Origin of the sequence: Fibrisoma montanum (assembly GCF_003583365.1) — a bacterium.
GTDB classification, from domain to species: domain Bacteria; phylum Bacteroidota; class Bacteroidia; order Cytophagales; family Spirosomataceae; genus Fibrisoma; species Fibrisoma montanum.
Window position 1 is genome coordinate 1 of sequence record NZ_QXED01000015.1, and the last position, 54,440, is coordinate 54,440.

The 54,440-nt window shown below is 54.1% G+C and carries 64 protein-coding genes (1 of these 64 running past the window's edge); 32 read left to right on the plus strand and 32 right to left on the minus strand.

Annotated features, from left to right (window positions below):
* Window positions 1-96: 96 nt before the first annotated feature.
* From DYU11_RS30355 to DYU11_RS30385, 7 genes are all read right to left on the minus strand, one after another.
* Window positions 97-1,023 (minus strand): hypothetical protein, encoded by a 927-nt coding sequence (locus DYU11_RS30355; RefSeq protein ID WP_147368081.1) that lies wholly within the window; start codon window positions 1,021-1,023, stop codon window positions 97-99.
* A 700-nt stretch (window positions 1,024-1,723) separates the two neighbouring features.
* A complete protein-coding gene (locus DYU11_RS30360; RefSeq protein WP_119671514.1) occupies window positions 1,724-2,758 on the minus strand; it encodes a glycosyltransferase family 9 protein in 1,035 nt (344 codons plus the stop codon).
* 87 nt (window positions 2,759-2,845) lie between these two features.
* Window positions 2,846-3,832 (minus strand): glycosyltransferase family 2 protein, encoded by a 987-nt coding sequence (locus tag DYU11_RS30365; protein WP_119671515.1) that lies wholly within the window; start codon window positions 3,830-3,832, stop codon window positions 2,846-2,848.
* Window positions 3,833-3,931: 99 nt separating this feature from the next.
* Entirely contained in the window at window positions 3,932-5,731 is a 1,800-nt protein-coding gene (locus tag DYU11_RS30370; protein WP_119671516.1) for a carbamoyltransferase family protein, read from the minus strand.
* Complete coding sequence (locus DYU11_RS30375; protein WP_119671517.1) at window positions 5,728-6,870, minus strand: glycosyltransferase family 9 protein; 1,143 nt, start codon at window positions 6,868-6,870, stop codon at window positions 5,728-5,730. The genes DYU11_RS30370 and DYU11_RS30375 overlap by 4 nt, the downstream gene beginning before the upstream one ends.
* Before the next feature lie 72 nt (window positions 6,871-6,942).
* Window positions 6,943-7,545 carry a D-glycero-alpha-D-manno-heptose-1,7-bisphosphate 7-phosphatase gene (locus DYU11_RS30380; RefSeq protein WP_119671607.1) on the minus strand — a complete coding sequence of 201 codons (603 nt, stop codon included), beginning with the start codon at window positions 7,543-7,545 and terminating at the stop codon, window positions 6,943-6,945.
* A gap of 12 nt (window positions 7,546-7,557) precedes the next feature.
* Window positions 7,558-8,880: a glycosyltransferase family 4 protein gene (locus DYU11_RS30385; protein WP_229366125.1), complete on the minus strand. Its 1,323-nt coding sequence runs from the start codon at window positions 8,878-8,880 to the stop codon at window positions 7,558-7,560.
* Window positions 8,881-9,123: 243 nt separating this feature from the next.
* Between DYU11_RS30385 and DYU11_RS30390 the strand changes: the two genes are divergently transcribed.
* The 7 genes from DYU11_RS30390 to DYU11_RS30420 all read left to right on the plus strand — a co-directional run bounded on the left by DYU11_RS30390 (window position 9,124) and on the right by DYU11_RS30420 (window position 14,747).
* Window positions 9,124-9,906 (plus strand): SDR family NAD(P)-dependent oxidoreductase, encoded by a 783-nt coding sequence (locus DYU11_RS30390; protein WP_119671519.1) that lies wholly within the window; start codon window positions 9,124-9,126, stop codon window positions 9,904-9,906.
* 84 nt (window positions 9,907-9,990) lie between these two features.
* On the plus strand, window positions 9,991-10,569 hold the full coding sequence (locus DYU11_RS30395) for a Crp/Fnr family transcriptional regulator (protein WP_119671520.1): 579 nt from the start codon (window positions 9,991-9,993) through the stop codon (window positions 10,567-10,569).
* Between the two features lie 126 nt (window positions 10,570-10,695).
* A complete protein-coding gene (locus DYU11_RS30400; protein ID WP_119671521.1) occupies window positions 10,696-11,355 on the plus strand; it encodes a hypothetical protein in 660 nt (219 codons plus the stop codon).
* Window positions 11,356-11,385: 30 nt separating this feature from the next.
* Complete coding sequence (locus DYU11_RS30405) at window positions 11,386-12,117, plus strand: DUF4386 domain-containing protein (protein ID WP_119671522.1); 732 nt, start codon at window positions 11,386-11,388, stop codon at window positions 12,115-12,117.
* A gap of 264 nt (window positions 12,118-12,381) precedes the next feature.
* Window positions 12,382-13,263 carry an Rpn family recombination-promoting nuclease/putative transposase gene (locus tag DYU11_RS30410; RefSeq protein WP_229366126.1) on the plus strand — a complete coding sequence of 294 codons (882 nt, stop codon included), beginning with the start codon at window positions 12,382-12,384 and terminating at the stop codon, window positions 13,261-13,263.
* Between the two features lie 328 nt (window positions 13,264-13,591).
* Complete coding sequence (locus DYU11_RS33890) at window positions 13,592-13,717, plus strand: hypothetical protein (protein ID WP_262697204.1); 126 nt, start codon at window positions 13,592-13,594, stop codon at window positions 13,715-13,717.
* 76 nt (window positions 13,718-13,793) lie between these two features.
* Window positions 13,794-14,747 (plus strand): Na/Pi cotransporter family protein, encoded by a 954-nt coding sequence (locus DYU11_RS30420; protein ID WP_119671524.1) that lies wholly within the window; start codon window positions 13,794-13,796, stop codon window positions 14,745-14,747.
* A gap of 1 nt (window position 14,748) precedes the next feature.
* Here the strand turns inward: DYU11_RS30420 and DYU11_RS30425 are convergent, their stop codons facing one another.
* The 3 genes from DYU11_RS30425 to DYU11_RS30435 are packed head-to-tail and all read right to left on the minus strand — an operon-like array spanning window position 14,749 to window position 16,365.
* Window positions 14,749-15,393, minus strand: a complete 645-nt coding sequence (locus DYU11_RS30425) for an alpha/beta hydrolase (protein ID WP_119671525.1) — start codon at window positions 15,391-15,393, stop codon at window positions 14,749-14,751.
* Between the two features lie 3 nt (window positions 15,394-15,396).
* Window positions 15,397-15,927, minus strand: coding sequence for a DUF4442 domain-containing protein (locus DYU11_RS30430; RefSeq protein ID WP_119671526.1), 531 nt, complete (start codon window positions 15,925-15,927; stop codon window positions 15,397-15,399).
* A gap of 27 nt (window positions 15,928-15,954) precedes the next feature.
* Entirely contained in the window at window positions 15,955-16,365 is a 411-nt protein-coding gene (locus DYU11_RS30435; RefSeq protein WP_119671527.1) for a MarR family winged helix-turn-helix transcriptional regulator, read from the minus strand.
* Window positions 16,366-16,449: 84 nt separating this feature from the next.
* On the opposite strand from DYU11_RS30435, the gene DYU11_RS30440 reads away from it, so the two are divergent.
* The 8 genes from DYU11_RS30440 to DYU11_RS30475 all read left to right on the plus strand — a co-directional run bounded on the left by DYU11_RS30440 (window position 16,450) and on the right by DYU11_RS30475 (window position 22,139).
* Window positions 16,450-16,986: a DinB family protein gene (locus DYU11_RS30440; RefSeq protein WP_119671528.1), complete on the plus strand. Its 537-nt coding sequence runs from the start codon at window positions 16,450-16,452 to the stop codon at window positions 16,984-16,986.
* 128 nt (window positions 16,987-17,114) lie between these two features.
* Window positions 17,115-17,714: an RNA polymerase sigma factor gene (locus tag DYU11_RS30445; RefSeq protein ID WP_119671529.1), complete on the plus strand. Its 600-nt coding sequence runs from the start codon at window positions 17,115-17,117 to the stop codon at window positions 17,712-17,714.
* A gap of 18 nt (window positions 17,715-17,732) precedes the next feature.
* Complete coding sequence (locus DYU11_RS30450) at window positions 17,733-18,047, plus strand: hypothetical protein (RefSeq protein WP_119671530.1); 315 nt, start codon at window positions 17,733-17,735, stop codon at window positions 18,045-18,047.
* Window positions 18,048-18,052: 5 nt separating this feature from the next.
* A complete protein-coding gene (locus tag DYU11_RS30455; RefSeq protein ID WP_119671531.1) occupies window positions 18,053-18,544 on the plus strand; it encodes a Spy/CpxP family protein refolding chaperone in 492 nt (163 codons plus the stop codon).
* 120 nt (window positions 18,545-18,664) lie between these two features.
* A complete protein-coding gene (locus DYU11_RS30460) occupies window positions 18,665-19,081 on the plus strand; it encodes a DUF4890 domain-containing protein (RefSeq protein WP_119671532.1) in 417 nt (138 codons plus the stop codon).
* An 84-nt stretch (window positions 19,082-19,165) separates the two neighbouring features.
* A complete protein-coding gene (locus DYU11_RS30465; protein WP_119671533.1) occupies window positions 19,166-19,429 on the plus strand; it encodes a hypothetical protein in 264 nt (87 codons plus the stop codon).
* A gap of 25 nt (window positions 19,430-19,454) precedes the next feature.
* Entirely contained in the window at window positions 19,455-20,900 is a 1,446-nt protein-coding gene (locus DYU11_RS30470) for a DUF1800 domain-containing protein (protein ID WP_119671534.1), read from the plus strand.
* A 27-nt stretch (window positions 20,901-20,927) separates the two neighbouring features.
* A complete protein-coding gene (locus tag DYU11_RS30475; RefSeq protein WP_119671535.1) occupies window positions 20,928-22,139 on the plus strand; it encodes a DUF1501 domain-containing protein in 1,212 nt (403 codons plus the stop codon).
* A 95-nt stretch (window positions 22,140-22,234) separates the two neighbouring features.
* Here DYU11_RS30475 and DYU11_RS30480 read toward each other — a convergent pair whose 3' ends face one another.
* Both DYU11_RS30480 and DYU11_RS30485 read right to left on the minus strand, forming a co-directional pair.
* Window positions 22,235-23,227, minus strand: coding sequence for a bile acid:sodium symporter family protein (locus DYU11_RS30480; protein ID WP_119671536.1), 993 nt, complete (start codon window positions 23,225-23,227; stop codon window positions 22,235-22,237).
* A 257-nt stretch (window positions 23,228-23,484) separates the two neighbouring features.
* Window positions 23,485-24,426, minus strand: coding sequence for a Ppx/GppA phosphatase family protein (locus DYU11_RS30485; RefSeq protein ID WP_119671537.1), 942 nt, complete (start codon window positions 24,424-24,426; stop codon window positions 23,485-23,487).
* A 55-nt stretch (window positions 24,427-24,481) separates the two neighbouring features.
* On the opposite strand from DYU11_RS30485, the gene rpsU reads away from it, so the two are divergent.
* The 3 genes from rpsU (at window position 24,482) to DYU11_RS30500 (ending at window position 26,486) form a co-directional block, all read left to right on the plus strand.
* A complete protein-coding gene (rpsU, locus tag DYU11_RS30490; protein ID WP_040005296.1) occupies window positions 24,482-24,679 on the plus strand; it encodes a 30S ribosomal protein S21 in 198 nt (65 codons plus the stop codon).
* A gap of 194 nt (window positions 24,680-24,873) precedes the next feature.
* Entirely contained in the window at window positions 24,874-25,785 is a 912-nt protein-coding gene (locus DYU11_RS30495; RefSeq protein ID WP_119671538.1) for a tyrosine-type recombinase/integrase, read from the plus strand.
* Window positions 25,786-25,808: 23 nt separating this feature from the next.
* Window positions 25,809-26,486, plus strand: a complete 678-nt coding sequence (locus DYU11_RS30500) for an EboA domain-containing protein (RefSeq protein WP_119671539.1) — start codon at window positions 25,809-25,811, stop codon at window positions 26,484-26,486.
* Between the two features lie 65 nt (window positions 26,487-26,551).
* Here the strand turns inward: DYU11_RS30500 and DYU11_RS30505 are convergent, their stop codons facing one another.
* Together DYU11_RS30505 and DYU11_RS30510 are read right to left on the minus strand one after the other, a co-directional pair.
* On the minus strand, window positions 26,552-27,217 hold the full coding sequence (locus tag DYU11_RS30505; RefSeq protein WP_119671608.1) for an OmpW family outer membrane protein: 666 nt from the start codon (window positions 27,215-27,217) through the stop codon (window positions 26,552-26,554).
* Between the two features lie 5 nt (window positions 27,218-27,222).
* Complete coding sequence (locus DYU11_RS30510) at window positions 27,223-27,921, minus strand: DUF4136 domain-containing protein (protein WP_119671609.1); 699 nt, start codon at window positions 27,919-27,921, stop codon at window positions 27,223-27,225.
* A gap of 169 nt (window positions 27,922-28,090) precedes the next feature.
* Between DYU11_RS30510 and DYU11_RS30515 the strand changes: the two genes are divergently transcribed.
* Window positions 28,091-29,023, plus strand: a complete 933-nt coding sequence (locus DYU11_RS30515; protein WP_119671540.1) for a TatD family hydrolase — start codon at window positions 28,091-28,093, stop codon at window positions 29,021-29,023.
* A gap of 189 nt (window positions 29,024-29,212) precedes the next feature.
* Window positions 29,213-30,088 carry a UbiA-like protein EboC gene (eboC, locus tag DYU11_RS30520; protein WP_119671541.1) on the plus strand — a complete coding sequence of 292 codons (876 nt, stop codon included), beginning with the start codon at window positions 29,213-29,215 and terminating at the stop codon, window positions 30,086-30,088.
* A gap of 115 nt (window positions 30,089-30,203) precedes the next feature.
* Here the strand turns inward: eboC and DYU11_RS30525 are convergent, their stop codons facing one another.
* From DYU11_RS30525 to DYU11_RS30575, 11 genes are all read right to left on the minus strand, one after another.
* A complete protein-coding gene (locus tag DYU11_RS30525) occupies window positions 30,204-30,635 on the minus strand; it encodes a BrxA/BrxB family bacilliredoxin (RefSeq protein WP_119671542.1) in 432 nt (143 codons plus the stop codon).
* Window positions 30,636-30,691: 56 nt separating this feature from the next.
* Complete coding sequence (locus DYU11_RS30530; RefSeq protein ID WP_119671543.1) at window positions 30,692-31,003, minus strand: SUF system Fe-S cluster assembly protein; 312 nt, start codon at window positions 31,001-31,003, stop codon at window positions 30,692-30,694.
* Window positions 31,004-31,015: 12 nt separating this feature from the next.
* Window positions 31,016-31,450, minus strand: coding sequence for a SufE family protein (locus tag DYU11_RS30535; RefSeq protein ID WP_119671544.1), 435 nt, complete (start codon window positions 31,448-31,450; stop codon window positions 31,016-31,018).
* A 72-nt stretch (window positions 31,451-31,522) separates the two neighbouring features.
* Complete coding sequence (locus DYU11_RS30540) at window positions 31,523-31,738, minus strand: type II toxin-antitoxin system RelE/ParE family toxin (RefSeq protein ID WP_119671545.1); 216 nt, start codon at window positions 31,736-31,738, stop codon at window positions 31,523-31,525.
* Window positions 31,723-31,926 carry a hypothetical protein gene (locus DYU11_RS30545; RefSeq protein WP_119671546.1) on the minus strand — a complete coding sequence of 68 codons (204 nt, stop codon included), beginning with the start codon at window positions 31,924-31,926 and terminating at the stop codon, window positions 31,723-31,725. Before DYU11_RS30545 ends, DYU11_RS30540 begins: the two co-directional genes overlap by 16 nt.
* Window positions 31,927-32,004: 78 nt before the next feature.
* On the minus strand, window positions 32,005-32,286 hold the full coding sequence (locus DYU11_RS30550) for a type II toxin-antitoxin system RelE/ParE family toxin (protein WP_229366128.1): 282 nt from the start codon (window positions 32,284-32,286) through the stop codon (window positions 32,005-32,007).
* Entirely contained in the window at window positions 32,283-32,504 is a 222-nt protein-coding gene (locus DYU11_RS30555; protein ID WP_119671547.1) for a hypothetical protein, read from the minus strand. Before DYU11_RS30555 ends, DYU11_RS30550 begins: the two co-directional genes overlap by 4 nt.
* A gap of 19 nt (window positions 32,505-32,523) precedes the next feature.
* Window positions 32,524-33,762 carry a cysteine desulfurase gene (locus DYU11_RS30560; RefSeq protein WP_119671548.1) on the minus strand — a complete coding sequence of 413 codons (1,239 nt, stop codon included), beginning with the start codon at window positions 33,760-33,762 and terminating at the stop codon, window positions 32,524-32,526.
* Window positions 33,763-33,887: 125 nt separating this feature from the next.
* Window positions 33,888-35,213, minus strand: coding sequence for a Fe-S cluster assembly protein SufD (sufD, locus tag DYU11_RS30565; RefSeq protein ID WP_119671549.1), 1,326 nt, complete (start codon window positions 35,211-35,213; stop codon window positions 33,888-33,890).
* Between the two features lie 92 nt (window positions 35,214-35,305).
* Window positions 35,306-36,061, minus strand: a complete 756-nt coding sequence (gene sufC, locus DYU11_RS30570) for a Fe-S cluster assembly ATPase SufC (RefSeq protein ID WP_119671550.1) — start codon at window positions 36,059-36,061, stop codon at window positions 35,306-35,308.
* 167 nt (window positions 36,062-36,228) lie between these two features.
* A complete protein-coding gene (locus tag DYU11_RS30575) occupies window positions 36,229-37,470 on the minus strand; it encodes a DUF11 domain-containing protein (protein WP_119671551.1) in 1,242 nt (413 codons plus the stop codon).
* Window positions 37,471-37,801: 331 nt separating this feature from the next.
* On the opposite strand from DYU11_RS30575, the gene DYU11_RS30580 reads away from it, so the two are divergent.
* From DYU11_RS30580 to DYU11_RS30605, 6 genes are all read left to right on the plus strand, one after another.
* Window positions 37,802-39,346: an arginine deiminase family protein gene (locus DYU11_RS30580; protein ID WP_229366129.1), complete on the plus strand. Its 1,545-nt coding sequence runs from the start codon at window positions 37,802-37,804 to the stop codon at window positions 39,344-39,346.
* A 378-nt stretch (window positions 39,347-39,724) separates the two neighbouring features.
* On the plus strand, window positions 39,725-40,654 hold the full coding sequence (gene ctlX / locus DYU11_RS30585) for a citrulline utilization hydrolase CtlX (protein WP_119671552.1): 930 nt from the start codon (window positions 39,725-39,727) through the stop codon (window positions 40,652-40,654).
* A gap of 64 nt (window positions 40,655-40,718) precedes the next feature.
* On the plus strand, window positions 40,719-41,177 hold the full coding sequence (locus tag DYU11_RS30590) for a MarR family winged helix-turn-helix transcriptional regulator (RefSeq protein ID WP_119671553.1): 459 nt from the start codon (window positions 40,719-40,721) through the stop codon (window positions 41,175-41,177).
* 46 nt (window positions 41,178-41,223) lie between these two features.
* Window positions 41,224-41,436: a hypothetical protein gene (locus DYU11_RS30595; protein ID WP_119671554.1), complete on the plus strand. Its 213-nt coding sequence runs from the start codon at window positions 41,224-41,226 to the stop codon at window positions 41,434-41,436.
* Window positions 41,437-41,449: 13 nt separating this feature from the next.
* On the plus strand, window positions 41,450-42,334 hold the full coding sequence (locus tag DYU11_RS30600; protein WP_119671555.1) for an NAD(P)H-binding protein: 885 nt from the start codon (window positions 41,450-41,452) through the stop codon (window positions 42,332-42,334).
* A gap of 117 nt (window positions 42,335-42,451) precedes the next feature.
* Window positions 42,452-43,300 carry an SDR family NAD(P)-dependent oxidoreductase gene (locus DYU11_RS30605; RefSeq protein WP_119671556.1) on the plus strand — a complete coding sequence of 283 codons (849 nt, stop codon included), beginning with the start codon at window positions 42,452-42,454 and terminating at the stop codon, window positions 43,298-43,300.
* Between the two features lie 30 nt (window positions 43,301-43,330).
* Here the strand turns inward: DYU11_RS30605 and DYU11_RS30610 are convergent, their stop codons facing one another.
* Window positions 43,331-44,584 (minus strand): aspartate aminotransferase family protein, encoded by a 1,254-nt coding sequence (locus DYU11_RS30610; RefSeq protein ID WP_119671557.1) that lies wholly within the window; start codon window positions 44,582-44,584, stop codon window positions 43,331-43,333.
* 42 nt (window positions 44,585-44,626) lie between these two features.
* Between DYU11_RS30610 and DYU11_RS30615 the strand changes: the two genes are divergently transcribed.
* Window positions 44,627-45,757, plus strand: a complete 1,131-nt coding sequence (locus DYU11_RS30615; RefSeq protein ID WP_119671558.1) for a hypothetical protein — start codon at window positions 44,627-44,629, stop codon at window positions 45,755-45,757.
* Between the two features lie 7 nt (window positions 45,758-45,764).
* Here DYU11_RS30615 and DYU11_RS30620 read toward each other — a convergent pair whose 3' ends face one another.
* From DYU11_RS30620 to DYU11_RS30630, 3 genes are all read right to left on the minus strand, one after another.
* Complete coding sequence (locus DYU11_RS30620; protein WP_119671559.1) at window positions 45,765-46,976, minus strand: hypothetical protein; 1,212 nt, start codon at window positions 46,974-46,976, stop codon at window positions 45,765-45,767.
* Between the two features lie 75 nt (window positions 46,977-47,051).
* Window positions 47,052-47,891 carry a type 1 glutamine amidotransferase gene (locus DYU11_RS30625; protein WP_119671560.1) on the minus strand — a complete coding sequence of 280 codons (840 nt, stop codon included), beginning with the start codon at window positions 47,889-47,891 and terminating at the stop codon, window positions 47,052-47,054.
* A gap of 105 nt (window positions 47,892-47,996) precedes the next feature.
* Window positions 47,997-49,097 carry a carboxylate-amine ligase gene (locus tag DYU11_RS30630; protein WP_119671561.1) on the minus strand — a complete coding sequence of 367 codons (1,101 nt, stop codon included), beginning with the start codon at window positions 49,095-49,097 and terminating at the stop codon, window positions 47,997-47,999.
* 144 nt (window positions 49,098-49,241) lie between these two features.
* Here DYU11_RS30630 and DYU11_RS30635 point away from each other — a divergent pair, with 144 nt between their 5' ends.
* On the plus strand, window positions 49,242-49,505 hold the full coding sequence (locus DYU11_RS30635; RefSeq protein WP_119671562.1) for a hypothetical protein: 264 nt from the start codon (window positions 49,242-49,244) through the stop codon (window positions 49,503-49,505).
* Between the two features lie 27 nt (window positions 49,506-49,532).
* Window positions 49,533-49,748, plus strand: coding sequence for a hypothetical protein (locus DYU11_RS30640; RefSeq protein WP_119671563.1), 216 nt, complete (start codon window positions 49,533-49,535; stop codon window positions 49,746-49,748).
* A gap of 5 nt (window positions 49,749-49,753) precedes the next feature.
* Here DYU11_RS30640 and DYU11_RS30645 read toward each other — a convergent pair whose 3' ends face one another.
* From DYU11_RS30645 to DYU11_RS30655, 3 genes are all read right to left on the minus strand, one after another.
* Window positions 49,754-50,551: a penicillin-binding transpeptidase domain-containing protein gene (locus DYU11_RS30645; RefSeq protein ID WP_119671564.1), complete on the minus strand. Its 798-nt coding sequence runs from the start codon at window positions 50,549-50,551 to the stop codon at window positions 49,754-49,756.
* 48 nt (window positions 50,552-50,599) lie between these two features.
* Window positions 50,600-51,067 (minus strand): GNAT family N-acetyltransferase, encoded by a 468-nt coding sequence (locus DYU11_RS30650; RefSeq protein ID WP_119671565.1) that lies wholly within the window; start codon window positions 51,065-51,067, stop codon window positions 50,600-50,602.
* A 92-nt stretch (window positions 51,068-51,159) separates the two neighbouring features.
* Window positions 51,160-52,335, minus strand: a complete 1,176-nt coding sequence (locus DYU11_RS30655; RefSeq protein ID WP_119671566.1) for an ATP-grasp domain-containing protein — start codon at window positions 52,333-52,335, stop codon at window positions 51,160-51,162.
* Between the two features lie 524 nt (window positions 52,336-52,859).
* On the opposite strand from DYU11_RS30655, the gene DYU11_RS30660 reads away from it, so the two are divergent.
* The 3 genes from DYU11_RS30660 to DYU11_RS33100 form a co-directional block, all read left to right on the plus strand.
* Window positions 52,860-53,261: a hypothetical protein gene (locus DYU11_RS30660; protein WP_119671567.1), complete on the plus strand. Its 402-nt coding sequence runs from the start codon at window positions 52,860-52,862 to the stop codon at window positions 53,259-53,261.
* Between the two features lie 128 nt (window positions 53,262-53,389).
* Complete coding sequence (locus tag DYU11_RS30665) at window positions 53,390-53,803, plus strand: hypothetical protein (protein ID WP_147368082.1); 414 nt, start codon at window positions 53,390-53,392, stop codon at window positions 53,801-53,803.
* On the plus strand, window positions 53,793-54,440 hold the 5' portion of the coding sequence (locus DYU11_RS33100; RefSeq protein ID WP_147368083.1) for a hypothetical protein. 114 nt of this gene lie beyond the right edge of the window; the window shows 648 of its 762 coding nt (coding positions 1-648); its start codon is at window positions 53,793-53,795; the stop codon falls past the right edge of the window. The genes DYU11_RS30665 and DYU11_RS33100 overlap by 11 nt, the downstream gene beginning before the upstream one ends.

The window sequence follows — 54,440 nt, forward strand, 5'->3', positions numbered from 1 at the left end:
AAAAAGGAGAAATTGCATCCCATTGAGGGTCGGTCAGTTTAGAAAACTGTTTAGTCACAGCTTTGGAGTTTGGTCGCTACAAAGGTGACCCGATCCTCAATATTCTTTATTTCCCAACACTCTCTTATGTTCACCAAAATTAATCTCGAACTGCCCGCTAGCTGCAATCTTCTCTCTCCTGAGTTGAGAGCTTTGATTTGTTGCTGCTAAATCCACACCTCTTATAATTTCCTGCACAGTTAAAACTCTATTTTGGGTAACTTTAATGATTCCAGATTCATCAATTTGCCTGTTTTGCTGTAGTACGCATCTTATCGCTGTTCCATTCATAAATTCAATTTTTTTATCAAGTACGTCGTTTTTGAACTGTTTATCAGACATTTCAAAACTTATTACTTTGCCGTTATATAATCCCTTCCAATTGAAATTTCCTTTCTTTAAAACGGGAGATATAATTTCAATAATAGCATTGTCATCTATTAAAGAAGCAACATTATCACTATGCAATATAAAATAAGCGAATGCAGACTTCTTTATTGTTTTGGCTTCTTCAATAGGTTTGTTATTGAAGTTTAATCTTTGAACTGATAACTTATCTATTTTGGGGTACGTAACCAAACGCTTGTAAAAATTAGATCGGCGCCAGTTTACTTTATAATCTTCGTCAAGGATATCAAGTGCATTTTGTAGTGTGTCCTCTGAAACTAATTTATCATTACGTATGGTATCTCTTATCTTTCTAAGTTCTTCACGTTTCAATTCGTTATCAAGTGACAAATTTTCGATCTGAAGACGTGTTAGTTCCTTATTTTCGACCGGTATCCTTGCAATAAAGATACTTATCAAAGTTATTAAAGTTGTAATCTGATTTGAATTTTTCCCGATAAATTTCCAGACTTCTTTTAAACCTCCTTCGTCGAAAGCTTCACTTTCTATTTCTACATCTATGTCAAAAATTAATATAATTTCTTTTGATATAGATAATAATTCTTTTTCACATTGGTTCCTAATAAAGGCATTCATTGAGTGTGAATTATCACGGAAGTAATAATGCAACTCTAATTTGTTCGCTTGCTCCGCCACTTTTTAACTATTTACTAAATATTTAATTAAGTATTCGCAGTATTTTGATTCACTGTATTACCCTAGCCTAGGTAATGGAATTTAGAATTGGGCTGCCAAGTTTCGTCATCGGCAAGCACACTGTCATTATGAAAGTGACAGCGCGAAGTGCAAAAATACCAATCAAATTCAAGACCAATCCGAAGCCTTTCACCACATACTAAACCCGTTTTTGTCGATCCGTAAGAACAGAGACGCTTACTTCGTCGGACGCAACCCACCTGATTCACTAAAGCCAAATCAGTGAGGCATTTACCCTGTCGCACGACACCGACCATCTAGTTAAACACTACTTGGCAGGACGATTCTCACGTCGTCAGGAGCGACCTAACGAGCCTAAATTTAATCTGTCACTGCGTTTCTCATGTCGCACGGAAGGCCACCCCTTCTTTTCTGGCTGTTCGGACCACCCAACATATACATGTACGCAAAAATACGGAACTGTTTCTGGTCAATAAGTAACGATTTATAGTTCCGTATCACTCAAACACGCTACAATTCAAGAATCCTTCACCAACAAATCAAGTAATTTTGTAACCTGTTTGCAAAGATTTATTTAATAGATTGATTAAGCGGCAAGGCGTCTCTGAGACACATACAATCACGACACCGTCTGTAGCAGATCCTCCACCTCGGCCAGCATGCGTTCGGTGGTCGCGTCTTTTTCCAGCACGACGCGGTGGCGTTCGCGATCCAGCGGTGCCCATTCGGCGGGGTCGGCGGAGGTGAAGATAACGACGCTCGGGGCGTGGCAGGCTGCGGCCAGGTGCGATACGCCCGTGTCGTTGCTGATCAGCACGGCGGCCCCGTCCAGAATGGCGGCCAGCGAACCAAGATCGGTCTGGCCGGCAATGCTGACCGACGGGTGACGCATCAGGCCCTGCACCCGCTGGATAATGGGCTCTTCGGCGGTTGTACCAGTCAGGACAATAGTGTACCCTTGCCCGGCCAGGGCGTCGGCTACGTCGGCGAAGCGATGCTCCGGCCACCGTCGGCCCGAAACACCCCCCGCGTGAATGCAGACGTAGGAGGTAGTCGGTTTCCGGGTTTCCAGATTCAGTACTACGCCCACTGCCGTCAGGATGGCCCCGGCTTTGGCGCGGTCCTGCGGGGTGATCGGGAACTCCAGTTGGTAGCCCTGCGCCGGAATGCCGACGTATTCCATCAGCCGCACATGGCGTTTGACCTCATGTTCTTTGTCGGGGTAGGGCATGAACAACTCCGGATAGGGCAGAAACCGTTCGGGGTGGTTGGTCGGGTGATACCCCACCACCGCTTTGGCCCCAAACAGCGTTAGCATTGCATTTACCAGCGTGCCGTTGCCCTGCATCTGAAACACCAGGTCCCACTGCCGGGTCTGCATTTCCTGCAGGAACGCAACGGATTTTGCTACGTCAAGCGGTTGCTCGGGCAAACCCGGCCAGCCGGGAAACGTAATGAATTCGTCGAAAAGGTGGTGGTAACGCTCAACGAACTCACGGGCCCAGGGCAGGGCGATAAGGGCAATGTGTGCATCGGGGTACGCCTGGCGAAGCGCCCGAAATGCCGGTACGGCACAAAGCAGATCGCCAAGCTTTATGGCGCGTAAAACGGCAATACGCTGGGGAGAAGCGGGGAGGGAATTGTGGGGTTGCATGGCAGGGTGTCGGATTGGTCGATACTACGCGTTGGCCGGAAGCACGAAGCGCTGATCGTTCGTGCTTCCGGATGTCAAAAGCGAAACCTACCAATACAATACTCGATACTTGAAGGCACCGTACAACCGCCAGTATACCGACAGGAACGGCGTTGGTACGGCCGTCAGGATGGCGTGTTTGATGTCGAGCCACCGCCATTGACCCTCGGGTAATCGGCGGATGGTCAGATCAGCCGTAGACAGCAGCCAGACCGACAGACCGGCCGTGGCCACGAAGCCGCTGAACGGCATGGCCAATAGCCCAAGCACACTGCCCGCAACGGTCAGGTAATACTGAAACACCAGCCCCCGGTACGCCGGAATCCGTTCGCGGAACAGGTCCGGGTGCCGTTTATACAGCAAGGCATCATACCGGTTCTTCCGCTCGTCGCGCAGGGGAGCGTACCAGGGCGCTTCGCGTAGCGGATGCACAATCACCGCTTCGGGGCACTTCGTAACGGGGATGCCCAACTCCAGAAACTTAAACTGCAGGTCGCTGTCTTCGCGCCAGGCGATGTCGAACGCTTCTTCAAATCCACCGACGCGCTGTAACGCGATCCGGGAACAGAAACAGTTGGCCGTCACAAACTCCGCCGTTTCGAGCAGGGCCGTGGTACGGTCGTGGTGCGTGGCCTGGTTGGGCAGCGGCATACGTACCGAGCCGGTAACGACCTGTGCTCCCCTCCGGAAGCAGACCAGCGCGGCCGACAACCAATCGGGCTGCGGTACGCAATCGTCGTCGGTAAAGGCCACAACCCGGCCCCGGGCTGCCCGCCAGCCCCGGTTGCGGGCGGCAGCCGGACCCCGCCGTTCGGGCTGGCCCAGGTAGCGAATCTCCAGCGGGCCACCCTGCCGGGCCACCCGTTTCGTGAACTGCCAGACGGCCTCGGCCGTTTCGTGCGCGTTGCCGTCGTCAACTACAATGATCTCGAACTGGTCGCGGGGCAGGGTCTGCCGACTCAGGGCTTCCAGACATTTCAGTAAAAGGGCCGGTCGCTGATGCGTTGGAATCACGACCGAAAACTCCGGTGTCATGGTATTGTGTAGTTAACTGTATTTAGCGTTATGTTCCAGGTTTCAGGGCCGCCTGACAGGATATCTGCTGGAACCCGAAATCTGGAACGGTACCTTTCTTTAACTAAAGAGCGGCTGGAACTCCTTCGAGACGGCCTCGCTCTGGCGCGACCAGCTGCTGCCGGTTTTCTCCAGCATGAACGAGCCTATCACCAGCGCATCGAGGGGCGAGGTCCAGAACGACTCCACGGCATCGCGCGGGGTGCAGACTACCGGTTCGCCCTGCGTGTTAAACGAGGTATTGATCAGCACCGGTACGCCCGTTTTCTCCCGAAACGCCTTCAGCAGCCCGTAGTACGATGGGTTTTGCCCCGCGTTGACGGTCTGGATTCGGGCCGTTCCGTCGGTGTGGGTTACGGCCGGAATCTCGTGCTTTCGCTCCGCCCGAACGTCGTTTACAAACAGCATGAACGGCGACTTGCGGGCGTTGACGAAATACGTATCGGCGTATTCCTCCATCACCACCGGCGCCACCGGCCTGAAATCCTCGCGGTCTTTCAGATCGTTCAGTTTCGCCTGCATCTCGGCCGGGAACGGGGGCGCCAGAATCGAACGAGCGCCCAGCGCCCGCGGACCAAACTCCATACCCTGCTGGAACCAGCCGATGATATGCCCGTCGGCAAGATACTCAGCGACTTCTTCCGCTACGTTATCCAGCTTTTTATACGGTAGCTTCGACCACTGCAAAAACCGCTCTATTTCGTCATCGGCAAATTTGGGGCCAAGATAGGCGTGCTCCATCTCGTAGCTTCGTTCATTCACATTACGTTGCTGCGCGTCAACCCACATGGCCGCACCGAGGGCCGTACCGGCATCACCCGCGGCCGGCTGCACCCAGATGTTTCTGAACGGTCCCCGGTCGCGAAGCCGGGCGTTCATGACGCAGTTGAGTGCGACGCCACCCGCCATACATAGGTTCTCCGCACCGGTTTTTTCGTGCAGCCACGTAATGAGCTGCAACACCGTTTCTTCCAGTACGGTCTGCACCGAGTGCGCAATGTCGAAGTGGATGGCTTCCAGCGGACCACCCTTGTCGCGGGCGGGGCCGAACGTCTCTTCCAGCTTCAACGGCGCAATGGTGTACTGCCCATCCTCACTTATTCGAATGAGACTACGGAAATAATCGACGTAGGTTGGTTTTCCGAAGGAGGCCAGGGCCATGACCTTGTATTCGTCCGACGAGTGAAGGAAGCCGAGGTAGCTCGTCATCTGCTCGTACAGGAGGCCCAGCGAATGGGGCAGGGCTACTTCGCCCAGGAGTTCCAGCTGGTTGCCGTTACCCATCCAGTAGCTGGTCGATACCTGCTCCCCGCGTCCGTCGAGCACCAGCACGGCCGCTTTCGTATACGGGCTCGGCAGAAAGGCGCTGGCTGCGTGGGCCAGGTGATGGTTGACAAAGTGCCACTGCCCGAGGGTGTCGAGCGTAGCGCCTTTGAAGCGTTTCGAGAGGTGCAGCGGCACCCCGTCGACCAGGTGCCCCGGTGCGTTCAGGATCGCCGACAGGAACATCCCGGCGTAGGGGTTTTCCCAGGCCAGTCCGCCGTTGGGGTTGAGCGACGTACGGGTGCCTTCCGGCCGCAGGGGAATCTCTACGGTCAGTTTGTCCTGATGGTCGCCCAGCAGCGGATGCGGGTCGAAAGAGTAGGCGATGTGGTCAACCTCGTGGAGGGTAATACCGGCGGTTTTCAGGCAGAAGTCAATGGCGTTGTAGGGTAACTCCCAGGTCGAAAACGGAACGGGTCGTTTGCCGTGTTTGATGTGCGTGAAGCGTTCTTCTTCGGCGGCTGCCAGCACCACACCGTCTTTAACAAGGGCTGCGGCCGGGTCGTGGAAAGCCGCATTGATACCAAGCGTGATCATGCGTTGAGTAGTCGGTTTGCGTAGGAAACTAATTTAGTTAATACGTTGACGGGCTGCGGAGCCAGCTCCCGCACCGCCCGAACGATGGCCTCGGGTGAAGCAACGGGTTCGGCCGGCTCCGGGAATTGCTGCAGCAGCACATTTTTGGAGCGAAGGGCTTCGGGTACGTCGAAATACAGGACCCGGCCGGCTACCTGCCAGGGCGTGTGCTGCGGGTTGGTTTTGGCGTAAAGCACCACCACGGGCGTACCGACGGCAGCCGCCAGATGAACGGGCCCCGTGTTGTTGGCGATCAGGACCGGCGCTTCGGCAATCAGGGCAGCCAGCGTACTCAGGTCCATCGTGCCGGCCAGGTTGAACGCATCGGGGCCGATCTGCTGGCAAATGCCGTCAACGTAGGCCCATTCCGATGCGCTACCGGTCAGGATGATCTGATAATCGTAGATATCGGCCAGGCGATTCGCTGCTTTCACGTAACACTCGGCCGGATAACGCCGTTTTTCTTCACTAACCCCCGGGTGCAGAATGAGCCACGGCCGGTTTGGACTCACGCCCGTTTCTTTCAGGAGATTGATGGCCTTTTCCTGCGCTCCTTCCGGGATTTGCAGCGACAGGCGGGTGTCGTCGGTGTAGCAGCCAATGGCCCCCACCAGATCCAGTTGCCGGTCTACCTCGTGCCGGGTCGCAACCAGCACTTCGGGGTCCGGAATCCAGTCGGTTATGAGCCGATACGGGTTCTCGCGGCAGTAGCCCAGCACACGCGGAATACCGGCCAGGTAGCACAGCATAGCGGCCGGGAGCGGATTCTGACTCTGCACCGTAAACAGGATGGCCGCATCGAACCGCCCCCGCCGAATCGTTTCGGCCATCTCGACTACGCTGGCCGGGTCGTGCGCTGTCTCGCCCTGACGAACCCAGGGAACATCAAACGCAAGTACGTCGTCAATCTCAGGAATCATCCCAGCCACGGCCGCTCCCACCGGCGACGTCAGCAGGGTCAGGTGGCAGTTGGGGCAGGTATCTTTCAACGCCCGGAAGGCGGGGGTTGTCATCAGCACGTCGCCAAAGTTGTCAGGTCGTACGCAGAGGATGCGTAACGGCTTGCCGCTAAGTAGGTTATCCCAGTAAGTTTCGTTCATAGCGTTGCGTCAGTTTCGAATATACCTGCGTTTAGTCGCGGTACTGGTTAACGAAAGAAACGGGGGCAGAGATTAATAGCTATAGCCTGCGGCCGGCTTTTCGATTGCGCGGGCAGCCGGACCTGCCGAAAGGATCAGATCGGCGGCTTCGGCAAGGTCACGCACCGTAGCCACCGGTTCGCGGAAAGGCCCGGACTTCCACTCGGTTTCGTTGCCCCGGTCGACCAGAATTGACCGGCATCCGGCGCGGTTGCCGGCTTCAACATCGTTCAGGATGTCGCCGATCATCCACGAATGGGCCAGATTGATGCCGTGTTCCTGTGCGGCCTGAAGCAGCATACCCGGCTCGGGTTTGCGAAGTCCGCAGCGAATGGCATACGGCGCTACGGTCCCATCCGGATGGTTGGGGCAATAGTACCAGGCCGCCAGCCGTACCCCGAACGGAGCCAGTAGCTCATTCAGCGTCGCGAATACGGCGGGCAGGGCGTCTTCCGTAAAATAGCCCCGGGCAACCCCGGCCTGGTTCGACACCACTACAAACTGATACCCTGCCCGCTGGAGTTTCTGCAGGGCAGGTCCGGCTTCCGGATAAAGCGTAATCAAGGCCGGATCAACGTTGTAGGGGATATCGGGGATGATCGTCCCGTCTTTGTCGAGAAAAACTGTGCGCTGCATTACCATCCGGACTTAGTTTTCAGACGTTAACACCCGGGATGGGTCTGGTTCAATCGCTGGCGGATCGATAACCCGGCGTTTCAGTCGGGCCGGGGTCAACTGCCCCGCCAGAATCAGTTCATACAGATTGGCGGTTTGCTGAGCCACCTGAAGCCAGGTGTACGCTTCCTGAACGTGCCGGATTGCCTCATCGCTCAGCAAGTCGCGGAGTTTCTGGCTATACAGCAAAGCCGCCAGCTTGGCCGCCAGGGCCGGTGGGTCGTTGGGAGGAACCAGAAACCCGGTTTCGCCGTCGAGCACGGTATGTTTGATGCCGCCCACCGCCGAACCTACAACGGGCGTCCCGCAGGCCATAGCTTCGAGGGGGGTAATGCCAAACGGTTCGTAGAGGGGCGTAGTCACGAAAACGTCGGCGGCACTGTAGTAGTACCGCAGGGTTTCGCGCTGCCGCCTACCCGTAAACGTCACCTGATCGGTTACGCCTTCTTCGTCGGCAATCTGTTGCAGGCGGCCAATCTCGGGTGTCTGCTGGGGATCGGGCAAATCAGACTCGCCCCCCACAATCAGCAGCCGGGGCGTCATGCTGTAGGACCGGCGCAGCCAGCCCAGCGCACGTACGACATTATCGACGCCTTTGCGCGGCACCATCCGGCCCAGTTGCAGGATGATCGGCTCGTTGGGGTCCAGCCCCAGCACCATCCGGGCCAGGGGTTTTTCGATCGGGTAAAATTCGTTGGGGTTGTATCCGTTTGGAATGGTGAAGATTTTTACCGGGTCAGCGATGTACAGATTAATCAGATCGTCGCGATCCTGCGGGCAGAGCGCAATCAGGGCGTCGGCCTCGCGGATGACCCGTTGCTCAACCGTAAACCGTTCGGCCGGAAACCGGTCGCAGTCGCCCTGCATCTGCTTGCGAACTTCACCGAGGGCATGGAACGTAACGGCGAAGGGAATCTGCAATGCACGCTTGATGTTGGCCGCCACCAGCCCCGACATGAAGAAATGGGCGTGTACCAGTCGGTAGGGATCGCGTTCGTGTTTAATGAAGCGGACGGTGTTTTCGGTAAACTCGTCCATGTAGCACAGCAACTCTTCTTTTGGAACAAAGTCGACCGGGCCGGCTTTGATATGAATAACCCGAACCCCGGGTTTCCAGTCGACCGTTTCGGGGAGGGCGTCGTTGTCCCACCGGGTAAAAATATCAATCTGATAGCCCAGTTTTGCCAGGTGTTGCGCCAGTTCGGCCACGGCGATATTTTGTCCGCCGGCATCAACACCGCCGATCAGTGCCAGCGGAGATGCATGTTCACTGATTAATGCAAGTTTCCATTCCATTGAGTAATGCTTTGATGATAAATGCGCAGAACCGAAGTAGTCTTCTAACCTGATATAGTAAGAAAGGTTGTCGAAAGTCAACATGAAGAACCGTTTATGTTCAAATTATGAGGAAACGGGCCAGGGCTTTTTTCGATGGATGCAACGGCTGGATAAAATCCTGATAATATGTAGTTTTACGCCGGAAATGCGCCTTTTTGCAGTAGTAACTTTTTATTTTTCTGCGGATTTACAACTCTCATTATGACACGAATAGCGTTGATTACCGGGGCATCGTCGGGCATTGGTCTTGCCACCGCCGAAGCGTTTGCTGACCTGGGGTACAGCCTGATTTTATGCGGTCGTCGGCAGGAACGACTTGATGAACTGGCCGAGAACCTTCGGCAGCGGACCAGCCAGGACACGGCCGATGGCGAGGCTCCTTCCTTCACTACGCTCAACTTTGATGTCCGCGACCGGAACGCCGTTGAGTCGGCTATCGGTAGCCTGCCCGACGAGTGGAAAGCAATCGACATTCTGGTCAACAACGCCGGTAATGCCCACGGAATGTCTCCCATTCAGGACGGCGACCCGGCGGATTGGGATCTGATGATCGATGGGAACGTACAGGGGTTGCTCTACGTATCGAAAGCCGTCATCCCGGGTATGGTTGAGCGGAAACGCGGCCACATCGTGAACCTGAGTTCGATTGCCGGGAAGCAGACCTACGCCAACGGAGCCGTGTACTGCGCCAGTAAAGCCGCCGTCGAAGCCCTGAGCGAAGGGATGCGGCTGGATCTGACTCAGCACGGGATCAAGGTAACCAACATCGCGCCGGGAGCCGTCGAAACGGAGTTCTCGATGGTACGTTTCAAAGGGGATGCCGACCGGGCCGCGAAGGTGTACGAAGGGTTTACGCCCCTGACGGCCGAGGACATTGCCGATACGATCGTCTATGCCGTTACGGTCCCGGCCCACGTCACCATCGCCGACCTGACTATTCTGGCGAGCGCTCAGGCTGCCGCCACGACGATTCACCGGAAGTGATCGTTGCCGCAGATACACGGATTTGCGCCGAAAAAAGACGTAATTAGTAGCAGAAAATTTGCGTAAATCCGTGTATCTGAGGTTATGTTCGACCGCTTGAAAACCAGTCTGGAGCGCCTGCTGCCCCTTACCCGTGAGGAGTTTGTTTACTTCGTGACCCTGCTGACGCCCCGTAAGCTGGCTAAGCACGAGTACTTTTTGCGGGCTGGGGAGGTATGTACCCAGATTGCCTTTATCAATCAGGGGTGTCTGCGCTATTATTACCTCAAAGACGGCGATGAATTCAACGGCCAGTTTTTTTTCGAAGGCGCCTGGATCGGCGATTACCAGAGTTTTCTGACCGGGCAGCCTTCCATCCAGTATTTTGATGCCCTCGAAGACGCCGAACTGCTGGTAATGCAGCACACCGATCTGCAAAACCTCTATGCTGAACTACCTAAGTTTGAGCGCTTCGGGCGGGTACTGGCCGAGAACGTCGTGATCGGTTCGCAGCGCCGAACGGCCTCCCTGCTGTTCGACACGCCCGAAGAACGCTACCTCAAACTGATCAAAGAGCGGCCGAAGGTGATGGAGCGAATCCCCCTGCACCACATTGCGTCGTACCTCGGTATTAAGCCCGAGAGCCTTTCCCGCATCCGCAAACGGCTGGCTGAGAACCGCTGATCCTGCTTTTCTTAACCCAGGTTAAGTACGTACCGGACGTATCTAACTAAAGTCAAGGTTTTTGCCCCTTGCGACGGTGCACCTTTGTCATGTAGTTCAAGACAATCAAACAAACAGACAAAGCACATGAAAACGTCGCACTTCACACTGGCTTTCTGGAGTACTGCCTTACTGGTATCCACAACCGTTCGGGCACAGAACGCTGAGCCGGCTCCGGCCAAACTGCCCATCTACGGCAACATCAGCATTGGCTATGGGAATACGTTTTTCTCGGGCCGACTGGCCGAGAAAGAAACCATCAACGACGGCCGTGGGTTTGGCCGCAACCAGGGAAACACCCTGACAACCTGGTTCTACGTAGCGCCGGCCCGCTGGAAGGGGCTGGGCGTTGGTACGGGGGTCAAAGGGTTCTTTGCAACCCCCAATAACGGCGGCAACAAAGAAACGTACCTGTTCAACTACTACCACGTTGGTCTGGGGGCAAAATACTACCTGCTGAGTAAAACATTCAATAAAGGGTTCAACCTGAAGAGCAGCTTCGGAATCGGGCAGATGACCGAGAAAACCAAATACAACGACACGCGTACGTACGAGCATCAGTTTGCCGTCGGAACAACCCTGCTGGTTGGTATGGGCTACTCTATCCCCGTATTCAACAAACGGTCGGCGCTCAATATCGACTTCGACTTTGAAACTTCCAATCGGCGGGGCGACGTAACGGGCCTTGGCGAGAACCAGTCTTTCCGCAACAGCCATGTTAGCCTGAATGTAGGCCTTGGCTTTTAAGTCTTCCCTCGCTTATACCGTAAAGGAATCATGCAAGCTGTACTCAATAGTTCGGAACAGATCGTTCGTTACGACCGTAGCCATACAAAGGAATGGCTGTTTGGCCTGCTCATCGTCGAGATTATCACCGTGTTAACCCCCGTTGGTGTGCTGTCGTCGTCTTTCCGTTTTCCGGACATTCTGCGTGAACCCGCTGCTGCGGCTCTGCCGCTGTTTTCGGCCAACCAGTCGATTATCGTTCCCGCTTATTACGTCTTCATGCTGTCGGGGTTATTATACCTACCCATATCGGTCCTGATTCGGAAGCAGTTTACCGGAACGGCAACCCGTTCGCTGCTTGATCTGCTGGTTGGCCTGGGTATTGCCACGGCCTTGTTTCAGGCCATTGGATTCTGTCGGTGGCTGTTTGCGGTACCCTACCTGGCGAAAACCTACGAACAGGCCGCTGGTAACGCACCTCTCCGGGCATCAGTTGCGTTGCTCTACGACACCCTGAACCGGTATGCCGGCATGACCATCGGCGAACACCTGGGCTTTGTAGCGATGGGAAGCTGGACGATCTGCCTGGCCCTGGTCCTGTCGAAAACCGGCGCGCCCCAGTGGCTTCGTGGTGGGGGTATATTAATCGGTGCGCTGATTATTCTCAGCGTAGCGGAGCATTTCGGAACGGCGTGGTCGGGGTTTTTCGGCCTGGTTAATTTCATTGCCAACGCCCTCTGGACGGTGTGGCTGCTGGTGCTGGCCGTGCGCATCATTCGCTGAGGTCAGGCAGTGCTCGAAATATTCCCAAACAATCGCGGCACCCTTCAACCAAACTTTCCACTTTAGATTGGATCAGTTTATTGGGTGGAGGTCAATCAGATGTTCCTGCAACAGATTCGGTGAGTTAGGGGCTGCTTTTAAGCAGATAAATCAATTCGAAATCTCAAACCTTTGGACGCAATGGTGTTCGATTTAAAATCATTGTGTTAGTAGGCTAAGCCATTCGCCATAGAAGATTGGTAATTTTGTTCAATGCGAATTAATTTGAACGACCCCGATGCGCTGTTTATTCCACTGGTCTCCGACTACGGGTTCAAAGTGGTTTTTGGCAACGAAAAGAACACGATCTTTCTGCGGAAAGCTTTACAGGCCCTCATCCAGTCAGAAGTGCCCATCCGTGAAGTTTACTTCGACAAGAATACTTTTGATGCTATCGTTAAAGACAGCCGGGGTGGTATCTATGATTTAGCTTGCATTGATGAGCAGGGCAATCACTTCATCGTGGAGATGCAGGTGTCCGACGCGCCCTACTTCTTCCAGCGCATGAAATTTTATGCCTTTCATAAGTTCAACTCGCTGGTGCAGAAGGGCAACTTCGATTATAATAACTTGGATCGTATCTATTGTATCGGTATCTTAGCCAACAACATATTTGCTGGCCCAGACTTTCATACCATTGCTGCGATCCGCAAGTCAGATGGCGAACTGATTGACGAGCAGATTACCGCCCGGCGGCCTGGTTATGTCACTGTTGAACTGGACAAGTTCAGACTAACGGCTGACGAAGTACAGACGGATTTGGAGAAACTAGTGTACACCATGAAGACCATACACACGACAACCCAGCCCACACAATTCCCAGCTTTTTGGAACGAGGAGTGGTTGCAGGTGGCTATAAATGAGCTGGACAAGCGCAAGATGACTCCTGATGAGCGGTTTGCATACGAACGCACCTTGGCCATCAACGCTGAAGCCATCCGGGTGGTGAATGCTCAGATAGAAGAAGCTAAACTAGAAACTAAGCGAGAAGCAATCATCAAGATGCTGCGAGGTGGAAAGTTAGCCATAGGGGAAATTGCGGAGTATAATGATGTTTCTGATAGCGAAGTTGAGCGGATACAGCGAGAGCTTCGTTTAGCTGACTAAATTGTAGTGAAAGAATGAGCCTTTAAGGTAGCACAATGTGCTGACGAAATCCTATTGAGAGCCTGTAAATACAGAAAACGCCCCACGTATGGTTATGCGTGGGGCGTTTTCTTGCTGCGCTAGTAAAATCACCGGTTTCAATCTACCCGGTAAATTCTGTACGTGTCTGCTACCACGCCATTGCGGAAGTCTGCGAATAGTCTCCGGCCGAACGCGACAGCCCGCTGATCTCGCTGGTGGACGTAGCAGATCTGACGATTATTGGGACCGGGATCGATCCGTTACAAACGGAAGGCAAGCCGCTGCCGACAAACTTCAGTCGCAGGGTGTGCCGGTCACGTATCAGCTTTATCCGGGGGTTACGCACGAATTTTTTGGTATGTACGCGGTCGTGCCCGAAACAGCTCAGGCTCAGGAACTAGCTGCCACCCGGCTGCGGGCTGCGTTCCAGTAAGCGTAAAGTAACCTTAATATTCCCGTAACAGGGGTCTTCAATCCCTTTTGCACCTTTATCCTGAAATCAGACGGTCATGGGTGAAGAAGCGAAAGGGATTGATTTTTTGAGCCTTGGGCTGCAGGTGGCCGCCGGCCTGGCGCTGTTTCTGTATGCGGTGACGCTGATGGGCGATACGCTGAAAGAACTTGCCGGCGACAAAATGCGGGGGTTCCTGGCCCGGTTTACCAGCAATCCGTTCAGTGGGATCGTTACCGGCACCGTGGCCACTACGCTCCTGGATTCTTCGTCGGTTGTGATCATTATGGTACTGACGATGGTCAACGCCAGCCTGATCAGCAGCATCGAATCCTTCGGGGTCATCATGGGGGCCAACATCGGTACAACCATCTCCAGCCAGATCATTGCTTTCAACATCGCCGAGTATTCGCCGATTCTACTGGTCGCGGGGCTGATACTGAGTGTTATCGGCGAAAACGAAACCCGGCACAAACTAGGCAAAGTTCTTTTTGGAGCCGGGCTCATTTTCTTCGGGCTCTGGACGATGGACAAGGCCGTGGAGCCGCTGCGCGATTACCCGCCGTTTTTCGAATGGATGAAAAAACTCGATACGCCCGTCGAGGGAGCGCTGATCGGTGGTTTATTGACCCTGATTATTCAATCATCGTCGGCCACGGTCGGCATTGCCATCGTGCTGGCTTCTCAGCAGTTGATCTCCCTGCAGGCTGGGATAGCGATCATGCTCGGGGCCGAGATCGGTACGTGTTCAGATACGCTGCTGGCCGTTATCGGTCGCTCCAAAGAAGCGATTCGGGCCGGACTGTTCCACCTCTTGTTCAACATTGCATCGGTCGTTATCGGCCTGCTGCTGATTCAGCAACTGATCGCGACTGTTGAATGGCTCAGTGGCGATGCACCCCTGGGACGTAAAATCGCCAACGCCCACGTCCTGTTCAACGTGCTGGGGGTGGTGCTGTTTGCCTGGTTCATTCCGTACTTCCACCGGTCGCTCACCTCACTGGTGCGCTGAGTTACAAGCTCTGTAATACGTCCGGCTCCACGCGGTGGCCGCCTTCGTAGGCCGTCAGCTTCAGGCCCGGTACATCGGTCTGGATTCGGCGGAGGTACCCTTCAATATCGTCCAGCTCAGCGATGTACTCGTCCTGCCGCCCGTACACGTAGTGCGTTTCGATCGTAGCCAGTCGGGCCGGATCAAGCAGCTCCCGGACGCCATTCGGAAAAAAGCCCGCCCACAGAATCAGCCGGTGGGCCTGAACAGACCCGGCGTTCAGCCAGCGACAGGCGGTGGCGGCTCCCTGCGAAAAACCCAGCAGAGTAATGTGCAGGTCGGCCAGGGCTGCGTCGGCCAGCAAGTGGTCGTAGAGGGTATTCAGGTAGCTGATGTAGTCGTCAATCTCGTGTTGCCGGTCCTCGCGGGTCATCCACGACGCCCCAACGCGCTCGTAGCCGCCGTTCAAATACAACCGCGACAAGCCCTCCGGCGCCACAACCAGCGTCTGGCCGTCATCCAGACCCGTAAACTTCCGGCTGAAAAAGCTGGCTAGCTGCCCGAAACCATGCAGGCAGAACCAGACGCGTTTTGTGTCGGCATTCAATTGGCCAAGCGTGTAGTAGCGGGCCGTCCGCTGAACGGTGAGGTGATGTTCGGTAGCCATGCGTTAGCGTTGAAAACGGGAGTGTTGCCGGTCGTTTTTCCGGTGTTCGTAATAGGCTTTATCGGCGATGTAGCACAGCCGCTCGATCTCGGCATGAACGACCTCGTTGGCATCCACCCATTGCAGGCGAAACGTCCGTTCGGTCTGGCCGCTGGCCGCTACGTCCTGCCGGATGCTGTCGAGCTCGTCGTCGGTCAGCAGGTAGCGCGTGTAGAGGGTTTGCCGGGCCGGTTTGCGGAACCGGATGCTGCCCGCTTTGTCCCACACGACGTACGCATTGCCCAGAATCCGGAGCAGCATCAGCATATAGAACGGATCGGAAGCCGAAAACATACTGCCGCCGAAGATGGTGCCGACGTAGTTGTAGGTCCAGATGTTCCGGCGCAGGCGCAGATGAACCTCCTGCGAGTCGCCGGACCAGAACAGAATTTTGCCGCCCGTTCCGAAATACATGGGGTACCAGTTCATCAGCGTCCGGAACCGCCAGGATTTGACCGACTCTTTGCGGGTCGTTTGCAGAAAAGAAGGTGTCATGAGTGAGTTGTTGGTTGAGTGCAGCCGCTAGTCTTTGGGCAGCTTCGTTAACAGTTTGCTGGAGAGCAGACTCAGGCCGTCGACGGCATCCGTTCCCAGTTCCTCGCGGACGCGCTGGTTGAGGCTCTTCCAGAGTTTGTGGCAGCGCTTGGCCAGGGCCGCCCCTTCGTCGGTCAGGTACAACCCCTTGCGGACGTTGTCGGTAATCCAGCCGTTGCGCTGCATCAATTGGATATCCCGGCTGACGGCCGACTTCTCAATCTGCAACTGCTTCGACAACGTGGCCTGCCGCACACCGGGCTGCGGGAAAATGTACATCAGCAAACTGGCCTGGGCGAACGTAACGCCCTCGGCTGCAAACGTGTCGTTGTACAACCCCGTAACCACCCGGGCCAGCATCCGTAACCGACCGGCTATGCAGTAGTTCTGGCTTTCCATGGCTCAAAAATAAACAAAGAAGTTGTATATGCAACTTTTATTCCTCACTTTAGCCGCAACATTCACCTTCTGAGGAAAAACCGTATGAACCTTACCGAACCGACAACCGCGCTGACTGATGCGTTGCAGGCCATCACCGCCCTGCTGGACACCTTATCGACCGACGACCTCCACCGCTCCCAGGGAACCAGGTGGACCATTGCCCAGGAGATGGAACACCTGCGAAAATCAACCCAGGGAACGGCTTTCCTGCTGAGTCCGGCCAGCCGCCCGAAATGGTACCCTTACACCGGCGAGTCGCGGACGTACGAGACCGTTGTTGCGCAGTACCAGTCGGCGCTGGCGGCCAGTGCACCGGTCAACAATGCCGCTACCCGCCCCACCGACGAAATCGCCAGCCTGACGGCCGACCAGCAGAAGGACGCCTGGAACACGGTTGTTCAGCAATTACTGGCCAGCGTTGGCCAACTGACGGAAGCGGATCTGGATACGTTTACGGTCTGGAAACACCCGCTGCTGGGACCGCTGACGGTACGGGAAATGATTTACTTTACTACGCATCATACCGAACATCACCACGCCAGTCTGGTCCGGAAACACAGCACGACCGCTACGGTGTAGCCTTTCTGGCACCCCTCATACCCGCTTTTTCTGGGACAGCCATACCGGTTGTCCTATTTTTTTAAACGTACCCGCAAGTTTTTTGTCCAACCGGCATTTATCTGATTAGCGACTCAATCTTTCGCCGTTTGGACGTACCGCAACTCATCAGGGAGCTACAGCAGGGGAATCAGGCCGCCTTTCGGACGCTGGTCGAGACTTACCAGAGCCGCGTTTATAACACGGTCCTGGCCATTGTGCAGCATCCCGACGACGCCGAGGACGTAGCGCAGGAGGTGTTTGTACAGGTTTTCGAATCCATCGGTCGGTTTGGGGGCGACCAGAAACTGACTGCCTGGATTTACCGCATCGCCACCACCAAGGCGCTGGAAGCGTACCGAAAGCGGCACGCCCGCAAACGGTTGGGTGCTACGCCGTTTTCCTTTCTTGCCAGGCTGTTCGGTACCGACGAGGCTGATGGTCCCGACGACCGGCTGCACCCTGCCGACTTTGAACACCCGGGCGTAAAACTGGAGCAGCAGGAGCGGGCCAGAATCCTGTTCGGGGCCATCAGCCGACTACCCGAGCAGCAGAAGGTGGCCTTCACGCTTCACCATGTCGAAGGATTGAGCTACCAGGAAATTACGGAGGTGATGCAGACCTCGCTGTCGTCGGTGGAGTCTCTGCTGCACCGGGCGAAACAAAACCTCCGGAAACGACTGGCGTGGTATTACAAAGACGAGCAATGAACCTAAACGAATACGCTGATGGAATCCAATGAACGTATCAACAGCGAGATAGATAAAACACTACGCTCGCTCGACGGCCTGGAGCGGGCCAGCCCCCGGCCGTTTTTCCACACACGGGTGCAGGCACGTCTGGAAGGGCGTCGGTCAGCCACGGCGGCTAAAAACTGGACATTCCGTCCGGCCTGGGTAGTCGCTTCACTGGGGCTGGTATTTGCGCTGAACGTGTCGGCCGTGCTGATGTACCAGCATCAGGCGTCGACCTATGAGCAGCAGCAGACAACTGAAACCGTGGCCGATGAATGGGGCATTGATCCCCTGAGTTTAGACTGGTAATCAACATGACTGATAAGCGAAAATTTTACTGGCTTTGGGCGGCAATCGGCCTGCTGTTGCTGCTGAACCTCGGTACGATTGGGTGGATACTGACCCGCGGCCGACCGGTCCGTGCCATTCGTCAGAATACGGAACTGGTGATGATCCGCCGGCTGGGCCTGACGCCCGACCAGCGCCGGCAATACCAACAGGCGCGTCGGCAGTTCAGGGCGACGGTTCAGCCGCACGAAGACAGCCTGCGGACGATGCGGAGAGAACTGCTTGGCCTGCTCGACCAACCCAACGTATCCGACGAAGCCATCGACCAACTGGTCAGTCGCATGGAGCGCCAGAATGGGCAGATTACCCGGCTGCGGTTCCGGCACTGGCGGCAGATCCGGGCGCTGTGTACGCCCGACCAGCAGGAGCGGTTCGACCGGCTGATCGGGCGTCTGACGCAGGCCTTGACTCGCCCGCGCCCCGGCAACCAACCCGACCGGCTGCGAAGTCCCTTTTAAAAAAGAAGCCAGCCACCGCAAGTTTTCAGACGCAACTGCATTCTTAGTCTTGTGGACCCGCAACGGGTACCGCAAACGCTTTTCCAACTACATACATAACTAAACAAACCAGTCAATTCCATGAAACGCAATCTGTTTTTAGCCCTTTTCGTAGCCACGTTCACGTTCGTTCAGGCCTGCGCCCAGACAACACCGTCGGATGAACCCACCATGGCCCGCCGGGAACAACGGGCCGCTATGACCCCCGAGCAGCGGGCCGACCGCCAGACCAAACAAATGGCCAAGCGATTCGCCCTGTCGTCGGACCAGCAAACGGCCGTGGCGGAGATCAATCTGAAGTATGCCAAACAAATGCAGACGCTGGCTGATGGCGAACGGAGCCGCGAAAAAATGAAGCAGGCCCGCGACCTGATGGCCAGCAAAGACGAAGAACTCAAGAAGGTATTCAGCGCCGATCAGTACAAGCAGTACGTAGAGCTGAGGGACACGCAGCGCGACCGCATGAAACAGAACCGCGGCCGACGGGCGAATTCCTGACGACGGTGTGACCTTGTGTTCAGTACCGGCCACGGCCGGCTCGTCCATAGCCGTGGCCGACTTAATTACTCAACCGAAAGAGCCATGAAACCCATACGATTAATTCTTGCCTGTGCGTTAGGTGTTTGTCTGCTGGCTGGTTACGACGCTGACGCGCAAACCGTTATCCTACGTCGCCGGCCAATCTATCGACCGCCCGTCGTAGTGGTGCCGCCCCGGCCGCGGGTCGTGGTTGTCCAGCCTGCGCCGGTCGTGGTGGTGCCGCGCCCGCGTCGGGTGTACGTAGCGCCCCCGCCACCCGTAATTGTCCGTCGCCCGTATCGCCCGTATGGCCGGGCGATGTGGTAAGTATCCCATCGAAAACGAACCGACTATGAACACTACCTCCAGGCAGCAGCAGGTCCAGCACGTATACTGGCGGGCCGGGTTTGGCGCAACACCCGAAGTGATCCGGCGCGAAAGTCGGAAGCCCATTCGCAACGTGGTTCGGGACCTGCTCCGGGCGAGCGATACGTTTGAGCCACTCACCGTCACCGAAGAGGGGCCGCTCGTAACCCGGCAGGCCCTGCGGGGTATGTTCCGCGACGGGATGCTGGACCGGGACAAGCTAAAGCAGCAGCTTAAGGAAAATAACGAGCGCATCCGCGACCTGAACGTACTGTGGCTCGAACGTATGGCCTCCGGCGAAGGGGCGGTGCGGGAGAAACTGGCGTTTTTCTGGCATGGCCACTTTGCGTGTCGGGTGCGGAATCCGGTAACGGTTCAGGCCTACGTGAATACGTTGCGGCAACACGCGCTCGGTAAATTCAGTGATCTGCTCATGGCGGTATCCAAAGAACCGGCGATGCTTCAGTTTCTGAACAACCAGCAGAACCGCAAAAACGCGCCGAACGAGAACTTCGCCCGGGAAGTGATGGAACTGTTCACGCTTGGCCGCGGCCACTACACCGAGCACGATATCAAAGAAGCCGCCCGGGCTTTTACGGGATGGGGTTTTAACCTGCAGGGCAGTTTTGTGTTCCGGCCCAATCAACATGACGATGGCCCCAAAACCATTTTCGGGCAGACGGGCACCTTCGCGGGTGAGGACGTGATCCGATTGCTGCTGGAACGGAAGGAAACAGCGCAGTTCGTTACGGGGAAGCTGTACCGATTCCTGGTGGACGAACAGCCGGAAGCCGACCCCTCAGCCGCGCAGCGTATCAACGCCCTGGCCGACCGGTTCTACCGTAGCGGCTACGATATCGCCGATCTGGTCCAGACCATCCTGACCGCCGACTGGTTCTACCAGCCCAGGTACGTCGGCAACCGGATCAAATCGCCGGTGGAGCTGATTGCCGGAATGCAGCATTCACTGGGTGTACAACTGGTGCAGAAACAGCCGCTGGTGTACTTTCAGCGGGTGCTGGGGCAGGTGCTGCTGTATCCGCCGAACGTAGCGGGCTGGACCGGCGGCCGGAGCTGGATCGATAGTTCGAGCCTGCTGTTCCGGATGAAGCTGCCCGACATTCTGCTGGGGGCCGATCAGGTCGCGATTCGTCCCAAGGAAGACGGCGACGTAAATACCGAAGTGCTCGACCGGCGCTTCCGGAAACTTCAGAACGCTACGGTCGACTGGGCTTCATTCGAAAAGGCATTTGAGCGGATTCCCGACAACAAACTGCCCGACGAACTGGCGGCTTATCTGCTTCAGCAGCCCCTGCAGGCCGCGCAACGTGCTATTGTGCTGAACCAATTGAAACCCGGGTCCACACGGAGCGAGCAAATCCAGCGCCTGACCACCCGGCTAATGGCGTTACCGGAATACCAACTGTGTTAAACGAACCGGCCCGAGCCACCAAAAACCATGAATCGGAGAGATTTTATCAAGCAATCGGCCCTGACTACGGCGGGTACCATGCTCATTCCGCATTTCCTGAAGGCGTATGAGCTGGATCGGCTGGGCGCGGCCTCTGCAACCGGTAAAACACTGGTGATTGTGCAGCTTTCCGGCGGCAACGACGGGTTGAACACCGTGGTCCCGTTTCGGAACGATATATACTACCGCGAACGGCCCACGCTGGCCATCGCGAAAGAAAAAATCCTGTCGCTCAACGACGAGATTGGCTTCCATCCATCCCTCGAACCGCTCAAGGCGCTCTACGACGATGGACTGGTAACAATCGTCAACAACGTCGGCTACCCAAACCCCGACCGATCCCATTTTCGGTCGATGGATATCTGGCAAACGGCCAGTAGCGCCAGCGATTACCTGTCGACGGGCTGGATCGGCCGGTTTCTCGATGCCAACTGCGACGGTCCCGGCTGCCTGCCGTACCGGGCCATTGAGGTAGACGATACACTGAGCCTGGCCCTGAAAGGAAAGCAGGTAAACGGGCTGGCTATGCTAGACCCGCAGAAGCTGTACAACCAGACGCGCAGCGGGATGGTGGGGCAACTGGCCAGAACGCAGCACGAGGATCATGACCACGACAACGTCAGCTATCTGTACAAAACGCTGGCCGAAACCGTGTCGTCGTCGGCCTATGTATACGATAAGGCCAACGTTCACCGGACAAAAGGCACTTATCCGGCCAGCGAACTGGGCAACCGCCTGAAAACCGTATCGGAACTGATTCAGTCGGGGGTGAATACCAGCGTGTACTACATCTCGATTTCCGGCTTTGATACGCACGTGGGGCAACTGGGTCAGCAGGAGCGCTTACTGCGGCAATACGCCGAAGCGGTCCGCGCGTTCATGAGCGATATGAAAGCTACGAACCGCCAGAACGACGTCCTGCTGATGACCTTCTCGGAGTTTGGTCGGCGGGTGAAACAGAACGCCAGCAACGGCACCGACCACGGCACGGCCAATAACGTGTTTCTGATCGGTGGTCCGCAGCGTATTCCATCGGGGCGGGTGTTCAACGAAGCGCCTGACCTGACCGATCTGGACGAGGGCGATCTGAAATACACCGTCGATTTCCGGAGCATTTACGCTACGCTGCTGCGCAACTGGCTGAACACCGACGATAAAGCTATTCTCGGGCAGTCGTTCAAGCCATTGGAACTGGTGTAGTTTTGGTTGCCAAAAACCACTGTTACGTATCACCCCAAACCCCTGAAGCGGTCGGCCGTTGCCGGGGTTTGGGGTAAAAGCCGTTAGAAGACCGGTTAAGCCGCCGTTTGCGGGGTCGACGTAGTCTCAACGGCTACTTCTCTCGGCGGTCGCTGGCTCCAGTACGTCGCCAGCAGCGAACCCGTTGTGTTCATGATCGGACCGAACAGGGCAGGAGCCAGGCCCACCGTAGCGACCTTACCGAGCTGTACGGCAATCCCCGACGCCAGGCCGCCATTTTGCAGACCAACCTCGATAGCAACGGTCCGGCAGCTTTGTTCGTCCATGCGGAAGAGCCGGGCGCTCCAGTAGCCCAGAAAGAAGCCCGTCAGGTTATGGATCAGCACGCAGAGGGCCAGGGTCCAGCCGACGGTCAGCAGGCTGTCGCGGCCGGCCGCCGTGATGATGGCCACGATCAGGACGATACCAGCCATCGACACCAGCGGCATAACGCGGTTGATAAATACGGCCGACTTGTGGAAAATTCGGTTTAGAATCAGCCCGACCACCACCGGCAGGATCACGATCTGCATGATCTCCAGCATCATTTTCCAGAAGGAAATTTCAATGAACTGACCAGCCAGCAGCTTCATCAAAGCCGGCATCACAAACGGGGCCAGCAGGGTTGAGATCGTCGTGACGGTAATGGAAAGCGGTACGTTGGCTTTCGCGATGAAACACATGACGTTCGACGCCAGGCCGCTGGGTGAACAGCCGATCAGCACAACCCCTGCCGCAATTTCAGGTGGGAAATCAAACGACGTAGCCAGGGTGTAGCCCAGCAGCGGCATAATAATGAAGTGACACGTAACGCCCACGAAAACCGCCCGCGGCTGCTTGATAACTCCCTCAAAATCTTTGATGGCCATCGTCGTGCCCATACCAAGCATGATAATTTGCAGCAGGGGTACGATTAATCGCTTCAACTGAAAATCGCCGACTTGGGTAAACAGGCCCGGAAAGGTTAGCGCGGTGACCACGGCAGCAATGATCAGCGCCGTGTAGATCAGGTTGCGGTATGAGGATTTGGCGTTCGTTTCAGCTTTCATGAGGGTTTCGGTTTTGAGGAAAAGTGAAGCCCGACCAAAATTTACCTAAATCCGAGAGAAGAAAAGCTCTCCCCGGTATAGCAGAGAGAGCTTTGTTGAACGAGTGTGCACAGAAGGTAACCGATAGACAACCACTGCCCCGGAAAGCCGAACAGCAAAGCAGGGGTTTTCCGGGCAGTAACAGGCTTTATTCGAGTAAGCAGGATCAATCTCATCTTCGACCGTTTATGGCAGGCTTCCTGACTGGTAAATACGTATCAGGTCAGCGTGCTCAGGACCCCTTCCTTCAGCGAATACGTTGAGGTGCGGATGTGGTCGATCCGGTATGTTTTCAAGACGTAATCAATCAGGCAAACGGCCACGACAATCATATCGACCCGGAGTTCGATCATGCCCGGCAAGGCCATCCGTTCGTCGTGGCTGCGGGTAAGGAGGAGTTCGTAGGAGCGATAAAACTCCGCCACCGGCAGTTCGAACGCCGTTTGCGAGGGGTCGGGCAAGTGGCCCTGTTCGTGCATACACCACATATCGACCAACGTATCAAACGAGCCCGACGACCCAACCAGGACGGTGGGCTGGTACTGATGAACCGCATTGGCCAGCGGCAGCAGTTGTTCCTGAAAGAAACTGGTCAGCCGCTGTACCTGGGCGGGCGGAATTGGGTCGGAATGATCGGGCGCACCCGGCATGAAACGTTCGAGGAGTCGTTGGCCGCCAATCTCAAAACTCTGTTTCCAGAACACCCGGTGCTGATTTCCCAGAATGAACTCAACGCTTCCCCCGCCAATGTCCATGATCAGAGCCGTATGGTTGTCGAGCGAACCAGCCGCCCGAACGCCTTTATAAATGTATTCCGCTTCCTGATCGCCGGAGATGACCTGAATCCGGATGCCCGTTTCGTCCTGAATCCGTTCGATGAACTCAGTCTGGTTGCGGGCCACCCGAATGGCGCTCGTACCGATAGCAACAACCTGCCCGGGCGCGACACCCTGCTGGTCCAGTATGTCCCGGAACTCGCGTAGTACGGTTAAGGCCCGTTCAATGCCCGCTTCCGTAAGTAGCCCCTGATTGATACCGGCTTTGCCAATTTTAGCCGGGCGGCTTTCCCGCACGAGTGTCTGATAGAAACCATCCGTCTGGCGATCAACGATGAGTAGGTGAAATGTATTGGTTCCTAAGTCAATAATGGCTTGCTTCATGTCCGCAAATCTACTATCTTTGCCGTCCGCTAATAGCAAAAATCAATATCCGGATATGCTTATCATAAACGTTAAAGACAACGAATCCATTGACAAGGCGCTGAAACGCTTCAAGAAGAAATTCGAGAAGACGGGCGTGTTGCGGGAGTTGCGGTCGCGGACGGCTTTTGAAAAACCGTCGGTAAAGCGTCGCACCCAGGTTATCAAGGCTGCCTACAAAGAGAAAATGTACGGCAACCACACCGAGCAATAAGTCGGTGACGCACGAAGCGTTAGTGCCCGGCCATTGATGTGCGCAGTCAATCCGGCGTAACTAACCACAGAAACATGGAAGCAGCAGGCAGTGATGTCCGCTGCTTTTTTGTTGCCCTGAACCGGGGTTGATGTGGTTTAACGAATTGTCCTGATTAGATTTGGTAAGGAATTAACGTCAGTCACCGACATCTCATGAATCCGGCCGGACCAACCATTGCTTCAGATTTCCTTCAGCATATCCGCTACGAAAAGCGACTGAGCCACCACACTCTGACGGCCTACGCCAACGATCTGGAGCAGTTCAGCGTATTTCTGGCTGCGGAGTGTAATCTCGAACAACCCGAAAAAGCCGACTTCCGGCACATCCGGTCGTGGGTGGTCAGTCTGGTCGAAAACGGTCTGGACAAAACTTCAGTCAACCGAAAAATAGCGACCCTGCGCAGTTTTTACGGATTTCTGCTGCGCCGGAAGCTGATCACCGTCGACCCGATGGTGAAAATTCAGGCCCTGAAAACGAGTAAGAAGCTGCCGGTTTACGTAGAGGAAAAACCAATGGAGACGCTGCTCGACGACGTAGATTTTCCGGATACCTTTGAAGGGATTCGCGACAAACTGGTCCTCGAGCTGCTGTATAGCACGGGTATCCGCCTGAGCGAACTCACCGGCCTGAAAACTGCGGATGTCAACCTGTACGAAAAAACCATTACGGTACTTGGTAAACGAAACAAACACCGGATTGTACCCCTGACGCAGCCACTGTTTGAACTGGTGCAGCAATACACCCAGCTAAAGCAGGAAGCATTTAGCGGACAGGCCGACGGAGTTTATCTGATCGTGAGTGATAAAGGTATTCAGGCGTATCCGGTGCTGATTCAGCGCATCGTAAAGCGCCATCTGAACGTAGTGACCACGCTCGAAAAGAAGAGTCCGCACGTACTGCGCCATACGTTTGCCACGCATCTGCTGAACCGGGGGGCTGACCTGAACGCGATCAAGGACTTACTGGGTCATACCAGCCTGGCCGCGACGCAGGTATATACGCACACCAGCCTTGAGCAGTTAAAGAAAACCTACGACCAGGCGCATCCAAAGGCGAAGAAGTAACCCGACCGTGCTACATTTGCCTCATGAATATCCTGTCCATGAGCCAGACGCTGTTCTACATCCTGGAGCAGCAACCCGATGCCGAGAAGGGAAACATCTACCTCCGCCAGCAGGCCGACTTATTCCAGCAACATCCGCAGCCGGCTACGTTCTACCGGGTGTTTGTGTCCATTCCCCGCTTTACGGGCAAGCAGGTACTTGACGTATCGCCTGATATGGCGTTCGCGCTGGAACGCATCCGCCCGAATTTTACCGTCAACGGCTGGACCCGTGACCGGCTGGCGCGGGTCTGGTGGCTGTTGCAATTGCCCGCCGACGATGAGGCCGCGTACGTCAAAATCATCACCGAGCTGTTTAAAACGGCTGAGTTGAACGAACTCGTGGCCTTATATTCAGCCCTGCCCCTATTGGCATACCCGGAAGCCTGGCGGTTTCAGGCCACGGAGGGCATTCGCAACAACATTGCCGATGTTCAATCGGCGATCATGCTCCACAATCCGTATCCAATGGATTATTTTGACGAGGCCGCGTGGAACCAGCTTATTCTCAAAGCATTTTTCACGGATAAAGACGTTACGCAGATTGTTGGGCTGCACGAACGCAAAAACGCCCGACTGGCGCAAACGCTCGCGGATTATGCCGCCGAACGCCGGGCCGCCGGGCGTAGTCTGCCTGCGAATATCGACTTGCTGATGAATTAGTTTGTTGTTCGTTGTTTGTAGTTTGTAAGTTCATTCAACTACAAACAACAAACCACAAACTGAATTTAATACCACCGGTACGTAATACCCGCCGAGATCAGCAGCGAGGGGCTGCTGTTGGGTAGCTCAGCATAGTTGAAAAACACGTGCTGGTACTGGGCCTGAACCTCAGCACCAAGCCCCTGCTCACGCCGGCCGTAGAACTTTAACCCAATAGCCGGTGCAACCGCGCCTTTGAACCGGGAAGACTGATCGGACAGTACGCCGAAGAAGTTTGTATAATCGACAAAGGCCCCACCGCCGGCGAGTTGTACGTAAGGACGCACAGCCGCTGCGTTATCGGAAAAGTAGTACGAAGCCGTCACCAACGCCGGAATGGTGGTCAGCGTGCGGGTTTGCACCGCCGAAAGGGTTTCACCGCTCGGGAACTGATACGTACCCCGTGGCAGCCGGTTCTGGTTGTACTGGTAGCCCGTTTTCAAACCCAGCGAAAAGCGCTGCGGAAAAAGCCACTCGCCCTGCAACACGAAATTGGTCGGCGAAATCTTGTCAATGTACGTTTGCTGACCACCCAGCGGAGCTGCAACCGCGTAGTGCGCTGAAACGCTGAACGTTACGTATTCCTGATACGGCGACGGAAAGGCCGTGTATTCGTCATTGGACTGGTTTTGTGCCCATGCGCCCGTTGCCAGCACTGACAACAGAGCCACAATTGATCCTATACGGTTCATAATCATCAAGGAGCTGCCTGTAAGTAAGGTGATTGTTCAAAAATGGCATTGACGGCCCGGTCAACAGACTCTTCACTGAAGATGCCATTGCCGCGGATGTCGGCCTGATAAATAACCCGCAGCTGGTTCTGGTCAGAACCAGTGTTGCCGCCATTGGCCGGCCGGTTTCTGAGGTCGACAACCTGCACCTGCCAGTACTGTTCGCTGACCTGGTAGAACTGATAGTAGTTCGGATAGTACGGGTAAAAGCCACCAAAGCCAGGACCCAGACCACCGTAAAAACCGGCACCATACCAGTAATCAAGGTAATAGGGCGAATACGGAACGGATGTTACGCCCGTATACCGGTTATTGACCCGGATGGCCGCCACACCCATGTCGGCAGTCTGCCCCTGTGCTACCCGCTGAAACCCCCGGCTGGTTAAAGCAGCCGCAAGCTGGTTGATAAACCGGGCTTCAACTGTGCTGAGGGAGCCCCGATACGTATTGTTTGATTCAACCAGTACAGAATCCGGCAGGCTAAACGTACGGTACTGACCAAAATTGACATTCCGGTCGTAGTTGGTGATGAACACCTGGCTATCGTCGGTACTTAGATCGTCGATTGCATTATCGCGGCAGGCCGTCAGCCCACCCCCGATGGTTAACAACAGAGCCATCCAGATGCCCCATTGTGTTTGTTTGATCGTTTTACTTGTTTTCATCTGCAACATCAATTACCACTTATCTATCTAGTTAACTAATAGACTTGTTAAGAGGTTATGAAAAGAAACAAAAAATGAGATTGGAGACGCATCACTAGAAATGGCTATTTTGTTGAACTTTGCACGTTAGAATCGGACGTACTGAACGCCCTTAGCAATTCAACTATTTATGAGCTTCTTGGACTCCATCCGTGGCATGACATTCTTCGACATGCATGTTCACATGACTTCGCGCACCACCGACGATTACCAGGCCATGGCCGACGCGGGCGTTGTCGCCCTTATTGAGCCGGCGTTCTGGCTGGGGCAACCCCGTACGGGAGTCGATTCGTTTCGGGATTATTTTGCCAGTCTGGTTGGGTGGGAGCGTTTCCGGGCCTCGCAGTTTGGTATCCGGCATTATTGCACCATCGGCCTGAACTCAAAAGAAGCTAATCAGGAAGCACTGGCCGAGCAGGTTATGGAAATTCTGCCGCTTTTCATCTATAAAGAAGGCGTAGTGGGCGTTGGGGAGATTGGCTTCGACGACCAGACGGCGGCCGAAGAAAAATACTACCGGGCCCAACTGGAGCTGGCTAAAGAGGCCGGCCTGCCGGTGCAGATTCATACGCCCCACCGCGATAAAAAACAGGGTACCAGCCGCAGCATGGACATTGCCATTGAACACGGCATCGACCCCAGCATGGTAATCGTCGATCATAACAACGAAGAGACGGTACGTGAGGTACTGGACCGGGGCTTCTGGGCGGGCTTCACCATTTATCCGTTTACCAAAATGGGCAACGAACGGATGGTGGAAATTGTGAAGCAGTACGGTCCCGAGCGGATCATGGTCAATTCGGCCGCCGACTGGGGCATCAGTGATCCGCTGGCTGTGCCTAAAACGGCAGCCCTCATGAAAGAGCGCGGCATTTCGGACGAAGCGATCCGGCTCGTAACGTTTACGAATGCCGTTACCGCTTTTGCCCAAAGTGGCCAGTTAAGTATGGCTGATTTCGATCAGCCTCTGGATATTGATCAGAGTCAGCGCTACAACGGCAGTTCCGTACTGCGCGGTGGGCAGGCTCCACGGGTAGATAAAAGTTCAACAATTATCAAATGAGTAAAGAGTGAAGAACATTTAACCGTATTTAACGTGAATTATAGATAAGCATTTGATCTATAAGAGCCGGGGTTTGTCATCCCGACGTCGGGATGACAAAGTAGACTAAGGTAAATATTTGTCATTTAGAATGTTAGGCTCATTATTATCTGTAACTCACGTTATTTGTTCTTTCCCTCATTCGCCTTTATGCTCCTTGCTCTTTTGCGCCTGACGCGTCCGGCAAATTTAGTGACGGCAATTGCTGATGTGCTGGCGGGTATGGCCATTGCCGGGTATTTTGTACTAGTCAAAGCGCCACCGGCTCCGGTTGGCTGGCTGTGTCTGGCAACGGTTGGCCTCTACGGGGGAGGGGTCGTTTTCAACGATGTCTTCGACGCTGACCTCGACGCCATTGAGCGGCCGGAACGCCCCATTCCCAGCGGTGTCGTTAGTCGGCAGGCGGCCGCTACGTTAGGAATGGTTCTGTTCGCTATTGGCATTGCGGCCTCCTTTGCCGTCAACGCAACAGCCGGCGTTCTGGCTATTGCGATTACGGTAGCTTCACTGGTTTACGACCGTTTTGGTAAACACCATGCTTTTCTGGGGCCGATCAACATGGGGCTATGCCGGGGGCTGAATCTGCTGCTGGGAGTCAGTATCTTACCCGATCAGGTGTTGCCCTGGGCGTGGGTTGGACTGATACCGATAGCCTACATCGGAGCCATCACGATGATCAGCCGGGGGGAGGTGCACGGCGGAAAGGCGGGAACCCTGCGGCTGGCAGGATTGCTCTACGGTGTCGTGATCGCGTGTATTGCGGCTATTGCGCAGCGTCGGCAGCAACTGGGCACGGCACTGCCATTTCTGTTTATTTTCGGCTACTACATTTTCCCACCGTTGTGGCGGGCTACCCGCGAACCCATTGGTCGGAACATCGGACTGGCCGTAAAAGCGGGGGTTATCTCACTGATCGCCATGAACGCAGCCTGGGTAGCTGCGTTCGCATCGTTTCCACTGGCAATGCTGGTGTTCTGTCTGCTGCCGCTGTCCCGGCTACTGGCTAAACTGTTTGCCGTGACGTAGCTGAAACAAAAATGTCATCCTAACAACAGGAAAGATCGTTCATGGAAGCTGTAACTATCGGCTACCAAAGACCCTTCCTGTCGTCAGGATGACAAAGTCCGTTCAGAACAACCCTTTACGCGTTGGCCGGATCGCAGAACTCTTCCAGCGCCATTTCGAGGTGCTGAGCGATCATCTGCGCCGAACGGCCTTCAATGTGGTGCCGCTCAATGAAGTGCACCAGCTCACCATCCTTGAAAATACCAATCGACGGCGAAGACGGCGGATACGGCAGCAGGAACTCCCGCATCTTTGCCGTGGCATCCAGATCAGCCCCGGCAAAAACCGTTACCAGTTTGTCGGGCTTCACCTGGCTATTCGCCAAAGCTGCTTTTACGCCCGGGCGAGCTGCACCGGCTGCGCAACCGCATACGGAGTTCACCACCACCAGCATGGTGCCTTTGGTGCTCTCCATTGTTTCTACCACTTCGTCCGGCGTGGTCAATTCCTGAAACCCAACGCTCGTCAGGTCTTCCCGCATCGGGACAAGCAAATGAGGAGGATACATAATCAGTTTACAGTTTGTAGTTAGTAACAATCCGCCGTAGCGGTTTACAGTTAGGATTACATGAACCCAAGTTCAAGTTTCGCCACTTCCGACATCATCTCGGTAGAGTAGGGCGGGTCGAAGGTCAGCTCAACGCTTACGTCGTTAACGCCTTCAATCTCGCGGACCTTCTGCTCGATCTCTCCCGGAATAGTACCGGCCGAGGGGCAGGAGGGCGATGTCAGCGTCATCAGGATGTACACGTTATTGACCGGAAATATCTTGATGTCATAAATCAGGCCCAGTTCGTATACGTCTACCGGAATTTCGGGATCGTACACGCCCTTAAGCGCCATCACAACCTGTTCTTTCAGCTCTTCGTCTGTCATGGTAGGGAAACGTTATGCATTTGATTTTAGATCGGCCTGTACGGTCGAAAAATCTTTCATCTGCTTCAGCATCGACGCCAGACCGCCAGCCCGGCGTGAGGTAACCAGGTTACTCAACCCGATTCGCTCAATGAAATACAGGTTGGCGTTGGCTACATCCTCCGGTTTCTCGCCGTCGAGCACCCGGATCAGCAGACTGACCAGCCCCTTGCTGATCTGAGCGGTCGGTTCACTATCGGCCTCAAAATGCACGTTGTCGCCGTTCATTTCGCTGTGCAGCCACACTTTCGACTGGCACCCCCGGATCAGCTTGTCGTCAGTACGGTACTGCTCCGGCATCGGCGGCAGTTTTTTGCCGAGGTCGATGATGTATTGTGTTTTGTCCAGCGGATCATCGAACAGATCAAATTCCTCGATGATATCGTCCTGCTTTTCGTTGATAGTCATGCTAATCTTTGGAATTGCTAGCTTGGTGTCGAATGGATACCAGGTAAATTGTGTCAATCAAAAAGACGTATTTTACTCGATATCGACCAACCAGAATTTCCCGATAAAATAAAGATCATGTTTGGGAACAAGTCTGCCCATCTCAGGAAACTCGGCTAACAAGCTCAGCTTCTTGTCCGGTTCATCTGTCCAGGTTTCGGATACAGCCGGTGAAATCTCATATAAGTCACTAAGAACGTTGTTAAGATGTTCTTTGGCACGTGACGTCCAGATTAAGGCTGTGGCCATTTCTGCGTTTTAAGCCATTGGCGTGCTTCGGTCATTACGTCCTCATGTTTGTGAAGGTTACCCTTACGAATAGCATCCAGGGCGTTTTCCAAATCATCTAGAGACTGGAATCGATCAATGATCTCTTCCATTGTAAATTGCTCTGGCATACTCGCTAAACTTTCAATAACCCTCGTTTTGGTAAGCATGGCCGAAATAGCTTTAGGCGTTACGACATCATCTTCTTCACCCGGTGAATACCCTGTACCAGGCGTTATTAGTTATGATCAGATTCTTCCAAGTGGCCGGCTCATTGGCCGAACCGCCAGTATCAACGGTGTGTCATCCTGAATACTGTACACAATCCGATAGCTTCCTACAAATACTTCCCTGATAAACGAAATATAATAGTCAGGTACCATGCGACCCATACCCGGAAATTGTTCAATGAGATTCAGCTTCTTCTCCAATTGCTCTAACCATTCATCGGCTGCAACCATTGACAAATTGAGCAAAAACGAATAAATCTCCCGAACTTCTTCACGAGCAGACTCTTTCCAGTTAATCATGCCGTTTTTCCCGACTCTCCAGTTTTTTGCTGCCTCATCGCCTTAAGCTCCTGCATAACCTGCTCATGAGGAACCTGGGTCGTTTCACGCAGTCGGCTCTCAATTAATTTGATAAACAGAATGCGTTCGATGAGTTCGTCCGAGGAAACTTTGTCGGGTAATTCACTCAAACTGGCCAGAACCTGACTTTTATCCAAAAGTATTTCTTCAGTATGCACAGTTATAGCGATTTAGGCGTTACGACATCATCTTCTTCACCCGATGAATACCCTGCACCAGGCAGTCAATTTCGTCTCTGGTGTTATAAACCGCAAACGATGCCCGCGTAGTTCCGGCGATGTTGAACCGGCGCATCAGCGGCTGGGTGCAGTGATGGCCCGTCCGGACGGCAATGCCTAACTGGTCGAGAATAACACCGGTGTCCTGGTGATGGATTCCGTCCATGACAAACGATATAACGCTGATCTTGTCCTTGGCCTGACCGATAATACGCAGCCCCTCAATCTCGCTTAACTGCGCAGTGGCGTATTGAAGCAGGTCATGCTCGTGAGCGGCAATGTTCTCCTTACCCAGCGATGCCATGTACTCCAGCGCCGTTTTAACAGCCACTACGTCGGCGATGTTCGGCGTACCGGCTTCGAACTTGTATGGAATCTCGTTGTACGTCGTCTTCTCGAACGTCACCTCCTTAATCATCTCACCACCGCCCCGGTAGGGAGGCATGTCGTCCAGCAGCGCTTTCTTGCCGTACAGAACGCCCATGCCGGTCGGGCCATAGAGTTTGTGAGCCGAGAATACGTAGAAGTCTGTATCCAGTGCCTGCACGTCGATGTCTACGTGCGAAGTGGCCTGAGCACCGTCGATCAGCACCACCGCCCCAACGGCGTGGGCCATGTCGATGATCGTCTTGACGGGGTTGATCGTACCGAGGGCGTTGGATACGTGTACCACCGATACGAATTTAGTGCGGGCAGTCAGGAGCTTTTCGTATTCTTCCAGGATCAGCTCGCCGTTGTCATCAACCGGGATTACCTTCAGCACACAACCCCGCTCCTCGCAAAGCATCTGCCAGGGCACGATGTTGGAGTGGTGTTCCATGGTGGAGATGATGATCTCATCCCCTTCAGTCAGAAACCGGCGGCCGTAGGTCTGCGCCACGAGGTTGATCCCATCAGTAGTGCCGTATGTAAAAATGATTTCCTCCCAGTGCTTTGCGTTCAAAAACTGCTGAATAGCCCGGCGTGATGCTTCAAAAGCGGCCGTAGCTTTCTCGGCCAGGTGGTGAATACCCCGGTGAATATTGGCGTTGTAGCCTTCGTAATAGTTAGTCAGGGCGCCAATAACCGACAGCGGTTTCTGGTTCGTGGCCGCATTGTCGAAGTAGACAAGGGGCTTGCCGTTAATTGACTGGTCAAGTACCGGAAAATCCCGGCGGATTTGCTGTATATCGAGTGTTTTATCTACCGCAGTTTGCATAGGAACTTGGAGAGGTTGTCTTAAAATACAACAAAACCGGCGGGGGAAAGGTGCGGAATTGGAGGATGATATACGATGCGTGATGTGAGACTGAAAACAGCACATCCTGCACCGTATATCATTTGTTACATCGCCAGCTTCTGCTGCACAACGCCTTCGAGGTATTCGCGGATGGGACCAATCTTAATCTGGCTCAAGACGTCTTCGGCGAAGGCGTACATAAGCAGCGTTTTGGCTTCGTCTTTCGGGATACCCCGCGACCGCATGTAGAACAGCGCTTCTTCGTCGAGCTTACCCGTTGTTGTGCCATGTGAGCACTTTACGTCGTCGGCGAAGATTTCGAGCTGGGGTTTGGTGTTCATCGACGCGTTGGGTGATAACACCACGTTCTTGCACGACTGGTAGGCATTGGTCTTCTGCGCATCCGGCCGAACGAAGATTTTGCCGTTGAAAACGCCCGTACCGCTGTCGTCGAGGATACCTTTATAGAGTTCATTGCTGTAGGAGTTCGGCATGGCGTGGTCAACCAGTGTGTGGTTGTCGACGTGCTGCCGTCCATTGGGCATGTACAGGCCGTACATGAACGCTTCGCAGTGCTGACCGTTCAGGACAATGTTCAGGTTATTACGCACAAAATTACCGTTCAGCGTAACCGTTGCCGAGTAAAAATGGCTGTTATCGGCCTGATACACCTGCGTCGTGCCAATATGATAGGCCGCATCGCTTTCGTTCTGCACCTTGTAGTATTGAGCGCGGGCATCCTGCTCGACCACGATCTCCGTAACGGCATTGCTGAAGCTCGACCGGTCGCCGAGCGTACGGTACGATTCGGCCACGGTTACCTCGGCGTTACGGCCGACGATGATCAGGTTGCGGGGCTGTGAGGCAATGTTCTTCTCGCGGGCGTCGGTGATGAAGCGCAGGATAATGGGCTGTTCGACCGTTTTGCCGTTCGGTACACGTACCACCACGCCATCGTTGGCCAGGGCCGTGTTCAGGGCCGTAAAGGCGTTGTCCTGGTAATCGGCGTAGCGGGCAAAATGTTTGTCAATCAACTCCGGTTCGGCTTTCAGCGCGTCGGCGAAGCTGGTGATTTGTACATGGTCGGCCGGGCTCACAAGGCGCGACAGCTCGGGCTTGTACTGCCCGTTCACAAAGTAAAGAATGTTACCTTCAAGATTTGGGATCTGAAGATCATCCATGTCAGCTTCCGAAATGGAGGAGGCACCGTCGATATCAAACGCCTGTCTGATCAGGCTGTTGACGTTCGAGTACTTCCATTCTTCGTGCTTGATGGTTGGGAAGCCCAGCCGCTCAAACTGCTGCAACGCAGACCGGCGCAGCTGATGCAGCGGAGCTTTGCTCTCGCCGTTCAATCGCTCTTCGTTCGCCCGGAAAGCCGCCAGCAACTGGTCTTTAAACTGGTTGTATTGTTGATTCGATGGAGTCATAATTAGTTTACAGTTTACAGTTCACGGTTTACGGTTGGTTGGGTAGCCGGCAGGTTATACACCAAATACCGTAAACCGAACACTGTGAACGGCTAAGCAGCTTCGGCTTCGGCCCGAATCCAGTCGTACCCTTTCTCCTCCAGCTCGAGGGCCAGTTCTTTGGGGCCGGATTTTACGATGCGGCCTTTGTAGAGTACGTGAACAAAATCCGGAATGATGTAGTCGAGCAGGCGCTGGTAGTGGGTCACGACGATGGTAGCCCGCTCCGGCGAACGCAGCTTGTTCACCCCTTCGGCAACGATTCGCAGCGCATCAATATCAAGACCCGAGTCGGTTTCGTCGAGGATCGCCAGTTTCGGTTCGAGCATGGCCATCTGGAAGACTTCGTTCCGTTTCTTTTCGCCACCCGAGAACCCTTCATTCAGTGACCGGCTCAGCAACGACTGGTCAATGTTAACAAGTTTCATTTTCTCTTTCATCAGTTTCAGGAACTGCACGGCATCGAGCGGGTCCTGACCCCGGTGTTTGCGAATTTCGTTCAGGGCTGTTTTGAGAAAGTTGGTTGTGCTTACGCCCGGGATCTCGACCGGATACTGAAACGCCAGAAAGATACCCGCAGCCGCCCGGTCTTCGGGTGCCATGTCGAGCAGATCTTCGCCTTCAAACAGGACCGTTCCCTCGGTGATTTCGTAGTCTTCGCGACCAGCCAGTACGGAAGCCAATGTACTTTTTCCGGAACCGTTCGGGCCCATGATCGCGTGAACTTCGCCGGCATTAATCTGAAGATTGATGCCCTTTAATATCTGTTTATCGCCAATTGAGGCCTGTAAATTGCTGATAGATAACATGATAGGTTAGTCGTGGCAGCTAAAATGAAGCCGCAAAGTTAACACATGATTCGGTACTATACCTGTTACCGTAACAAATTCAGCGGGTTAAAAGTTGACGCCTGGCGTTAACAAAAAACCGGCTCCTGAAAAACACGGGCCGGTTCGCTGATCGGTATAGCCTGAATTTATCGTCCACCCCCTTCGGATGGGGATAAGCCCACCGGGATACGGAGCGATTTTCGGAGTGAAGTTCCCGCTGTCGACCGTCGGCTTCGGGTCTGCGCAATGACCGTCGGCACACACCGGGCGGGCGGACAGGTACAGATCGTGGGCGGCAACAAAACGGTCTGGTCGGCATAGCATCCTGACGCGTTGTAGACACGGATCGTATAGGGCGTACTGCTGGCAACGGCCGCCAGATTAACGGCCAGAACGCCGTTGGCGGGTACCCGGGCGGTATCGGCTAACGGTGTTGCAGCAGTGAAACTCGTTCCGGGGGTAATCTGGTACCGAAAAGCCGCCGACAAACCCGTGACGGCAATCTGCCCGTTGCTTTGGGGCGTGTTGTTCAAACAAGTGGCGGCTGCGGCAAACAACTTAAAGGCCGGTATGGTGTCTTCTTCAACAATAAACGGACAGCAGCTCAAATCGGCGCATTGACCGGCCAGGCTATCCGCCACCACCCGGTATTCGCCAGGAGCCGATACGGTGAATGAGTTAACCGGGCTGTCCTGCACCAACACCGAGCCCCGGTACCACTGATAGCGGCTGTAACCCGTTTTGACGGAAAGCACAAACTGGTATTCACTACCGCGGCAGACCTTGATAGGTACAGACGTACAGGCCTGAACCGTATCGACGCCGGGCAACGATGCGGTATTATATACAAGCCCATCCAGCAGGATTCTGGCCCGGATGATCAGGGTTGCCGAATCGCCGGGCGCTACGTTGGTGAGTGACCACGTACCCCCGGGAGCGGCCGCCGTGAATGAGCCGGCCGATGCGGTGGCCGCGATAAATTGCAGGTTGGTATCCAGTGAATCCCGGATGCTGAGGCTGCCGGATGCGGCCAGTCCGTTGTTCATCAGGCTGATGGTGTAGGTGAGCGTATCGCCCACAGCCGCCCGGGATTTATTGACCCGCTTTGTCAGGTGCAGACCAGGTAATGCTTTCGTCTCTGCGACCCTAAGGAAGGCGGGATGATCGGTTATGTCGACTGTTTTTGTCAGATCGGCCGGAAGGTCATTGGACCGATGCACGAATGCAAGGCTGCTGGTAAGGTCAGGTGTTACCTGTTGACTGTTGCTATCAAACGCCTGGAATACCCGTCCGGATTGAGCCAGCACCTGGCTCCAGACCAGGCTCACCAGCCAAACCAGCATCAGCCAGCCGCCAGGTTTAGTAGCGTGGGTATTAATTCGTCGCATGAGAGAATGGTGTATTGCTGCATCAACAAACGCGGTAACGCCTGGTGTGGTAGCACCGGCAAAGCCGGCGGCCGCGTTGGCCCGGATCAGCCCTGCTCAAGCCGAGATTGAACTAACCCGAACCGGTTTGGTGAAAGCAGTGACAAAATATGTGCCAGAGTATAGTCTTTTTAGTCTACTGTTTACTTAGAGAATGGGTTGAATTTAGGGCTAGTTACGCTGAAATGACCGTCAGCGAGCCGTTCCGCTGCTCACGTTAGCTTTCTTTTCCGGCCGCAAAACTGTACCTTGCCAACCCGGCAGGTTGCTTTATGGCCTTGCCGCTGATTGTATGAAAAATGGAAAACACGCTCTTGAGGCTCCAACTACGGCCGTAACCACGGACTCTATATTGACTAATTCATCGTCGCCGACAAAGCAGGCACCTGAGGGTCGGCCGGCCAATCGAATCAACGTTTCTTCTGAAGTTGGTACCCTGAAACGACTGCTCATTCACAGTCCGGATCGGGGATTAGGCAAAGTAATTCCGTCCAAAGCGCAGGACTGGCTCTTTGAAGATATTGTGCATCTCGACATGATGCGTCGGGACGAATACGATTACTACGTCAAGATTCTTCTGTATTTTCTGGATCCTGGCAAAGTCCAGGGGAAGATCGACTCGCTGGGGCCCGATGCTGACCGGTCGTTCTTTAAGCCCGACCATCCGGATTATTTTAAATCCGATAAAGTCATTGATATTCAGTGTCTATTGTCCGACATCCTGGCCGACGATGAAATACGCCCGAAGCTGATCGCGTCGATCTGCGCCGTCGAACGTACGTCGTTCCGGATTCAGCAGCAGCTCAACCAGTACGATCCGGTCGAACTGGCTAAAATCCTGATTTCGGGGTCGCTGCCCGACCGGGCGATGCTCTTCGCTCCGCTGCCCAACTTTATTTTTACCCGCGACATCGGCATCATCATCAACGACCACATTCTGCTGAACAAGCCCGCCAAACTAGCCCGGACCCGTGAGGCTTTGCTGGCTCAGTATATCTTCTTTCATCACCCGCTGTTTGCCGACTACCAGGATAAAATCATCGAAATTCCGGACAACGAGTATGCCTTTCTGCTGGCCGAAGCCGACACCGACCGCGACCTGACCCGGTCGACGCTGGAAGGGGGCGACGTGATGATGATTTCTCCGCGGCATCTGCTTATCGGAGTCAGCGAACGTACCACCCTGTATGCCGCTCAGCAGGTGATGCGGCTGGTGTTCGCCAAAAACCTGGTCGATACCGTCACCATCATCAAGATTCCGAAGAAGCGCGACTACATGCACATCGATACGATTTTCACGCAGGTGAAACGGAATGTGTGGGTGTTGCTGGGATCGCTGGCCCGGCTGGGCGACGAGGCCCGGAAGCGGGATATGCTGCACTTCTTTGCGCCGAAAGACCTGTCGGAAGATCTCCGCATTATGCAGTTTATCAAGGGGCTGGAACACAAACCCATCGAGATTGAAAACCTGGAGGACCTGCTGGCCGACATCAGCAAGAACGATCTTGGCGCCACCGAGCCCGTGCAGTTTATTTATTCGGGTAACAACGAGTTTCCATTTGGAGCGCGTGAGCAGTGGACTGATTCCTGCAACCTGCTGGCCCTGAAAGACGGCGTGGTAATTGGCTACGACCGGAACGAAAAGACCGCCGAAGCGTTCCGCGAAGCCGGGTTCGACGTAGTCGCGGCCGTTGATCTGCTCGCTCGTTTTGAGCGTGGCGAATCATCGCCGGAAACCATCGAGAACACGTTTATCATGTTGCCGTCCGCCGAATTATCACGGGCGCGGGGTGGTTCGCACTGCATGAGTCTGCCGCTGCTGCGCGCAGACCTGTAGCCAACCGGCCGGGCCGAAATCAAAAAATAGAACACCGATCGGGTGGTGAGCGTGGTTGGGGCAACTGGATTTTTCGGCCGCGCTCACGCTGTTTATCCGGCTGCGGATACGTGGCTTGCCAGAACCGCCGTACGTTTCCGGGGATTCATGCTAAGTCATTCTGTGTCAAAGCAAGTTCGGGCGTTGCCGGCAGCAACCTTGTGATCGAACCATAGACTTTGTCTGCAGTGAAATTGGCTGCCCGGGGTTGCTGATGAACTTTCGAAAATGCAGTACGCGTTCATTCAAACGTTGAACAATTGCTTTATCAATACTAATTTGCCTGCCGGTTAGGTATAGCTAACCGGCCCAATGCTCACTGACTGATCAACTAACTTCATGCAATCACAGGCTACTTCTCAGATTTTGATGATTCGTCCCGTCCGGTTTGGCTTCAATGAACAGACCGCCGGGTCGAATGCATTCCAGGACATCAAAATGGCGGCTCAAACCAAAGATGTGGCTCAGGACGATGCCCTGCATGAGTTTGACGAAATGGCCCGCCAGCTTCGGGCCCTGGGTGTCGATGTGATTGAGTACGAAGACTCGATTGAGCCTTACACCCCTGATTCCATTTTTCCCAACAACTGGGTATCCTTCCACGCCAGCGGTACGGTCGTGCTGTATCCGATGCAGGCCGAAAACCGGCGGCTCGAACGGCGGATGGACATCATTGACGATCTGAGCCAGCGCTTCCACGTAGCGAAGGTGGTTGACCTGACTGGATTTGAGCAGGAGGGTAAATACCTGGAAGGAACGGGCAGCATGGTACTCGACCGGATGAACCGGGTTGCCTTTGCGTGTCTGTCGCCCCGGACGCACCCGGACGTACTGGCAGAATTCAGCAACCGGACGCGCTACCGGGTTGTGTCGTTCCGGGCATCGGACGCCAACGACAAGGAGGTCTATCATACGAACGTACTGATGTGCATTGGCGATTCCTTCGCGGTGGTGTGTCTGAGCGCGATCAAGGACCCCGACGAGCGGCTGATGGTTCGGCAGGAACTGGAACGGCTGAACAAGCGTATCGTCGATATCTCGCTGGAGCAAATGGCTAGTTTTGCCGGTAATATGCTGCTGATTCAGAACCCGAAAGGACAGAAGCTACTGGTGATGTCAACGCGGGCTTACAAGTCATTATCGCATAAACAGATTGATCAGCTGGATGATTATGCAACCCTCATCCATTTTGACTTGTCTATGGTTGAAGGAAACGGGGGCGGATCGGCCCGTTGTATGATGGCAGAAGTGCATCTGCCAAGAAAATAGAATTATTGTTTGCACATACAAATAAGGATTCTTACTTTTGCAGAGGCAACACCAATAGAAAGCGATGACCAAAGAAACGATTGATACAGCAGATGTAAACGTTGATAATCGGTACAGTGCCTGTTTACTGTTCTCGGCCAACGCGCTCGCGCGGGTAATCACGGCCATCGGTGATGAGGAGTTTGGTCGGCTGGGGCTGGCGTATTCGCATGCGTATCTGCTCCGGGAGGTGGTTGATCAGCCGGGGGTAACTCCTACCCAGTTGAGCAATACGTTGTTTCTGACACCTTCGACCATCACCCGGCTGATCGAAAAGCTGGAACAGAAGCAACTGGTGGAGCGCCGGGCGGAGGGGAAAAATACCAAAGTGTTTCCAACCATTAAAGGCGAGCAACTCCGCGACGAAGTCGTAGCGGCCTGGCTTCGGACGTGGGATCGGTATTCGAATGCCATTGGTGAAGAACAGGTCAAAACCCTGACCCAGCAGATATTCAAGGCGGCTCAGTCGCTGGGTGCCGTTTAAATTTTTTGCCTAAAGTTGTTGTGTGTACAAGCAATCAAATGTTGGTATGAAAAAGAAAGAAGAAGCAGTAGGGCTGTTGGTAGGCAACGGCGATGCGGTCACGAAGCAGATTTGCCAGGCACTGGCTAAAGAAGGTATTACGGCGCTGGTCCGCCAGAAGGATACAGACGGCGTACTGCCTGCCGATGAACAGGTACGGCAGTTGGCCGGGGAGCCGGGAAAAGACCTCTTTTTCAACGGATGGAAATTGTTATTCTAACTAATCATACTTTATGCAGTACGTAATCACGGGTTCGCTGGGTCATACGGCCAAGCCCATCACCGAAGGTCTCGTCAAAGCAGGCCACACCGTAACAGTAATTACCAGTAAACCCGACAACGCAGCCGCCATTGAGGCCCTGGGCGCTAAAGCGGCCGTGGGTTCGGTCGAGGATGGCGAATTTGTTAAACAGGCCTTTGCCGGGGCTGATGCCGTTTATCTGATGATTCCGCCGAAATGGGGCGTAACGGACTGGCGTGGCTATCAGAACATCGTTGCCGATAATTACGTAGACGCCATCAAAGCCAACGACATCCGGTTTGCGGTGATGCTCAGCAGCATCGGTGCGCACAAAGGGCAGGGAACAGGCCCGGTCGACGGACTCTATGATCTGGAACAAAAACTGAAAACGGTTGCCGGACTGAACGTGAAGGTGCTTCGCCCGTCGTATTTCATGGAAAACCTGCTCAGCATGGTTGGTATGATCAAGGGAGCCGGTATTGTCGGCAGCAACTTCGGGGCTGACAAAATTGTGCTCGTACACACGAGTGACATTGCCACTGTCGGGTTGCAGGAATTGCTGAATCTGGATTTCACAGGCATACGGGTTCAGTACGTTGCCAGCGATGAACGAACCGGACAGGAAATTGCCAGCGCACTGGGCGAGGCCGTCGGGAAGCCTGACCTGCCGTGGGTTGTGTTCTCCGACGAGCAGAGCCAGCAGGGTATGCTGCAGGTCGGTATGAACGACGAAATGGCGCGGCTCTATACGGAAATGGGCCATTCGATCGCCGATGGCTCCATGCAGGCAGACTACTTTGCCAACCGCCCGACGCTCGGAAAAGTAAAACTGGAGGACTTTGCCCGCAACGACTTTGCGCCGGCGTATCAGGGTTAATTAGTCCTTGATCTGTTTGATAACCAGTGATTTGTCGACGCTGGCAGGCATATCAATAAAACCAAATCCTGTTTGTGTGAGTTGGGTTTAGGATACCACAGTAACCTGACTCGCACAATGGGAATTAAAACCACCCTCATTACCGGAGCCAATTCTGGTCTGGGACTAGCCACTGCCCGCGCACTTGCCCAGCGCAGTTTCGATCTTATCCTGCTTTGTCGTAACGAACAAAAAGGCCGCGAGGCACAGGCCGACGTGCAACGCGCCAATCCCAGCGTAACTGTCGACCTCGTTACCATCGATCTGGCTAACTTGGCTTCTGTTCGTCAGGCTGCCGAGCACGTCAAAAGCCACTATGACCGGCTCGATGTGCTTATCAACAACGCCGGCTATACACCCGCTAAGCTTGAATTTACGGCCGAGGGGATTGAGAAATCATTCTTTGCCAGCCACATCGGACATTTTGCATTGACGCAATACCTGACCGACCTGCTGACGAAAACAGCCGCTCAGACCGGCGATGTCCGAATCATCAACCTGTCGTCGGGGGCGCATCTGCTGGGCCGGAAAGAGCGGTTTTTCCGCCGGATCGATAACCTGGCGTTGTTTTCGGCTTATGGAGACGATAAACTGGCCAATCTGCTCCACGCCCGGAGTCTGGCTACGCACTTTTCCGGGCAGGGCATCACGGCCTATTCCGTTCACCCCGGTGCCGTACGAACCAATTTTGGCAGCGATACGCCCGGTTTTGTCGGGAAGGTATTCAAAGCGTTTGGGCCGGTAATGCGTACCCCCGAAAAAGGAGCACAAACCTCGGTTTTTCTGGCATCGGCCCCGCTTAAATCCATCGGCGAAAGCAACAACGGTGGCTATTTTGCCGACAGCCGTCCCAAGTCAACGCCCCACCGCGACGTAACCGACGACAATGCGGAGTGGCTCTGGCAGAAAACCATGCCCTACGTGTAGCAAACGTCGGGACGCTCGCCCTCGTATTGCTCACACAACGGCGTCAATCGCGTCAAGAATGATATCGCAGGCTGTGCGGATTTCGGCTTCCGTAATGACCAGGGGCGGAGCAAGGCGCATGGAGTTGTTACAGAACAGGAACCAGTCCGTAATTACGCCTAAGCCTGTTTGCCCCCTCGCAATGGCGTGGTCAATGATGGGTTTAAGTACGTCGAACGAGTCGAATTCTGCCGCCAGCATGAGGCCTTTGCCCCGCACTTCGCGAATAGCCGGATGCACCAGCAACTGCCGGAACAACTGGCCTTTGGCTTCGGCCTGTTCGTGGAGCCGTTCGTCGCGAATAACATTCAGCGTGGCCAGCGAAGCCGCGGCCGATACCGGATGCCCGCCAAACGTTGTGATGTGGCCCAGAATCGGGTTGTTTTTGAACACACTCATCACCTCCGCCGAACTGATAAAAGCGCCGATGGGCATGCCGCCCCCCATTCCTTTGGCGCAGAGCACTACGTCGGGGACGATACCAAAATCCTGAAAAGCCCAGAACGTACCGGTTCGCCCGAATCCGGTCTGAATTTCGTCGACAATCAGCAGGGCTCCTGTGTCCGTGCAGCGTTGCCGGACGGCCTGCAGGTAGGCGGGTTCAGGTACGCGCACCCCTGCTTCGCCCCCGATGACCTCCATCACAACGGCGGCCGTGCGGTGGCTGATCTGCTCGATGTCCGCCCAATTCCGATAGCGCAGGTGCCGGATGTCGGGTAGGAGAGGCCGGTAATTACGTTTAAAGTTCTCATCGCCCGATAGTGACAGTGCCCCCTGTGTAGAGCCGTGATAGGCGTTGAAACAGCTGATGATCTCACTCCGGCCGGTAAATCGCTTGGCCAGTTTCATGGCCCCCTCAACCGCTTCGGTACCGGAGTTGGTAAAATACACGTTGTCTAGTTGAGCCGCCGGGTCAGTATGCGCAAGGGTCTCGGCAAGGGCATGCGCCAGTTGGGTCTGGGGCGACTGAACGTATTCGCCGTATACCATCAGGTGCAGGTACTTGTCCAGCTGCTCATGAATGGCAGCCAGCACCCTGGGGTGGCGGTGCCCGACGTTGCTCACCCCAATTCCCGAAATCAGATCGATGTAGCGCTCATGCGCCGGACCGCCGTGTGACGGGCCACCGTGCGACGGACCGAATAAATAAACGCCTTCAGCCCGTTCAATTTCCAACCCTAACGGGAAATCAGAGGTCTGAGCTACGTGCTGAAAAAAAAGTTGGCGGTGCGTCAGCGTTTGCATGAACGTATTTACTACTATTACTTTACCTAAACTCCTGCGTTAATGAAAACACTTCTTCTTGGCTTGCTGTTCCTGCCTTTCTGGGGGTTTGCCCAATCCGTACGCATTACACCGGAAGATCTTCAGCGTAAAGAATCATTTCTGATCTTACAGGACGGGTCGGTAGTGCGCGGGCGTATCATTCGCCAGGACAGTACGGTGATTACCGTTCAGAAGCGAAATGGTGAATCGACGTTCATCGAAGCCGACCAGCTCGTTCGCATAACAGAAACCCGTCCCAATGCACCGGCCGCCGTTGGCCAGCAGCGAGTATCGCCGTATGAGGTTTATGTTTTCAGGGACGGAACGCAGGTTGAAGGTAAATTCGTTCGGCGCGACAGTACGATGATTACTGTTCGTAAACGGGATGGCCGACTAACCTACTTTGAGCCGGAACTGTTGCTCCGGGTGGATTCGGCCCAGGTAGAGGCCGTAACGCCTGATTCGGGCCGGACATTTCCGAACCGGTTTGCAGCCTGGCTGCTGACCGATCAATCGGCCTTCAATCCCGAAAAAGGGCGGGGTTATTACCGCAATGTGTGGCTGGCCTACAACGAAGCAGGTTATGGCATTACGTCCTGGTGGAGTGTAAGCGGCAGTGTGGTTGTGATTCCTGATCTGGACATCCAGGATGTTTTTATCAATGGATTCGTAACGCGTTTATCGACCAAACTAAGCATCCCGATCAGCAAACAATTTCGGGTTGGCGTGCGGGCTACGTACCAGCCTGCCAAACAGTATGACTACTACCGGGTAAATCAGACCTGGACGTTTCAGGCACTGGCGTCAATCGGTGACAGCCAGCAAAACGTAACGATTGGGTACGTACAAACGCGGTACGGGAATCCATCCGGGCAAAGCCGTTCGTTTGTAACGCTGGGCCTTGCTCAGCGATTGACCCGAAACCTGACGTTCGTCAGCGAAAATGCGATTTATCCCGACCGCCGGTTCAACAATCCGCTTTATACGTTATCGGCCGCGCTCCGGCTCAATCGACAGCGTCATGCTTTCGATCTGGGCGTTTACAGCTTTATTTTTCAGGAACTGTACAATGATCAGTGGCAGCTCAGGACACGAAATCGGTTCGTGCCGCTGCCCTACGTCGGCTATAACCTGATCATTGGCAAACCGTAATCCAGAGTTACTGCTCAAAGAAACCGACTGTCCCGCCCACCCAGTCGAAATCCTTGTTGAAGCGCACGCCGATCATTTCGCCCCGGCTCAGGCGGGCCAGATTGGTGAGCAGCAGGGGCCGGGGTTCGCGCTTGTGCCAGACGAACAGCATCCGTATTTCGCACTTGATGAGACCATCGGGAGCCTGAATCACTGGCTCGTATCTGACCTTGCGCTGCAACAGGTAATTGTGCCGTTCGGATTCGGGAATGGCATCCAGATCGGCGGATGAAATGCTCAGTTTGACCCCACTCCCCGCAAACGAATACAGCGGCTTCAGGACGTAGTTATCCAGATCAGCCGGGTACTCAACCAGGCTCGACAGGTAGTAGCTGGGCGGCACATACGGGCTGTTCAGCAGGGGGAGCGTGTACTTGCTGATGCGGAAAAACCAGTTCGGGTGGCCGACCCACTCCACGTCTACGTCATCGGTGAGGGTAAACTCGGTCTGCAGGTCCGGGAAGTTTTGCAGGTCGTCGAAGATCAGCCGGTTATAGATGCGCTTGATGTGAATCAGTCGTCCGTCTTTTTCGTAATACAGCTTTCGGTCCTGCTTTTTGATTTTGGTCAGGCAGACCGCGTCGATGCCGAGGTAGCGTTTGGTCAGGGCGAAGTCGATGCGGGTTTTCTGCTTTTCGGGGAAGATTTCCAGCAGGATCACCTCCTCCGGATCGCAGAGCCCCACAATCAATCGGCGCAGGTGCTGGAGGTACGTATCGTTGCTGTCGACGTTGAACAGGTGCGACAGGTTGTCGGGAATGGGAAAATGAGCCCGAAACTGATCGGCGATGTAGGGCTGAAACGCATACATCGACGGGAAACCCTGTAGCTCAATCAACTGGGGCGTAAGTTCGCCCTGCTCGTCCCGGCAAATCGCGAAGTCGATGGCCATGAACTGCGTATGGTTGCTCAGGTCGTCGGGTTGTTCGTTCGGCACCCGTTGCCCGGCCGGGATGGCTTTCTCGGTCAGTTCGGTGAATTGTTCGCCGGTAATAACATTGACGATGTCGTCGCAGGCTGCCAGTAGCTTGTCCGTCAGGGATTTCGGTACAAATACGGGCGTTTCGGCCACCCGGAAATCGAGCTGGCCGGGAAGATCGGCGTGAATGGCATCCAAAAAAGCCCGGTAACGTTCCGGGCTGAAAGCTTGGTTGTACGTCTGACGAACAGATTGAATCATACGGAAAGGGTTATACGAATAGTTGTTGGTGAACCAGTCGTCAGGCAGCAGACCGGTTCACCAACAGACCATACCTTATGAATGGGCTACATTTTCCTCGGCAATTTCGGCCAGGTCTTCAAGGGCATTACGCAGGAACACGGGTAAAATAACCGACTCTGTCAGGGCGATTTTGTCAGGGTCCTGCAGATAGGCAACCATTTCGTCGTATTTCTCCTGACCGTAGTTCAGCACGATGTGGTTGCGTTTTTCGTCGGTCAGGAAGTACCGCAGCATGCCTTCGCCATCGGCTTCGGGGTGGAACTGCGTCCCGAAAATCTCGTGGGAGAACCGAACCGCCATAATGGCCCGCTCCAGCGGTACGTGTGGTCTGTCCTTCTCCAGACAAAGAATTTTAGCCCCGATTTCGTCCAGCCGTTCCAGGTTTGGCTGCGTTACCTGATAATCGCGGGAATCTACGGCATAGAACGGATCGGGCAGCGGGTCCAGGTTGTGATACAACTGACCCTGCTCCGTTTTGTGCACCGGGAAGATACCGAACGAGGTCGATCTCCGGCGACTCACCTCGCCCAACTGCAGGTGCCGCATGACCAGTTGGAACGAGTGGCAGATCATGAACAGATACTTCTTTCGCTCGTTGGTACGGTTCCAGGCAAACAACTGATCGATCAGTTGAAAATACGGCGCTTCCCAGGCTTCGTCGGACGGCAGCGGACTACCGGGGCCGCCGGTTGAAATGTAAATATCGTAGTCCAGTTCCGGCAACTCATTGTTGGCCCGGACGTTGAAAATGTCGAACGTAACATCGATGTTTTCCCGCTGTCTGACGTTCCGGATGATCTGTAAGATACAACGCATACCCTCGTTGGCATGGTTGTCGTACATGTCCAGAATAGCTATTTTAACAAATCTCATAGGTTGTATGGCAGCCTGTTGCTGCTCGTTTAACGGTTAATGATGACTGGCTGCGCCATCAGGCGCGTACGGGTGGGGTGGGTTGCCAATCCTGTTGATTTATAACTACCTGATCCCGTGAGAAGTTTCTTCGACGATGTAATCCACTACTTGCTTCAGGTCGTTGGTCTGGTGGTAAACGGCCAGCTGACGGTCGGCACCCGTGCCCATCTCAAGAATTTTCAGTACGTACTCACACTCCTCGCGGCTTCCCAGTTCGTCCAGTACGTCGTCGATAAAATCGAGCAGTTCGTGAATCAACTGGTGCGTCGGCACTTCGGCCTGCTTTCCAAAATCAATCAGTTTGCCTTCGATCCCGTAGCGGGCTGCCCGCCATTTGTTTTCGCTGATCAGCACCCGCCGATACGGCCGGAAGTTCAGGTTCTGCCGGTGCAGCTTGTCGATTTTTGCCACCAGCGCCTGCATGATAGCCGCCAGGCAAATGGTTTCGTCGACCCGCATCGGTACGTCGCAGATGCGGAATTCGACCGTGTTGAAAAACGGGTGCAAGCGAATGTCCCACCAGATTTTCTTACCGTTGTCAATGCAGCCGGTTTTCACCAGCAGGTTGATGTATTCGTCGTACTCGGCCGCCGACGAAAAGAAATCGGGAATGCCGGTGCGCGGAAATTTATCGAAAACTTTTGAGCGGTACGATTTGAAGCCCGTATTGCGGCCCCGCCAGAACGGCGAGTTGGTCGACAGGGCGTAGATATGCGGCAGAAAATACCGCACCGCATTCATGATCTGAATCCCCTCGTTGCGGCTCTCGATCCCGACGTGTACGTGCAGACCGAAGATCAGGTTGGACCGGGCTACGTCGCGCATTTCTTCGATGAGCCGGTCGTACCGTTCGTTCGGGGTGATGAGCTGATCCTGCCAGTCGGAAAAGGGGTGCGTACCCGCTGCCGCAATTTTCAGATTCTGCTGGTCGGCAAGGTCCATGATCATCTTTCGCAGGTACGTCACTTCATGCCGGGCATCCTGGATATTATGGCAGATGTTTGTCCCCACTTCCACAACGGCCTGGTGCATTTCGGCTTTTACGCGCTCCTGAAGGGTAATCTGACCACCGTCGACAATCTTCGACATGTGTGACCGGAGTTCGCCGGTCTTTGGATCTATGGTTTGAAATTCTTCTTCGATTCCGAGGGTAAATACGGGCATTTGTACTGTTGGGTTTGGGTTTGGTGGGTTTAGCACCATAACGATGGATTAATATACCGTTTTTTATCAAAACCCAATGCCGAAAAGATGGTTTTTGTTTAAGGATCGATACAAAACCAATCTAATTCTAACACGAACGATAGCATGCAAACGTCACGGGAGAAAAAACTGATCGCGAAATACTGGGTGTTTGGAGGGAGTGGCGCGATGTTGCTCGGGAGCGGGTTATCCGTGCTGCTACACGGCTCCAAACTAAAAGAAATAGGGGCTGATTCGTGGTTTTGGGTCAGCACGGGCGGCTTCGCGCTTATCATGTCGGGCCTGAGTTTTATCGGCGATGCCAACCGCTTCCGGACGATGGTGGACGTACTGCGGGAGCTCGACGCGCGGGATAAGGCCGCTCAATAAAATCAGGAACGAAACGACTGGTTTTCTATGACCGCTTACGCTGAGCAACTCGAAGATTTTATTCAGGACGTACTGATTTCGCTGCACGCCAACATCCGCGATCTGGAAGAGAAACGTACCTTCGCCGACCCCGAAGAGCACAACTACATCGACGGGCGGCTGTTCAGCTACGTTGAGGTACTGGCTATCCTGCGGGCGTCGGCAAAGGATACGGGCATTGATCCCAGGCGGCTGGGGTTATAAAGCGCTTACTCAATGGCCTTCAATTGCCGGAGTACGGCTTTGGTGATCGTCTTGCGGCAGGCCCCAAAGTCGGGGTTTGGCGTTGAGCGTGGTTTGATGAGCCGGGTTGCAAAAAAGTAGACATTGTCGTCGCGTTCGACGTAGCCGACCCACCAGCCCGTATCATTGCCGCCGTAGCGCGTCCAGCCGGTTTTGGCCCGAATGGTGTAGGTATCCGTTTTCTCGGCGACCATGATCCGCTTCAGAATGGCGTAGCTGCGTTTGGAAAAGGGGAGTTTTTCGTCGTAAACATCCTTCAGAAACGTAACCTGATTGCGGGGCGAAATACCGAACGCGCCAAAATTCCAGAAATCATCGTCCGGGTGCGACAGAGTACCGTTGCCGTAATGGCACCGCTGGAGGTATTGCCGATACCGGTCTTTGCCGATTCGTTTGGCCAGCTCAATGTACACCCAACCCGCCGACTGCTCAAACGCTTCCTTCATGGTCATGTCGTGGTAGATCTCGGGCCGGTAACCATACAGCACCGTGTCGACCTTCCCCACCCACTTAACGACTTCGTTTTCGTCCCTGATCACGCCCGTTTCGAGAGCAATCAGGGTGTTGATGATCTTGAAGGTTGAAGCGGGCAGCGTTTCGTTTTGGCTGTCAGCTTCATCGCTGACGATCCACTGCCGGTGTCTGGAATCATAAACCGTTATGCTGCCGTTGAGCCGGCAATCCTGAAAAGGTTTTTTGAGATCAACCTGGCCGAAGGAGGTGAGTGACGAGAGAAGCAGGAGGCAGAAAAACCAGTAACGCATGGACGGAAGGTACGTAACTACTTGATGAGGAAACGGAAAAGTCGGGAGTTACGATACTAACGTACGTTTCATGCCCTCATGCGTCGCCTGAAATCCCAGCGATTCGTAGAACTGGATAGCGCGGGGGCGTTGCTTATCGGTGGTCAGTTGCAGAACGTAACAACCTCGTTCGGTAGCCCGCTCAATGGCGTAGTTGAACATCCGGGTACCCAGCCCTTTTCCGCGATGGACAGCGCTCACCCGTACTGCTTCGATCTGAGCCCGCAGCCCGCCCTGATGCGTCAGGTACTGAAGGAACGTCAGGTGAAATGTACCGGCAATTTCTCCGTCCAGTTCAACAACGGTCAGTTCCTGGTTGGGGTCATTGCTGATGCGATCAAAAGCCCGTAAATAACAGTCGGGGAGGGGAGTTGCCAGCCGTTCGCGCCGGGCGCCGAGCGGATCGTCGGCCAGCATGGCAACAATAGCCGGCAGATCGGCTTCGGTGGCCAGTCGATAGGTGGGTTCTGGAATCATGTGGATGTGTGTGGTGCCGGTGGCGTACCGCTAGCTACGTAGCAGACAAAGACACCGACCACAGAACGTCGGTGTCTTTGTGATAGGCTGCTTTATTTTTTCTTCTTCGGCTTGTCGGCTTTGGCTTCAACCTTCTCAGACTTAGCGGCTTTCTTCGGTTTTTCGTCCTTCCCGGCTTTGTCAGCTTTGGGCTTACTGGCCTTGCTGCCTTTCTCGATCTGACTGGCCTTGGATTCCTGAATGGGTTCGCCGAGTTCAATGGGTTTCGCCGACTTCTTCGGCTTGACTTCTTCGGCGGGCGCTTCCGAACCGGTACCGGTTACGGAGCCGCGCACGAACGTACCCCACGTCAGATTATCCTTACCCTGCTGCGCGCGTTTGGCCCGCTCGATGGCCATGTTAGCGGCTGCTTCCACCACCCACTCAAAATTGGCCTGACCCACCGAATGCAGGTCGGCATCCGGAGCCGGATTGCAGAAGTCGATGGCAATCGGCACACCATTGCGGACGGCAAACTCCACCGTATTAAAATCGTAGCCGAGAGCGTGGTTAAGCCGCAGTACGTAATCGGTCATGGTCTGAAGCAGCTTCTGGCCCGCGTCGCCGGTCGTTTTCATTTCGGATGCGTAGCGCAGGTGGTGCGGGTTGCGCGGTTCGTAGGGCATGATCCGGACGTCTTTGCCGCCAATGCAGTAGCAGCGAAAATAATCCTCAAACTCGATGGCCTCCTGATACAGCATAACCAACTGGCCGGTTTCGTCGTAGGCCCGGAACATCTGCTCGGGATTGTCGACTTTGTAGACGCTTTTCCAGCCACCGCCCGCGTGGGGTTTCATAAACGCCGGGAAGCCGATGTGGTTGAAAATGGCGTCCCAGTCCATGTGCCGCAGGTTGCGGAACGAGTTGTGGTTGGTATCGTCGGGACGCTCTTTGGAAGGCAGCAAAATGGTTTTAGGAACGGGTACACCGACCTGCACGGCCAGGGCGTTGTTGAAAAATTTCTCGTCGGCAGCCCACCAGAACGGGTTGTTAACGACGGCGGTACCGGTCAGAGCCGCGTTTTTCAGGTACGCTTTGTAGAACGGTACGTCCTGCGAGATGCGATCGATGATGACGGCGTAGTCGGTGGGGACGCTTTGTTCAACGCGCTCGATGCTAACGAACTCCGCCTTAAACTCACTTTGTTTTTCATTGACGCGGTCTACAAACGCCTGAGGGAACGTATTTTCCTGACCGAAAAGGATACCAATTTTGGTTAAGTTGCTCATAGTGTGTTGATTATTGGCTTTAATCGGGCGGAAGGAACCAACAATGGGTCAACATTGTACAGATTACTCCCGATTTCATGCCGGCAAGATACAGTTTTGCCTGAATCTCGGTAAAGGTAAATTAGGCTGTGGAGTTGATCGGTACCCATGTGCCTGCCGTGAAGAGGATATGCAACGCTTCGATTGTGGACATTCGATGACCCAACGGTGGCCCTTGCGATCAGGACAATCCTGACGAAGGCGATTTTGGCATTGAAGGAGGGAGTGGCACCCAATCAGATCCTTACCAACTTTCTGAGATAAGAGTAGTAGCTGAAGGAAGTGGACAAACAACGGACTTAGGAGGAGGCTTCTATTTTTACACGGGCGGCACCTGGGGAGGTGGTTACTATGATCCCGGTTATTACTATAATCTAAATTATAATAACAACAGTGGGGGGGGCGAAGGGCCTAAACCGATTTACACAAGTGCTCATAAAGTTTCCAAAAGTTACTGCCAAGGTGGAAACACAATATTCAAAGAAATGTATGATCGTCAATCGTCAACAGACAAGGAACAAGCTGCCTTGGTTACTGATCATGGCATCTACTGGTTGAGCGATTCGGGTAATAGTCACGACCACTTTACAATAGGCCCAGACAGCGATTATCCGGTAGATGCAAACGGCAAGCGTTACTTTATGGACAATGGGCAAAAAGTTATTATTCAGTCAATCGTTCATACACATCCATCTTCTGGTCCACAGAGTGGACCTGGAATGTCAGTTGAAGATATAAAACTGGCAGATGATTTTAACGTACCGGTATATGCAATTCACATATCCGGTGTATATAAGGCTAATGGAAGCGGAACCGTTTCAACTGCAGCTACTTATATGAATGCGGCTTTTGATTGCGCTATTGCTAAAACTTTATTTGAGCTATGATTAGATTCATATTTCTAATTGTGACTTCATTGGTACTACAACGTGTAAGTTCGAAAAATTCTGTTACACAGAATTTACCTTGTTATTATAAGGATTTTGAATTGAAGAATCCTAGGTTAATTCAGCAAATGGAACCTTATATCAGAAGGATCGAAAACGGTGCTTTACCACTGGTATCAGTTTTGAAGCGTAACGACTCAACATTTATATATATATCCGCAACTATATCTGCAAACTCAATTCAAAAAAGTATACCGTCGTATATTTCTTGGATTGACGGAAGGGAAGTAGCGGTTTATAATGGGACAACGCTGATCTCGGCTGGAAAAGAAGCGTGCGTGGATACTATGGTTCGACACTTTAGAAACTTACTGACCATTGACAGAAAGAATGCGCTTGCTGGTCGGCCGGCTGGTGAGAAATTCTATTATGGGTATGACCCACCTTGGGTAAAGATAACCATGAGAAAAGATAAGATCATTATGGTTCGTGATAGTGGCGAACTTTCACGAACTATACCTTATTATAAATTTGAGTTTTAACAGCAGCAAGCGATCCAAAGATCGCTTGCTGCTGTTTTCTTATATATGTGTTTGTTACACACGTTATAACTGTGGCTTCTGCTTTTACACGGGCGGCACCTGGGGAGGTGGTTACTATGATCCCGGTTATTACTATGATCTGAGTTATAATAATGGTGGGGGAGGAAACAGTTCGGGTCCTATAACAAATCCCCGCTTCAACATTTCAAATCTAAGCCCTTGCGCTCAAAGTGTTATAAATCAGCTACTCACTCCCCCAGTGGGTCCCGCTGGGGACAACATATTGTCAACAATTAGTAATTATGCGACTTCTAACAATATTGAGATAGTTTTCAAATGGGAGGATTTAGGCGATCCGACTTTACATGGACAAGCTAGAGGTACAAATGCAGCGGCAAATGCATGGGAGATTACTTTAAATAGTGCAGCGTTAGCTAATGCAAGCCGTGAATATATCGCTGTAGTTCTAATGCACGAAATCCTTCATATTCAATTAGGGGGTACTAACGAGGAGGACCATAATGAAATGGCAGCCAACCACGTTTCTGCCATGGCAAATTCACTTCTTCATGCAGGCTTTATCATGTCTGAGTCAGACAGAATAGCTCTCTCATGGGGAGGACTAGGGGATACAGCA

What these genes read in the sequence shown, in the direction of transcription:
- DYU11_RS30575 (WP_119671551.1), bottom strand. Translation starts at nt 37,470, where the DNA reads ATGCGACGAATTAATACCCACGCTACTAAACCTGGCGGCTGGCTGATG.
- DYU11_RS30485 (WP_119671537.1), bottom strand. Translation starts at nt 24,426, where the DNA reads ATGAAGCAAGCCATTATTGACTTAGGAACCAATACATTTCACCTACTC.
- DYU11_RS30440 (WP_119671528.1), top strand. Translation starts at nt 16,450, where the DNA reads ATGAACCTTACCGAACCGACAACCGCGCTGACTGATGCGTTGCAGGCC.
- DYU11_RS30605 (WP_119671556.1), top strand. Translation starts at nt 42,452, where the DNA reads ATGGGAATTAAAACCACCCTCATTACCGGAGCCAATTCTGGTCTGGGA.
- sufC (WP_119671550.1), bottom strand. Translation starts at nt 36,061, where the DNA reads ATGTTATCTATCAGCAATTTACAGGCCTCAATTGGCGATAAACAGATA.
- DYU11_RS30560 (WP_119671548.1), bottom strand. Translation starts at nt 33,762, where the DNA reads ATGCAAACTGCGGTAGATAAAACACTCGATATACAGCAAATCCGCCGG.
- DYU11_RS30450 (WP_119671530.1), top strand. Translation starts at nt 17,733, where the DNA reads ATGGAATCCAATGAACGTATCAACAGCGAGATAGATAAAACACTACGC.
- DYU11_RS30580 (WP_229366129.1), top strand. Translation starts at nt 37,802, where the DNA reads ATGAAAAATGGAAAACACGCTCTTGAGGCTCCAACTACGGCCGTAACC.
- DYU11_RS30470 (WP_119671534.1), top strand. Translation starts at nt 19,455, where the DNA reads ATGAACACTACCTCCAGGCAGCAGCAGGTCCAGCACGTATACTGGCGG.
- DYU11_RS30650 (WP_119671565.1), bottom strand. Translation starts at nt 51,067, where the DNA reads ATGATTCCAGAACCCACCTATCGACTGGCCACCGAAGCCGATCTGCCG.
- DYU11_RS30400 (WP_119671521.1), top strand. Translation starts at nt 10,696, where the DNA reads ATGAAAACGTCGCACTTCACACTGGCTTTCTGGAGTACTGCCTTACTG.
- DYU11_RS30640 (WP_119671563.1), top strand. Translation starts at nt 49,533, where the DNA reads ATGACCGCTTACGCTGAGCAACTCGAAGATTTTATTCAGGACGTACTG.
- DYU11_RS30475 (WP_119671535.1), top strand. Translation starts at nt 20,928, where the DNA reads ATGAATCGGAGAGATTTTATCAAGCAATCGGCCCTGACTACGGCGGGT.
- DYU11_RS30380 (WP_119671607.1), bottom strand. Translation starts at nt 7,545, where the DNA reads ATGCAGCGCACAGTTTTTCTCGACAAAGACGGGACGATCATCCCCGAT.
- DYU11_RS30465 (WP_119671533.1), top strand. Translation starts at nt 19,166, where the DNA reads ATGAAACCCATACGATTAATTCTTGCCTGTGCGTTAGGTGTTTGTCTG.
- DYU11_RS30455 (WP_119671531.1), top strand. Translation starts at nt 18,053, where the DNA reads ATGACTGATAAGCGAAAATTTTACTGGCTTTGGGCGGCAATCGGCCTG.
- sufD (WP_119671549.1), bottom strand. Translation starts at nt 35,213, where the DNA reads ATGACTCCATCGAATCAACAATACAACCAGTTTAAAGACCAGTTGCTG.
- DYU11_RS30595 (WP_119671554.1), top strand. Translation starts at nt 41,224, where the DNA reads ATGAAAAAGAAAGAAGAAGCAGTAGGGCTGTTGGTAGGCAACGGCGAT.
- DYU11_RS30620 (WP_119671559.1), bottom strand. Translation starts at nt 46,976, where the DNA reads ATGATTCAATCTGTTCGTCAGACGTACAACCAAGCTTTCAGCCCGGAA.
- DYU11_RS30360 (WP_119671514.1), bottom strand. Translation starts at nt 2,758, where the DNA reads ATGCAACCCCACAATTCCCTCCCCGCTTCTCCCCAGCGTATTGCCGTT.
- DYU11_RS30390 (WP_119671519.1), top strand. Translation starts at nt 9,124, where the DNA reads ATGACACGAATAGCGTTGATTACCGGGGCATCGTCGGGCATTGGTCTT.
- DYU11_RS30615 (WP_119671558.1), top strand. Translation starts at nt 44,627, where the DNA reads ATGAAAACACTTCTTCTTGGCTTGCTGTTCCTGCCTTTCTGGGGGTTT.
- DYU11_RS30435 (WP_119671527.1), bottom strand. Translation starts at nt 16,365, where the DNA reads ATGGAAAGCCAGAACTACTGCATAGCCGGTCGGTTACGGATGCTGGCC.
- DYU11_RS30375 (WP_119671517.1), bottom strand. Translation starts at nt 6,870, where the DNA reads ATGAACGAAACTTACTGGGATAACCTACTTAGCGGCAAGCCGTTACGC.
- DYU11_RS30525 (WP_119671542.1), bottom strand. Translation starts at nt 30,635, where the DNA reads ATGTATCCTCCTCATTTGCTTGTCCCGATGCGGGAAGACCTGACGAGC.
- DYU11_RS30630 (WP_119671561.1), bottom strand. Translation starts at nt 49,097, where the DNA reads ATGCCCGTATTTACCCTCGGAATCGAAGAAGAATTTCAAACCATAGAT.
- rpsU (WP_040005296.1), top strand. Translation starts at nt 24,482, where the DNA reads ATGCTTATCATAAACGTTAAAGACAACGAATCCATTGACAAGGCGCTG.
- DYU11_RS30590 (WP_119671553.1), top strand. Translation starts at nt 40,719, where the DNA reads ATGACCAAAGAAACGATTGATACAGCAGATGTAAACGTTGATAATCGG.
- DYU11_RS30610 (WP_119671557.1), bottom strand. Translation starts at nt 44,584, where the DNA reads ATGCAAACGCTGACGCACCGCCAACTTTTTTTTCAGCACGTAGCTCAG.
- DYU11_RS30495 (WP_119671538.1), top strand. Translation starts at nt 24,874, where the DNA reads ATGAATCCGGCCGGACCAACCATTGCTTCAGATTTCCTTCAGCATATC.
- DYU11_RS30645 (WP_119671564.1), bottom strand. Translation starts at nt 50,551, where the DNA reads ATGCGTTACTGGTTTTTCTGCCTCCTGCTTCTCTCGTCACTCACCTCC.
- DYU11_RS30385 (WP_229366125.1), bottom strand. Translation starts at nt 8,880, where the DNA reads ATGGAATGGAAACTTGCATTAATCAGTGAACATGCATCTCCGCTGGCA.
- eboC (WP_119671541.1), top strand. Translation starts at nt 29,213, where the DNA reads ATGCTCCTTGCTCTTTTGCGCCTGACGCGTCCGGCAAATTTAGTGACG.
- DYU11_RS30500 (WP_119671539.1), top strand. Translation starts at nt 25,809, where the DNA reads ATGAATATCCTGTCCATGAGCCAGACGCTGTTCTACATCCTGGAGCAG.
- DYU11_RS30665 (WP_147368082.1), top strand. Translation starts at nt 53,390, where the DNA reads ATGGAACCTTATATCAGAAGGATCGAAAACGGTGCTTTACCACTGGTA.
- DYU11_RS30395 (WP_119671520.1), top strand. Translation starts at nt 9,991, where the DNA reads ATGTTCGACCGCTTGAAAACCAGTCTGGAGCGCCTGCTGCCCCTTACC.
- DYU11_RS30530 (WP_119671543.1), bottom strand. Translation starts at nt 31,003, where the DNA reads ATGACAGACGAAGAGCTGAAAGAACAGGTTGTGATGGCGCTTAAGGGC.
- DYU11_RS30425 (WP_119671525.1), bottom strand. Translation starts at nt 15,393, where the DNA reads ATGGCTACCGAACATCACCTCACCGTTCAGCGGACGGCCCGCTACTAC.
- DYU11_RS30505 (WP_119671608.1), bottom strand. Translation starts at nt 27,217, where the DNA reads ATGAACCGTATAGGATCAATTGTGGCTCTGTTGTCAGTGCTGGCAACG.
- DYU11_RS30480 (WP_119671536.1), bottom strand. Translation starts at nt 23,227, where the DNA reads ATGAAAGCTGAAACGAACGCCAAATCCTCATACCGCAACCTGATCTAC.
- ctlX (WP_119671552.1), top strand. Translation starts at nt 39,725, where the DNA reads ATGCAATCACAGGCTACTTCTCAGATTTTGATGATTCGTCCCGTCCGG.
- DYU11_RS30550 (WP_229366128.1), bottom strand. Translation starts at nt 32,286, where the DNA reads ATGATTAACTGGAAAGAGTCTGCTCGTGAAGAAGTTCGGGAGATTTAT.
- DYU11_RS30365 (WP_119671515.1), bottom strand. Translation starts at nt 3,832, where the DNA reads ATGACACCGGAGTTTTCGGTCGTGATTCCAACGCATCAGCGACCGGCC.
- DYU11_RS30460 (WP_119671532.1), top strand. Translation starts at nt 18,665, where the DNA reads ATGAAACGCAATCTGTTTTTAGCCCTTTTCGTAGCCACGTTCACGTTC.
- DYU11_RS30355 (WP_147368081.1), bottom strand. Translation starts at nt 1,023, where the DNA reads ATGAATGCCTTTATTAGGAACCAATGTGAAAAAGAATTATTATCTATA.
- DYU11_RS30625 (WP_119671560.1), bottom strand. Translation starts at nt 47,891, where the DNA reads ATGAGATTTGTTAAAATAGCTATTCTGGACATGTACGACAACCATGCC.
- DYU11_RS30535 (WP_119671544.1), bottom strand. Translation starts at nt 31,450, where the DNA reads ATGACTATCAACGAAAAGCAGGACGATATCATCGAGGAATTTGATCTG.
- DYU11_RS30655 (WP_119671566.1), bottom strand. Translation starts at nt 52,335, where the DNA reads ATGAGCAACTTAACCAAAATTGGTATCCTTTTCGGTCAGGAAAATACG.
- DYU11_RS30510 (WP_119671609.1), bottom strand. Translation starts at nt 27,921, where the DNA reads ATGAAAACAAGTAAAACGATCAAACAAACACAATGGGGCATCTGGATG.
- DYU11_RS30660 (WP_119671567.1), top strand. Translation starts at nt 52,860, where the DNA reads ATGTATGATCGTCAATCGTCAACAGACAAGGAACAAGCTGCCTTGGTT.
- DYU11_RS30540 (WP_119671545.1), bottom strand. Translation starts at nt 31,738, where the DNA reads ATGGCCACAGCCTTAATCTGGACGTCACGTGCCAAAGAACATCTTAAC.
- DYU11_RS30430 (WP_119671526.1), bottom strand. Translation starts at nt 15,927, where the DNA reads ATGACACCTTCTTTTCTGCAAACGACCCGCAAAGAGTCGGTCAAATCC.
- DYU11_RS30370 (WP_119671516.1), bottom strand. Translation starts at nt 5,731, where the DNA reads ATGATCACGCTTGGTATCAATGCGGCTTTCCACGACCCGGCCGCAGCC.
- DYU11_RS30545 (WP_119671546.1), bottom strand. Translation starts at nt 31,926, where the DNA reads ATGCTTACCAAAACGAGGGTTATTGAAAGTTTAGCGAGTATGCCAGAG.
- DYU11_RS30515 (WP_119671540.1), top strand. Translation starts at nt 28,091, where the DNA reads ATGAGCTTCTTGGACTCCATCCGTGGCATGACATTCTTCGACATGCAT.
- DYU11_RS30635 (WP_119671562.1), top strand. Translation starts at nt 49,242, where the DNA reads ATGCAAACGTCACGGGAGAAAAAACTGATCGCGAAATACTGGGTGTTT.
- DYU11_RS30600 (WP_119671555.1), top strand. Translation starts at nt 41,450, where the DNA reads ATGCAGTACGTAATCACGGGTTCGCTGGGTCATACGGCCAAGCCCATC.
- DYU11_RS30405 (WP_119671522.1), top strand. Translation starts at nt 11,386, where the DNA reads ATGCAAGCTGTACTCAATAGTTCGGAACAGATCGTTCGTTACGACCGT.
- DYU11_RS30420 (WP_119671524.1), top strand. Translation starts at nt 13,794, where the DNA reads ATGGGTGAAGAAGCGAAAGGGATTGATTTTTTGAGCCTTGGGCTGCAG.